The organism is Collinsella aerofaciens (genome assembly GCF_040926265.1).
GTDB lineage: Bacteria > Actinomycetota > Coriobacteriia > Coriobacteriales > Coriobacteriaceae > Collinsella > Collinsella aerofaciens_BB.
This window is the reverse complement of sequence record NZ_JBCOIL010000019.1, coordinates 1-52,426: the sequence shown is the minus strand read 5'-3', so window position 1 is coordinate 52,426 and position 52,426 is coordinate 1. Positions and strand designations below refer to the sequence as shown.

At 59.4% G+C, this 52,426-nt stretch carries 42 protein-coding genes, 1 tRNA gene and 1 other RNA gene; 29 read left to right on the top strand and 15 right to left on the bottom strand.

The window, feature by feature from the left end:
• Window positions 1-277 precede the first annotated feature (277 nt).
• On the top strand, window positions 278-1,642 hold the full coding sequence (locus AB5767_RS06865) for an ATP-binding protein (protein ID WP_368146612.1): 1,365 nt from the start codon (window positions 278-280) through the stop codon (window positions 1,640-1,642).
• A 64-nt stretch (window positions 1,643-1,706) separates the two neighbouring features.
• Here the strand turns inward: AB5767_RS06865 and AB5767_RS06860 are convergent, their stop codons facing one another.
• Window positions 1,707-2,711, bottom strand: coding sequence for a helix-turn-helix domain-containing protein (locus AB5767_RS06860; RefSeq protein ID WP_368131918.1), 1,005 nt, complete (start codon window positions 2,709-2,711; stop codon window positions 1,707-1,709).
• A 114-nt stretch (window positions 2,712-2,825) separates the two neighbouring features.
• Between AB5767_RS06860 and AB5767_RS06855 the strand changes: the two genes are divergently transcribed.
• The 6 genes from AB5767_RS06855 to AB5767_RS06830 all read left to right on the top strand — a co-directional run bounded on the left by AB5767_RS06855 (window position 2,826) and on the right by AB5767_RS06830 (window position 9,939).
• Window positions 2,826-4,652, top strand: coding sequence for an ABC transporter ATP-binding protein (locus AB5767_RS06855; protein WP_368131919.1), 1,827 nt, complete (start codon window positions 2,826-2,828; stop codon window positions 4,650-4,652).
• On the top strand, window positions 4,653-6,410 hold the full coding sequence (locus AB5767_RS06850) for an ABC transporter ATP-binding protein (RefSeq protein ID WP_368131920.1): 1,758 nt from the start codon (window positions 4,653-4,655) through the stop codon (window positions 6,408-6,410). It abuts the gene before it with no gap.
• A gap of 180 nt (window positions 6,411-6,590) precedes the next feature.
• Window positions 6,591-6,836 carry a DUF6110 family protein gene (locus AB5767_RS06845; protein WP_022094642.1) on the top strand — a complete coding sequence of 82 codons (246 nt, stop codon included), beginning with the start codon at window positions 6,591-6,593 and terminating at the stop codon, window positions 6,834-6,836.
• 78 nt (window positions 6,837-6,914) lie between these two features.
• On the top strand, window positions 6,915-8,930 hold the full coding sequence (locus AB5767_RS06840; RefSeq protein ID WP_368131921.1) for a heavy metal translocating P-type ATPase: 2,016 nt from the start codon (window positions 6,915-6,917) through the stop codon (window positions 8,928-8,930).
• 143 nt (window positions 8,931-9,073) lie between these two features.
• Complete coding sequence (locus tag AB5767_RS06835) at window positions 9,074-9,427, top strand: hypothetical protein (RefSeq protein ID WP_368131922.1); 354 nt, start codon at window positions 9,074-9,076, stop codon at window positions 9,425-9,427.
• Entirely contained in the window at window positions 9,424-9,939 is a 516-nt protein-coding gene (locus AB5767_RS06830; protein ID WP_368131923.1) for a type II toxin-antitoxin system VapC family toxin, read from the top strand. Before AB5767_RS06835 ends, AB5767_RS06830 begins: the two co-directional genes overlap by 4 nt.
• 58 nt (window positions 9,940-9,997) lie before the next feature.
• Here AB5767_RS06830 and AB5767_RS06825 read toward each other — a convergent pair whose 3' ends face one another.
• Window positions 9,998-10,432 carry a hypothetical protein gene (locus AB5767_RS06825; protein WP_368131924.1) on the bottom strand — a complete coding sequence of 145 codons (435 nt, stop codon included), beginning with the start codon at window positions 10,430-10,432 and terminating at the stop codon, window positions 9,998-10,000.
• Between the two features lie 237 nt (window positions 10,433-10,669).
• Between AB5767_RS06825 and ssrA the strand changes: the two genes are divergently transcribed.
• The 8 genes from ssrA to AB5767_RS06785 all read left to right on the top strand — a co-directional run bounded on the left by ssrA (window position 10,670) and on the right by AB5767_RS06785 (window position 20,061).
• Window positions 10,670-11,033, top strand: a transfer-messenger RNA (tmRNA) gene (ssrA, locus tag AB5767_RS06820).
• Between the two features lie 676 nt (window positions 11,034-11,709).
• On the top strand, window positions 11,710-12,588 hold the full coding sequence (locus tag AB5767_RS06815; protein ID WP_368131925.1) for a patatin-like phospholipase family protein: 879 nt from the start codon (window positions 11,710-11,712) through the stop codon (window positions 12,586-12,588).
• A 157-nt stretch (window positions 12,589-12,745) separates the two neighbouring features.
• The gene (rplM, locus tag AB5767_RS06810; RefSeq protein ID WP_022094635.1) at window positions 12,746-13,189 is read left to right on the top strand and encodes a 50S ribosomal protein L13; all 444 of its coding nucleotides are present in this window, start codon (window positions 12,746-12,748) and stop codon (window positions 13,187-13,189) included.
• A gap of 2 nt (window positions 13,190-13,191) precedes the next feature.
• Window positions 13,192-13,587, top strand: coding sequence for a 30S ribosomal protein S9 (rpsI, locus tag AB5767_RS06805; RefSeq protein WP_022094634.1), 396 nt, complete (start codon window positions 13,192-13,194; stop codon window positions 13,585-13,587).
• A gap of 123 nt (window positions 13,588-13,710) precedes the next feature.
• Window positions 13,711-15,048 (top strand): phosphoglucosamine mutase, encoded by a 1,338-nt coding sequence (gene glmM / locus AB5767_RS06800; RefSeq protein ID WP_117583337.1) that lies wholly within the window; start codon window positions 13,711-13,713, stop codon window positions 15,046-15,048.
• Between the two features lie 71 nt (window positions 15,049-15,119).
• On the top strand, window positions 15,120-15,617 hold the full coding sequence (locus AB5767_RS06795; RefSeq protein WP_368131926.1) for a PTS sugar transporter subunit IIA: 498 nt from the start codon (window positions 15,120-15,122) through the stop codon (window positions 15,615-15,617).
• 271 nt (window positions 15,618-15,888) lie between these two features.
• A complete protein-coding gene (gene nagB / locus AB5767_RS06790) occupies window positions 15,889-16,617 on the top strand; it encodes a glucosamine-6-phosphate deaminase (protein WP_161145374.1) in 729 nt (242 codons plus the stop codon).
• Window positions 16,618-17,061: 444 nt separating this feature from the next.
• On the top strand, window positions 17,062-20,061 hold the full coding sequence (locus AB5767_RS06785) for an AfsR/SARP family transcriptional regulator (RefSeq protein WP_368131927.1): 3,000 nt from the start codon (window positions 17,062-17,064) through the stop codon (window positions 20,059-20,061).
• 69 nt (window positions 20,062-20,130) lie between these two features.
• Here AB5767_RS06785 and AB5767_RS06780 read toward each other — a convergent pair whose 3' ends face one another.
• From AB5767_RS06780 to AB5767_RS06755, 6 genes are all read right to left on the bottom strand, one after another.
• A complete protein-coding gene (locus AB5767_RS06780) occupies window positions 20,131-20,430 on the bottom strand; it encodes a YhbY family RNA-binding protein (RefSeq protein WP_117583334.1) in 300 nt (99 codons plus the stop codon).
• A gap of 182 nt (window positions 20,431-20,612) precedes the next feature.
• Window positions 20,613-21,296, bottom strand: coding sequence for a class I SAM-dependent methyltransferase (locus AB5767_RS06775; protein ID WP_438265974.1), 684 nt, complete (start codon window positions 21,294-21,296; stop codon window positions 20,613-20,615).
• A gap of 530 nt (window positions 21,297-21,826) precedes the next feature.
• On the bottom strand, window positions 21,827-23,191 hold the full coding sequence (locus AB5767_RS06770) for a PFL family protein (protein ID WP_368131929.1): 1,365 nt from the start codon (window positions 23,189-23,191) through the stop codon (window positions 21,827-21,829).
• Between the two features lie 108 nt (window positions 23,192-23,299).
• Window positions 23,300-25,858 (bottom strand): homocysteine S-methyltransferase family protein, encoded by a 2,559-nt coding sequence (locus AB5767_RS06765; RefSeq protein WP_368131930.1) that lies wholly within the window; start codon window positions 25,856-25,858, stop codon window positions 23,300-23,302.
• 9 nt (window positions 25,859-25,867) lie between these two features.
• Window positions 25,868-26,656 carry a hypothetical protein gene (locus tag AB5767_RS06760; RefSeq protein WP_117745713.1) on the bottom strand — a complete coding sequence of 263 codons (789 nt, stop codon included), beginning with the start codon at window positions 26,654-26,656 and terminating at the stop codon, window positions 25,868-25,870.
• Window positions 26,656-27,528: a methylenetetrahydrofolate reductase gene (locus tag AB5767_RS06755; protein ID WP_138111646.1), complete on the bottom strand. Its 873-nt coding sequence runs from the start codon at window positions 27,526-27,528 to the stop codon at window positions 26,656-26,658. Before AB5767_RS06755 ends, AB5767_RS06760 begins: the two co-directional genes overlap by 1 nt.
• A gap of 426 nt (window positions 27,529-27,954) precedes the next feature.
• On the opposite strand from AB5767_RS06755, the gene AB5767_RS06750 reads away from it, so the two are divergent.
• Window positions 27,955-30,042, top strand: a complete 2,088-nt coding sequence (locus tag AB5767_RS06750; protein ID WP_368132912.1) for a glutamine synthetase III family protein — start codon at window positions 27,955-27,957, stop codon at window positions 30,040-30,042.
• A gap of 107 nt (window positions 30,043-30,149) precedes the next feature.
• On the opposite strand, the gene AB5767_RS06745 is transcribed toward AB5767_RS06750, so the two are convergent.
• Window positions 30,150-30,890, bottom strand: a complete 741-nt coding sequence (locus AB5767_RS06745; RefSeq protein ID WP_368131932.1) for a GntR family transcriptional regulator — start codon at window positions 30,888-30,890, stop codon at window positions 30,150-30,152.
• A 208-nt stretch (window positions 30,891-31,098) separates the two neighbouring features.
• On the opposite strand from AB5767_RS06745, the gene AB5767_RS06740 reads away from it, so the two are divergent.
• The 5 genes from AB5767_RS06740 to AB5767_RS06720 all read left to right on the top strand — a co-directional run bounded on the left by AB5767_RS06740 (window position 31,099) and on the right by AB5767_RS06720 (window position 36,890).
• Window positions 31,099-32,430: a 6-phospho-alpha-glucosidase gene (locus AB5767_RS06740; RefSeq protein WP_368131933.1), complete on the top strand. Its 1,332-nt coding sequence runs from the start codon at window positions 31,099-31,101 to the stop codon at window positions 32,428-32,430.
• Between the two features lie 67 nt (window positions 32,431-32,497).
• A complete protein-coding gene (locus tag AB5767_RS06735) occupies window positions 32,498-33,967 on the top strand; it encodes a PTS transporter subunit EIIC (protein ID WP_368131934.1) in 1,470 nt (489 codons plus the stop codon).
• Between the two features lie 193 nt (window positions 33,968-34,160).
• Window positions 34,161-35,531 (top strand): serine hydrolase domain-containing protein, encoded by a 1,371-nt coding sequence (locus AB5767_RS06730; RefSeq protein WP_368131935.1) that lies wholly within the window; start codon window positions 34,161-34,163, stop codon window positions 35,529-35,531.
• Between the two features lie 281 nt (window positions 35,532-35,812).
• Entirely contained in the window at window positions 35,813-35,944 is a 132-nt protein-coding gene (locus AB5767_RS06725) for a hypothetical protein (RefSeq protein ID WP_368131936.1), read from the top strand.
• A gap of 184 nt (window positions 35,945-36,128) precedes the next feature.
• Complete coding sequence (locus AB5767_RS06720) at window positions 36,129-36,890, top strand: 4Fe-4S binding protein (RefSeq protein WP_368132910.1); 762 nt, start codon at window positions 36,129-36,131, stop codon at window positions 36,888-36,890.
• 278 nt (window positions 36,891-37,168) lie between these two features.
• Here AB5767_RS06720 and AB5767_RS06715 read toward each other — a convergent pair.
• The 4 genes from AB5767_RS06715 to AB5767_RS06700 all read right to left on the bottom strand — a co-directional run bounded on the left by AB5767_RS06715 (window position 37,169) and on the right by AB5767_RS06700 (window position 41,887).
• Window positions 37,169-37,245: transfer RNA gene (locus tag AB5767_RS06715), tRNA-Glu, on the bottom strand.
• A gap of 299 nt (window positions 37,246-37,544) precedes the next feature.
• Complete coding sequence (locus AB5767_RS06710; protein ID WP_368131938.1) at window positions 37,545-39,722, bottom strand: MurT ligase domain-containing protein; 2,178 nt, start codon at window positions 39,720-39,722, stop codon at window positions 37,545-37,547.
• Window positions 39,723-39,767: 45 nt separating this feature from the next.
• Window positions 39,768-40,811: a hypothetical protein gene (locus AB5767_RS06705; protein WP_368131939.1), complete on the bottom strand. Its 1,044-nt coding sequence runs from the start codon at window positions 40,809-40,811 to the stop codon at window positions 39,768-39,770.
• Window positions 40,811-41,887: a tetratricopeptide repeat protein gene (locus tag AB5767_RS06700; RefSeq protein ID WP_368131940.1), complete on the bottom strand. Its 1,077-nt coding sequence runs from the start codon at window positions 41,885-41,887 to the stop codon at window positions 40,811-40,813. The genes AB5767_RS06705 and AB5767_RS06700 overlap by 1 nt, the downstream gene beginning before the upstream one ends.
• A 500-nt stretch (window positions 41,888-42,387) precedes the next feature.
• Here AB5767_RS06700 and AB5767_RS06695 point away from each other — a divergent pair, with 500 nt between their 5' ends.
• The 6 genes from AB5767_RS06695 (at window position 42,388) to AB5767_RS06670 (ending at window position 48,405) form a co-directional block, all read left to right on the top strand.
• The gene (locus AB5767_RS06695) at window positions 42,388-43,611 is read left to right on the top strand and encodes an iron-containing alcohol dehydrogenase (RefSeq protein WP_368131941.1); all 1,224 of its coding nucleotides are present in this window, start codon (window positions 42,388-42,390) and stop codon (window positions 43,609-43,611) included.
• Between the two features lie 83 nt (window positions 43,612-43,694).
• Window positions 43,695-44,795: a glycerol dehydrogenase gene (locus tag AB5767_RS06690; protein ID WP_227789919.1), complete on the top strand. Its 1,101-nt coding sequence runs from the start codon at window positions 43,695-43,697 to the stop codon at window positions 44,793-44,795.
• A gap of 113 nt (window positions 44,796-44,908) precedes the next feature.
• The gene (locus AB5767_RS06685) at window positions 44,909-45,415 is read left to right on the top strand and encodes an iron-containing alcohol dehydrogenase (RefSeq protein WP_368131942.1); all 507 of its coding nucleotides are present in this window, start codon (window positions 44,909-44,911) and stop codon (window positions 45,413-45,415) included.
• A gap of 151 nt (window positions 45,416-45,566) precedes the next feature.
• On the top strand, window positions 45,567-46,820 hold the full coding sequence (locus AB5767_RS06680; RefSeq protein WP_368132909.1) for a 4Fe-4S binding protein: 1,254 nt from the start codon (window positions 45,567-45,569) through the stop codon (window positions 46,818-46,820).
• Between the two features lie 113 nt (window positions 46,821-46,933).
• Window positions 46,934-48,010, top strand: a complete 1,077-nt coding sequence (gene ychF, locus AB5767_RS06675; RefSeq protein ID WP_368131944.1) for a redox-regulated ATPase YchF — start codon at window positions 46,934-46,936, stop codon at window positions 48,008-48,010.
• A gap of 11 nt (window positions 48,011-48,021) precedes the next feature.
• Complete coding sequence (locus AB5767_RS06670; protein WP_117716790.1) at window positions 48,022-48,405, top strand: DUF1648 domain-containing protein; 384 nt, start codon at window positions 48,022-48,024, stop codon at window positions 48,403-48,405.
• A 9-nt stretch (window positions 48,406-48,414) separates the two neighbouring features.
• Here AB5767_RS06670 and AB5767_RS06665 read toward each other — a convergent pair whose 3' ends face one another.
• A complete protein-coding gene (locus AB5767_RS06665) occupies window positions 48,415-48,804 on the bottom strand; it encodes a hypothetical protein (RefSeq protein ID WP_195363417.1) in 390 nt (129 codons plus the stop codon).
• Window positions 48,805-48,880: 76 nt separating this feature from the next.
• Between AB5767_RS06665 and AB5767_RS06660 the strand changes: the two genes are divergently transcribed.
• Entirely contained in the window at window positions 48,881-49,099 is a 219-nt protein-coding gene (locus AB5767_RS06660; RefSeq protein WP_035136926.1) for a helix-turn-helix domain-containing protein, read from the top strand.
• A gap of 321 nt (window positions 49,100-49,420) precedes the next feature.
• Here the strand turns inward: AB5767_RS06660 and AB5767_RS06655 are convergent, their stop codons facing one another.
• Complete coding sequence (locus AB5767_RS06655) at window positions 49,421-50,434, bottom strand: asparaginase (RefSeq protein ID WP_368131945.1); 1,014 nt, start codon at window positions 50,432-50,434, stop codon at window positions 49,421-49,423.
• Window positions 50,435-50,701: 267 nt separating this feature from the next.
• On the opposite strand from AB5767_RS06655, the gene guaA reads away from it, so the two are divergent.
• The gene (gene guaA, locus AB5767_RS06650) at window positions 50,702-52,300 is read left to right on the top strand and encodes a glutamine-hydrolyzing GMP synthase (RefSeq protein WP_035136929.1); all 1,599 of its coding nucleotides are present in this window, start codon (window positions 50,702-50,704) and stop codon (window positions 52,298-52,300) included.
• Window positions 52,301-52,426: the final 126 nt, after the last annotated feature.

The window sequence follows — 52,426 nt, the reverse complement described above, 5'->3', positions numbered from 1 at the left end:
CATTAAGTGGCCTTCTTTGCGTGCGGAACTCATTTTGAGCAAACACCCGCCCTGCCGGGGCTCCCGGGTTCCGTGACGACTCGGCCGTTCGGGTCAGGTGGGGCTGATAGGAAAGATGGTGGCGGAGGCGCAAAATGCGCCTCCGCCTTTTCAATGTGATGAAAGTGTGGCGAAACGAGCTTAAAACTTCCGTAAATGTGATATTTCCCACATTTTACCTAGGGTAAAATGTGGGAAATATCACATTTACGGAAGTTTCTTTGCGGGAGGTTCGGTCATGCAGCGAGATATCATTGCCAAGCTTAACGCTTGGAAAGCGTCAGAATATCGTAAGCCGCTTATCCTTAAGGGGGCGCGCCAGGTTGGAAAGACGTGGGCGCTTAAGGAGTTCGGCCGAACCTCGTACCTCAATTTTGTGTATCTGACGCTCGAGGAGCCGTCACCTGGGGTACAGAGCGAGTACGCTCAGTTTTTCGAAGGTACGCGCGATCCTCGACGGATCATCTCAAATCTTTCCCTGGCACTTGGACAGCCTATCGATCCTGGCGAGACGCTGCTTATTATTGATGAGATCCAGGATTGTCCTTCTGCAGTCGGTGCCCTTAAATACTTCTGTGACGAGGCCCCCGAGTATCACGTCGCATGCGCAGGGTCTTTGTTGGGCGTTCGCTTGTCCCGTGAGACCAGCGCTTTTCCGGTGGGAAAGGTCGAGTTCATGGAGATGCGCCCCATGAGCTTTTCCGAGTTTCTGAAAGCCGAGGGCGCTGCAAACTACGACGAATACCTTGGCGGCCTGGATCAGATCGAGACAGTGCCCGATTTCTTCCATGTCCGTCTCGTCGAGCATCTTCGTCGTTATTTTGCATGCGGCGGCATGCCAGAGGCTCTTGGCCGGTGGGTGGAGACGGGCGATATCGTTCAGGTCGATAAGGTGTTGTCTGATCTCTTGGATTCCTACGAGCGCGATTTTGCCAAGCATGGCGGCCGTGCGCAGTTCGCCAAGCTTTCGCAAATATGGAACTCGATTCCAGCTCAGTTGGCGCGCGAGAACAAAAAGTTCGTTTGGGGTGCGGTGCGCGAGGGGGCTCGTGCTCGAGAATACGAGGATGCTCTGGAATGGCTTGCCGATGCTGGGCTCATCACGGCGGTTCGCCTTAATGCTGCCGGTGGTGTGCCGCTCTCTGCGTACGATGACCTCAAGGCATTTAAAGTCTACTGTCTTGATGTCGGCTTGCTGCGCCGCATGGCAAGGCTGGATGCGTCCGCTTTTGCCATCTCGGATGCGCTATTTTCGGAGTTCAAAGGTTCGTTCGCCGAGAACTATGTGCTTCAGGCATTACTTTCACAGTTAGATGCTGCTCCGCGTTATTGGACAAACGAGAAACCGAAGCACGAAGTCGATTTTTTGATTCAAGTCGGAAACGAAATCGTTCCCGTCGAGGTCAAATCGGGAGAGGCCGTTCATTCCAAGAGCCTTAAGTACTATGCCGACAAGCATGCGGAGACGACTCCATTGAGGGTCCGCTACTCACTTAAGAACCTAAAGCTCGATGACGGGGTGCTCAACATTCCGTTGTATTTGGCTGATCGATCTGTCCCTCTTATCAAAAAGGCGCTTGATTGTGCGCATCTTGACGTTTAGATCCTGGGTGAGCTGACGGGCGGCGGCTAATTAATCGCTCCGTTACGGCCAGGGAGCTTGGGCCTTAGCGATGCTTGCTTCGCCAAGCCGTGGGTGTCATGCCGGTGTATTGTTTGAAGGCTTGGGCGAAGGCGGCTTGCTGAGGGTAGCCTAGACGCTCTGCCACCTGCGCTATCGTGAGCGCGCTATCGGCCAAAAGGTCCTGTGCTCGCTCCATACGGCGTCTGCGAATGTAGGCGCCGAGGGACTCGCCTGTTTGGGCCTTAAAGGTGGCGCATAGTTTGGAGCGGCTCGTGAAGAGTCCCTCGGCCACCTCGTTGATGCTTACATGCCTGCCCTTGTCGAGCGCGCGCTCAATCATTGCCGTTGCTTCTTCGGCAATGGTTATGCTGACGCGTGTGTCTGCCGCCTGCCGCGCCTGCTTGTGGGCCGCGCGCGAACAGGCGAGCTCCGCGACCATGGTCTCCACGATGCCCTGCATATAGACGTGTCCGCCTACGGTGCGGGCGCGGTCCTCGTTAATCCGGCGTAACGTGTGGCAGATGGCAGACGTCGCTTCCTCGTGCCATGGCTCGGCAAACGCCTCAAAGATTCCCGCGAACTCGGTGGGATAGCGGTGCTCCAGTTCGTCAAAATATCCAGGCAAAAAGAGCACCGAGCGCGAGTGATAGAGCTCCCCCGCAAACAGCGGGCTTAATTCCTCGCCACAGTTATCTTGGATAAAGCTGCAAACGGCATTGTTTGGCCACGGTCCATGCAATGGTTTGAGGTTCGCGGGCGTTATGCCAGCCTCGGGCATGCATGTAAGTGTGGGCGCGCTGACTTCGCTCACGCAGGCGTATGGCTCGGGTGTGTATTCGGCCAGGTACATATCGTGCGTCGGGGTGATGAAATGCTCCATGACGATGCAGGCAGGGGAGAGAGGCATGATCCATGCGCGGCCGTGCGCCCGGTCGTTTGCCACCTCGCCGGTAAAGACGGCGCCCTCGCCGGTAAGCTCCAGGCCAAACTGCTCAAACTGTGGTGCGTAGAGCTCGGTTATGCCGGTCGCTGCCCGCCGTATTTGCAAAAGCGTCCCTTTCCTTTGCAGAAACGTCCACGCCTGGCTTGATTGTGAGCCATGGCTAACACATCAATGATAAGTTGATTGAGGTTAACTCTCAAGCCGTTAGAAAGGAATCTCATGGCAAAGGGATCAAAAAGGGAAGGCGGCGGTATCGGCGAGCTGCTTGCATATGCCGGCGACCGTAAATTCCTAACGTATTTGGGCATGGCGCTCTCGGCGCTCTCGCAGCTGCTGAGCTTTGGCCCGTACGTGTGCATTTGGCTTGTCGCGCGCGATCTGATCGCCGTGGCACCTAACTGGAGCGAAGCCACCGATATCGCGATGTATGGCTGGTGGGCAGTGGGTTTTGCCCTGGCAAGCATCGTAGTTTATTTCGTGGGGCTCATGTGCACGCACCTGTCTGCGTTTCGCTGCGCGTCCAATATCCGCAAGACGACGAGCGAGCACCTGCTTAAGCTGCCGCTTGGCTACTTTGACACGCACGCTACCGGTGAGCTGCGCCGTATTGTAGACGGATGCGCCGCCTCCACCGAGACTCTGCTCGCGCACATGCTGCCCGATATCGCAGGCGCCGCCGCCATGGTCGCAGGTCTGCTCGTGCTGCTTTTCGCCCTCGATTGGCGTTTGGGGGTGGCATGCCTTATCTCGGTCGTCGTTTCGCTTGGCGCCATGACCACCATGATGGGCGGCAAAGGCGCCGAGTTCATGAAGGCCTACATGGGAGCGCTGGTCAAGATGAACAAGACCGGCACCGAGTACGTACGCGGCATCCCCGTGGTCAAGGTGTTTCAGCAGACGGTCTACTCCTTCAAGGCCTTCCACGATGCGATTGCCGAATACGCGGACATGGCACAAAGCTATGCGGGCACGTTCTGCCGAGGTCCGCAGGTACTCAACCTTACCGCGCTCAATGGCCTCGTGGCATTCTTTTTGCCGGTAGCGTTGCTGCTAGCTCCGGGCGAGACGGATTTTGCGCACTTTTTGGCCAACTTCACCTTCTACGCGATTTTTTCGGCCGTGGTGCCGACGGCCATGACCAAGCTCATGTTTGTGGGCGAGGCCTCTCAGATGAGTGCCGATTCACTGGCCCGTATTCGAAGCATCATGGATTCCAAGCAGCTCTCCGTGCCCGCCCAACCCAAGCACCCTGCCGGCGGCGACGTGCGATTTGAGGACGTGAGCTTTACCTACGAGGGTGCCGAAGCACCTGCTGTCAGCTATGTGAGTTTTAGCGTTTCCGCGGGTAGCACCCTCGCCCTGGTGGGTCCCTCGGGCGGCGGCAAGTCAACCTGCGCAAGCCTGATCCCGCGTTTTTGGGATGTTTCCTCGGGTCGAGTGCTCGTAGGAGGCGTGGACGTTCGCGATATGGATCCGCACGAGCTTATGGACCAGGTCGCCTTCGTGTTCCAGACCAACCAGCTGTTCCGGCAAACACTTGCCGATAACGTGCGCGCCTCCAAGCCTACGGCCACTGACGACGAAGTGCGTGCGGCCCTCTCCGCAGCTCAGTGCGACGACATTGTGGCCAAGCTCCCACAGGGCATCAATACCATGCTCGGTGCCGGCGGAGCATATCTTTCGGGCGGCGAGGTCCAGCGCGTGGCACTCGCCCGCGCGATCCTTAAAGACGCGCCTATCGTGGTGCTCGATGAGGCCACGGCGTTTGCCGATCCCGAGAACGAGGCGCTCATCCAGCGCGCTTTTAGCAAGCTGGCGGCGGGTCGCACGGTCATTATGATTGCGCACCGACTCTCGACTGTAGTGGGCGCAGACCAAATCGTGGTGCTCAATCAGGGCAGCGTGCAGGAATCGGGTACCCATGCCGAGTTGCTGTCCCAAAACGGTCTGTATGCCAAGATGTGGGCCGAATACGAACAGGCCGCGAGCTGGAAAATCACTGCAGCGACTGCGGATGCCGCCGTCACGAAGGGAGGCGAGGCCTAAATGTTCGCCTCATTCCAAAAGAAGTATTTCCTATCCGATAAAGGCGTCGCCGGCGTAAAACGCGGCATTTTCTGGACCACGCTCACCAATCTCATTACCATGGCCGGCATGGGCTTTTTATTCCTGGTTATGGCCGGCTTTGTCGAGCATCTCGCCAGCGGGGCTGACCTGCCGGATGCCCTGCCGATCGTGGGCGGCCTCCTGGTCTTTTTCGTGTTGCTCTTTGTCTCTAACTGGCAGCAGTATTACTACACCTACTGCATCTTTTACGAGGAGTGCGGCAAGCAGCGTATGGAGATCGCCGAGCGCTTGCGCAAACTGCCGCTGTCGTTTTTCGGTCGTCGTGATCTGGCCGATTTAACCGAGACCATCATGGGTGACGTCCAAGCCATGGAGCACGCCTACAGCCACGTGCTGGGAGAACTTTGGGGTGCCGTCATCGCAAGCGCCATTGTATTTGTGGCGTCGCTGTTCTTTTGCTGGCAGCTGGCGATCGCGGCGTTTTGGAGCGTTCCCGTGGCCTTTGCCGTGCTGTATCTAACACGCGGCCCCATGACTCCAGTGTTCGATCGCGTACGCGCTGAGAAGGTCAAGGTTACCGAGGCTATTCAAGAGACGCTCGACTGCGTTCGCGAGATCCGCGCCACCAACCAGGAGGCCCATTATCTTGAGGGACTCAACGTTGTGATCGATGCCGAGGAGCGTGAGACCACCAAGGGCGAGCTCGCTAACGGGCTTTTGGTCAACTCCGCCTTTGTCATCCTGCGTCTGGGCATTGCCACCACGCTGGTTACGGGCGCCGCGGTGGTCGCCTCCGGGCAGGTCGACTTTTTGGTGATGTTTGCCTTCCTGCTTATGGTGAGCCGTATCTATGCGCCTTTTGACCAGGCGTTAATGTTAATGTCCGAGCTGTTTGCCGCCGAGTCGTCTGCCAAGCGCATGCGTTCCATCATGGAAGAGCCTGTGGCGCGGGGCAGCGAGAAATTTGAGTCCGCGGGCCACGATGTGGTGTTCGATCACGTGGCATTTGGCTATGGTGTGGGCGAGGACGGCCGCGCCGGCGAGAAAGTTCTTACCGATGTGAGCTTTACCGCCAAGGAAGGCGAGGTCACGGCACTGGTCGGTCCTTCGGGTTCCGGTAAGTCTACGGTGAGCCGCCTGGCCGCGCGCTTTTGGGATGCCACTGCGGGCAAGGTTACCGTGGGTGGTGTGGATGTTGCGGGCGTCGACCCCGAGGTGCTCCTGCGCGACTACGCCATTGTGTTCCAAGACGTGCTGCTCTTTGACGACACGGTGATGGGAAACATCCGCCTCGGGCGTCGTGACGCCACCGATGAGGAAGTGCTTGCGGCCGCGCGTGCCGCCAACTGCGACGAGTTTGTGAGCCGTATGCCGCAGGGCTACGACACCATGATCGGCGAGAACGGTTCCAAGCTGTCCGGCGGCGAGCGCCAGCGCATCTCCATCGCCCGTGCGCTGCTCAAAGATGCGCCCATCGTGCTGTTGGACGAGGCGACGGCGAGCTTGGATGTGGAGAACGAGACCGTGGTGCAACAGGCACTTTCCCGTCTGCTCGCAGGTAAGACGGTTATCGTGATTGCGCATCGCATGCGTACGGTGGAAAATGCCGACAAGATCGTTGTGCTCAAGGATGGCGTGGTTGCCGAGCAGGGTGCTCCGGCGCAGCTCAAGGCGGCAGGCGGAGAATTCGCCCGCATGGTTGCGCTGCAAAAGGAAGCGGCTGCCTGGCAGCTGTAGGAATATGACAAAGGGACAGTCCCTTTGTCATATTGAGTCCATCCCCATAGTTTCCAAAAAGTTAGCCATTGTTGACCAAATAGTTATACTAAACTATTTTCAAAAGCGTGCTCGAGCAAACTAATGAACTCGGGTGCTAAGGCACCATGCCGCGCTTGTGCGGCAAAAGGGAGAAGCAACATGAAGAAGTCGACTTTTAACACCCTGCTTGTCGGTGGCGGTTTTCTGCTTGGTACGGCCGGCATCAAGCTGCTCACCAGCGCTCCGGTAAAGAATGCCTGCGTGCAGGGCATCGCGTGCGGTATGCGCGTCAAGAACTGCTACCAGGACATGGTCGAGCAGGCCAAGGCCAATGTCGATGACATGGTTGCCGAGGCTGCTTACATCACCCAGAGCGAGGCCGCTGCTGACGAGGCAGCCGAGTAACGCTCCCAGGCACAAACAATGAGATTCTCGATTATCAGCGAGATCCCCGGCAGGACCCGCCTTCAGTTGGCGGGTCCTGTGCCAGAGAGCGATCTCGATGCACTTCTTAAGCTCAGCGGCGATATCGACGGCGTGCGCAAGGTGCGCGTCTACGGCCGTATTGGCCAGATGGCGCTGGAGTACGACGAGCCGCGCCGCGCAAGCGTGCTCGACGCCCTAGGCGCACTCGATGCTCAAGCTATCACCGATGCCAAGTCGGGCTACGTGATGCAACTCGAGCCGCGCAAGCACAAACTCGTTATGGACCTGGCGACACTCGTCGGTGCCCATTACGTACGTCGCTGGTTCTTGCCGACGCCTCTGCGTGCGGTGTTTGTCGTGGCCGGTTACATGGCATTTTTGCGCGCTGCCCTTCATGAGCTGGCGCAGCCACGCCTGACCGTTCCTGTGCTCGACGCTTCGGCCATCGGCATTTCGTTCGTCAAGCGTGATGTCGACACCGCGGGGCAGACGATGTTCCTGCTCAACGTGGGCGAGCTGCTCGAGGACTACACGCGCGCCATGAGCGAAAACGAGCTCATCAACTCTCTGCTCGATGTGCCCGACAAGGCGCAAAAGGTCGTCGGCGACATCGAGGTAAGCGTTGCCGCGACCGAGCTTGAGCCCGGCGATCTGGTCGCCGTGCGCACCGGCATGTCCATCTGCATCGATGGCGTGGTCGAGCAGGGAAGCGCCATGGTCAACCAGGCGACCCTGACCGGCGAACCGCTGGCCGTCGAGCGCAGCGTGGGCGACGACGTATTCGCCGGCACCGTCGTGGAAGACGGCAGCATCTTGGTGCGCGTGCGCGCCAACACGGCGCAGACCAAGCTGCGCTCGATCGTCTCGCTCGTGCAGACGGCCGACTCGCTCAAGTCCGAGGGCCAGTCGCATATGGAGGACCTTGCCAACAAGATCGTCCCGTGGAACTTCCTGCTCGCGGGCCTGGTTGCGCTTACCACCCGCAGCCTCATCAAGACCTCAGCGGCACTGATGGTTGACTACTCGTGTGCACTTAAGCTCACGGGCTCCGTCGCCGTCATGACTGCCATGAGCGACGCCGCCAAGATGGGCGTCATGGTCAAGGGTGCGAAGTACTTTGAGTCGTTTGCCAAGGCCGACACCATCGTGTTTGATAAGACCGGTACGCTGACCGAGGCTCAGCCGCGCCTAGCTTGCGTGCTCACGACCGACGGCTGGAGCGAGGACGAGGTCCTGCGCCTTTCTGCCTGCCTGGAGGAACATTTCCCGCATCCGGTGGCGCGTGCCGTGGTCAACGCCGCCCACGAGCGCGGGCTCGAGCACCGCGAGCGCCATGCTGCCGTCGAGTACATCGTGGCGCACGGCATCGCTTCGTCCATCGAAGGGCGTCGCGCCATCATCGGTTCGGCGCACTTTGTATTCGAGGATGAGGGTGCGCAGCTCGAGTCCGACATTAAGGAGCAAATCGAGTCCCAGATGCAGGGCCTGTCGCCGCTGTATCTGGCGGTCGACGGCACCGTTGTGGGCGTGCTCGGTATCGAGGACCCGCTTAAGCCCGGGGTCCGCGAGGCCATCGCCGACCTGCACGCGTTGGGCGTTAAGCACGTGGTCATGCTCACGGGCGACTCGGAGCGCACGGCCGAGCGCATTGCTCGCGAGGCAGGTGTCGACGAGTTTAAGGCCGAGCTGCTGCCCGAGGACAAGTACGCGTATGTGGAGCGCATTAGGGGCGAGGGGCGCCACGTTGCCATGGTGGGCGACGGCGTCAACGATTCGCCGGCGCTGGGCCTGGCCGATGTGGGCCTGGCGATGGGTGGCGGAAGCGACATCGCCAAGGAGGTTGCCGACATCATCCTGACCGATACGGATCTGGCCGCGATCGTGCGCCTGCGCCGCATGAGCCAGGGGCTTATCGACCGTCTGACGAGTTCGTATTCCAAGGTGATGCTCACCAACTCGGCGCTGTTGGCATTGGGTATTACCGGCATGATCACTCCGCAGGCGTCGTCACTGCTGCACAACGGCTCAACGATCGCCTACAGCCTGGGCAACGCGAAGGCTTACCTGCGCTAGCAGACGTGTTCGCTCACGTTATCTGGCCTGCGCCCAGACGGCATCAGTGTCGTCCGGGCGCAGGCCTTTTGCATTTGACCATGTGCTAGCTTCTCTATATAGTGTTGCTAGCAGGGCTAGCAATTGAAGGGAGCGGGATCGACGTGGGTGCTGTTAGCAGCATGGCGCAGGTGAACGTTCGCGTGGATCGCCAGGTCAAGAACCGTGCCGAGGAAGCGCTGCGGCTTTCGGGCGGGTCACTGCCCGAGCTCATCAAAAAGGTCGTGGCCAAGGTCGCACAGGGTGGCGGGCAGTGTGAGGAAGTACTGTCTGCCGTTGATGGCCGGCAACAGACCGTCGCGCACGATACTCCGTTCACCGCGTCGTGGGCAGCGGCAGACCGGCTTTATGCAGATTTGGGCATCGCTATGTCGCCCGTATCCGACGATCGCGGTTGGGACACAATCTATTCCGAAGCCATGGATGAGCATTATCGCCAAAAGGGGATGATCCAGTGAGTGGGGCGCCTCTCAAGATCATGGTGGACGCCAACGTATGGGTCGACTCGTTTTGCGTCGACCATGCCGAGTCGCTTGCCGCGCGTGCGTTTATTGGGCAGGCGACGGAGGCGGGGGCATTACTGTTCTTTCCGGTGCATATTGCCAAGGACGTGCTGTACGTTGTCCAACACGAGCTGAAGCGTAGCGTTCTTGCCAGCGGGGGAGCGCTCGACGAGGCTTCTGCCCGCGCGATTGGCGATGCGGCGCTGGCGTTTGTTCGGAACATGACCGAAAACGCCACGGCCGTGGGCGCTGATGCGTCGGACCTTTGGCTGGCCGACAAATACTTAGCGCTCCATCGCGATTACGAGGACAACTTGGTGCTCGCCGCGTGCAAGCGCGCGCAGGTCGATTACTTGGTGACCAACAATCGTAAGCTGCTCGAACATGCCGATCTTGCAGCAAAGACCCCGCGCCAAATGATGCCGATTCTGGCTTTGACCGAACGTGGCGGCGCGGCTATCGGTTGACGCGAACTGTTTGCGGGCCTCTTGGACGACGATGCGCCAAGGGACCCGCGTCTGCTATTTACAAAAGCTCGGCCTTAATGGCGGGACTTTCTGCGAGCTTTTCGGCGGCCTTTTCGTCGGAACTGTCGAGTGCTGCCAGACTGCGGTAGACCCACTCGTTGACTTGGGTGTTCTTGACGCCTGCGGTCTGCATAAGGGCGCCTACCTCGCGGATTGCTGCGAGCAGATCGGCTTTGGGACCCGCGAGCTCGACCTCGACGCCGTGGTAGGCGGTCACGCCGCGGTTTTCGCTCACGTGGTCGATAAAGCCCTCGACGGTCTCAAGCTGCTGGGCGAGAGCTGCATTATCGTCGGCGTCCAGCGCGACGAGTGCGTTCGATACCGTGAGGGCGGGATGTCCGCAGGGGACAAAGCCTTCGATGACATCCATAGCTTCGGTAATGGTTGAGCCCAGGCCTGCGAGGGCATTGACGAGTTGCTGTTTGGTATCCATGACGGTCCTTTCGACGGGTCAATTTTGATTGGCGAAAATATACGTGACGCGATCGGTAGCAAAAGTGCGAAGTGCGGCGCACATTGGGGTCTTCACAGCTCGTGCATAGAACAGCTGTCCGCTTTCAGAACGTGGTAAGATAACACTCCACAAGCGGGGTTCGCCCCGCATGTTCCTTGAAAAGTCGACGGGTGTTGGGTGCTCGTGCCCAATGCCATCCAGACTTTCCCGGCATTCGGGGGCGACTGGTTTCGACACGATAGCTCTGAGAGAGGAAGCAAGCCGAGGTCTCCTCGCCTCGTTAAACAGGGGTACCGTCAAATTGAATTGACAACAACTCTTCTTTTGAGCCTATGGCTCTCGCTGCTTAGTTTATAGCGGCGCGTCAACCCGGTGATTTCCCCGACACCGGCGCGACGTCATGTTAGGGGAATGCTCCCGCGCACGTAATCGGTATGGCGCGGGCTAAGACCGAACCGGTTAGGACGCCGCGAGCGTGTCGCTGCGCGCAAAGCGTCCGAGACTAAACCAGCGACTGAGCTTGGAGATGCCAATCAGGGGGCTTTCGTGGACCGGAGTTCGATTCTCCGCGCCTCCACCAGAAGTAACAGGCAGGTAGATATTCGTATCTACCTGCCTTTTTATTTCTAGTCCGCACCGCGGAGAATCGAACTCTGTGCAGGGCGCGAGCGTTAAACAAACGCGGAGCGTTTGTAGCGAGCGGGCGAGGACGCCGGCAGGCGGCCGAAGCCGGTGCGGATTTGCGAAGCAAATACGCGGATTCTTCGCGCAAACTTCCGACTCAAAACGGATGCGATGTTATCGAATCTCAGCCTGCCATGCGCCGCATCAACGGAACCCCAAACCCGCGGAGAATCGAACTCTGTGCAGGGCGCGGGCGTTAAGCAAACGCTACGGCAACGCAGGGTGGGACGCGCTTTCCCAATGGCGGCCCAGGCGGAAAGTGCGTCCCGGAGTCCGCACTCAGACTGGGACGTGGTTTCCGGATGGCACATCAAGTGGAAACCACGTCCCGGAATCCTCATTCGGAATGGGATGCATTTTCCGGATGGGCTGTTGGCGGAAAGCTCATCCCGGAATCCGCGCTCAGAACGGGACGCGCTTTCCCAACGGCAGTCCAAGCGGAAAGCGCGTCCCGGAATCCCGCCTCAAACTGGGACGCGCTATCCGCTCCATCTTCTCAACTCCAAAACCTATGCGCCCTCCATTCCAAAACTGGGTAGAAGAAAGCCAAAACGCAATCGCAGGAGGTCAATATGACTGCAGAAGATAAGGCAAAGAACGCCGGCAAGGTCGCGCTCGTTCTGGAGGGCGGCAGCTTCCGCGGACAATTTACCGCCGGCGTGCTCGACGTTTTCATGGAGGCCGGCGTCGAGATTCCGGCGGTATATGGCGTATCGGCCGGCGCCCTCAACGGCGTGAACTACAAGTCGCACCAGATCGGCCGTGCCAACCGCATCAACCTGGCTTTCTGCAACGACAGCCGCTTCATGGGCGCCGCATCGTTTGCGTCCACGGGCTCTATTGTGGGTTACGACTTTATCTTCAACGATGTCCAGGACCGCCTGGATCCCTTTGACAACGAGACGTTCGACGCGAGCCCCATCGAGATGTACGCCGTCGCGACGGACATGCTCTTTGGAACCGCCGCGTACCTGCCGGTCAAAAGCGCCGTACTTGACCTCGACGCCGTGCGCGCATCGACGTCGCTGCCGCTGGTGACGCCGCCGGTCGAGATCGATGGGCACAAATACGTCGATGGCGGCGTGGCCGATTCGGTCCCTATCGAGCACGTGCTGGAGGAGGCGGGCTTCGATCGCGCGGTTGTCATTGTCACGCAGGACCGCTCGTACGAGAAAAAGCCCTACGAGTTTATGCCAGCCGCACGCGCTCGCTATGCCGACTACCCCTACCTGCTCGAGGCTATCGAGACGCGCCACGACCGCTACAACATCCAGCGCATGCATCTGTGGAAGTATGAGCGCGAGGGTCGCGCGCTGGTCGTTGCTCCGCAAAAGCCGGTCGAGGTCGGCCACGTTGAGCACGATCCGGCAAAGCTGCTCGACCTGTATATTCAGGGCCGCCAGGAGGCAAAGCGTCTATTGAGTGATATCGAGGCATTTGTCGAGCGCTAGTGTCGCAACGTCATGACCCATGGACGACATGTGCAGAAACTCTGGTCGGAGCCAAAATACCTGTTGACTCGGGCGGCGAGCGGGGTAATATGGACGGGTTACTTGCAGAGCCCCGTGAATCTCTGTAACAACACGTACTGTACATGGAGGAGTCTAAGTGATTTCGAAATCGACTCACTACGCCAAGCAGGGCGAGGTCCAGCGCAACTGGGTTCTCGTTGACGCCGATGGTGCTGTCCTGGGCCGTCTTGCCACCCAGATCGCAATGATCCTGCGCGGTAAGAACAAGCCCCAGTTCACGCCCAACAGCGACTGCGGCGACTTCGTTGTCGTCATCAACGCCGATAAGGTCCAGCTTACCGGTAACAAGGCCGACACGAAGACCTATTATCGCCACAGCGGCTACAACGGCGGCCTCAAGGCTGAGAGCTTCCGCCAGGCTATGGAGAAGCACCCGGAGAAGGTCATCGAGCGCGCCGTTCGCGGCATGCTGCCCAAGACCACCCTCGGCCGTGCCCAGATGACCAAGCTTAAGGTCTACGCTGGTGCCGAGCATCCGCACGCTGCCCAGAACCCCACGAAGATTGAGCTGGAGGCTTAAAGATGGCTGAGAACACCGTTGTCTACCAGGGTACCGGCCGTCGTAAGAACGCCGTCGCCCGCGTCCGTCTCGTCCCCGGCACCGGCAAGGTGACCATCAACAAGCGTGACGCCGAGCAGTATTTCGGCCGTCATCAGCTCGTTGAGAACGCCCTTGCTCCCTTCAAGGTGACCGACACCGCCGGTCAGTTCGACGTTATCGCTCTGTGCGATGGCGGCGGCATCTCCGGTCAGTCCGGCGCTCTGCGCCTGGGCATCGCTCGCGCTCTTCTGAACGCTGGCGATTACCGTGCTGACCTCAAGAAGGCCGGTTTCCTTACGCGCGATGCTCGCGTGGTCGAGCGCAAGAAGTACGGCCTCAAGAAGGCCCGCCGCGCTCCCCAGTTCTCCAAGCGCTAAGGTTTTATCTCCTTACGAGATACAATGTACAAGCGGGGCCTGCCGATTGCTCGGCGGGCCCCGCTTTTCTTTTTCGACTAGGGTGGGCGACTGCGTTTTGCCCACTTGGGAAGGAGCGATCCTATGCCCCAGAACATCTTCGGTACCGACGGCGTCCGTGGCGTCGCCAACGCCGACCTTTCGTGCGACCTCGCATTTCGCCTTGGCCGTGCGGCGACCAAGTTCCTTGGTCCGGACATTTGCATCGGCCGCGACACGCGTCTTTCGGGCACCATGCTCGAGAGTGCTCTGACCGCCGGCATTATGGCCGAGGGCGGCCGCCCGCACTGCTGCGGCGTTATCCCTACGCCGGCCGTGGCGCTGCTCACCGTCCAAAACGAGCTCGATGGCGGCATCGTCATTTCTGCTTCGCATAATCCGCCGGAGTTCAACGGCATCAAGTTCTTTAGCCGCAAGGGCATGAAGCTTCCCGACGCGGTTGAGGAAGAGATCAGCGCCTGGGTCATGTCCGAGGAGGCCATGGCTGCCGACACGCTGCCGACCGGCGCCGGTGTGGGTCACATCATCAAGATGAAGGACGCCCGCAAGGCATATGTCGATCATGCCATCAGCACGCTCGACGGCCTTAAGCTCGACGGCCTGGTTGTTGCCGTCGACTGCGGTCACGGTGCTTCCTGCCAGACCACGCCCGCCGCGCTGCAGCGCCTGGGCGCCACGGTCCATGCCATCAACACCGATTACTGCGGCACTGACATTAACGTTGAGTGTGGCTCCACGCACCTTGAGCCCCTGCGCGAGCTCGTGCTGCGCACCCACGCCGATATCGGCCTTGCCCACGACGGCGACGCCGATCGCGTGCTGTTCGTGGACAGCGAGGGCAACGAGATTGATGGCGACTACATCCTGGCTATCTGCGGCTCCGACCTTGCTGCTCGCGGCAAGCTCGCCAACTCCGAGATCGTCTCGACCGTCATGTGCAACCTGGGCTTCTCCATCGCAATGAAGGAGCAGGGCTTTGAGATGGTCCAGACCGCCGTGGGCGACCGCTATGTTCTTGAGCGCATGCTCGAGGACGGTGCTGTTATCGGTGGCGAGCAGTCCGGCCACATCATCTTCCTGGAGCACAACACCACCGGCGACGGTCTGGTGACGGCTCTGCAGCTGCTGGCCGTGCTCAAGCGCACCGGCCGCACCCTTACCGACCTTGCCGGCATCATGAAGAAGTATCCGCAGGTGCTTGTCAACGTGCATTCGGACAACAAGGCCGGCCTGGACGATTGCCAGCCCATTTGGGACGCCGTCGCTGCCGCCGAGAAGGAGCTCAACGGCCGCGGCCGCATTCTGGTACGTCCGAGTGGCACCGAGCCGCTGGTCCGCGTGATGGCCGAGGCCGAGACGCACGAGCTGACCCAGCGTGTGGTTGACGACATCGTCGAGGTTGTCAAGCGCGAACTTCCCTAATGGTCAAAAACCAGTGCCAAGTGGTAAACTAGCAAGACTGTATTTGATTATTGGTATGTCCAAGGGGGAGCATGTTCACTAAAGTCCTAAGGTCTTTTGGTATGCGTGGTCGAGTCCTTACGCTGGATGCTCCCATCTCGGGCGACGTCATTCCGCTTTCCGAGGTAAACGATCAGACGTTTGCCACCGGCCTTTTGGGTCAGGGCGTGGCGATTCGGCCCACGGGCACGCGTGTAATCGCGCCTGCTGACGCTAAGGTCGAGGCGATTTTTCCCACGGGTCATGCCGTTGCGCTTAACACGGTTGATGGCCTGGACGTTCTGATTCACGTTGGCCTGGACACTGTTCAGCTCGAGGGCAAGCACTTTACCGTGCATGCGCAAGTGGGCGATATTGTCCATAAGGGCGATGTACTCATCGAGTTCGATCGCGAGGCAATTGCTGCCGAGGGCTACGATGTGACGGTTCCCATCTTGGTGTGCAACTCCGTTGAGTTCTCGAGCATCAAGGGTTCCGTTGGCGAGCATGTCGAGGAGATGGACCAACTCATCGTCGCTCGCGAGCGCTAGCAAGGCGCTTTGCCTTTAGCCTACAATTCAAACACGTTTACGGAGGGCGCCCTTGAAAGAGGACGCCCTCCGTGGCAAGATGGGATTTGTCCGAAGCTAAACAGCTTTGGGTCACCGTGGACGGGCAGGGGCCTCGACGCGGGTAGACACGAGACATATACATTACGCGACCTCGCCCTGGTGGCCGCACACGTTGGTTGCGGCCGACGCGGGCCGCGGGCAAGTGCTTGTAAGGGGAGCCTTGCCTCTCTTGTACGAGAAAGGACGCGTAATGAAGATCATTAAAGCTAAAGACTACGAGGATATGAGCCGCAAGGCCGCCAATATCATCTCGGCCCAGGTTATCCTCAAGCCCGATTGCGTGCTGGGTCTTGCCACCGGCTCCACCCCGATTGGTGCCTACAAGCAGCTCGCCGCTTGGTACGAGAAGGGTGACGTCGACTTTGCCGAGGTCAGCACCTACAACCTGGACGAGTATCGTGGCCTTTCGCACGACGATCCCCAGAGCTACCACTACTTTATGCGTGAGAACTTCTTCGATCACATTAACATCGACCTGAACAACACGCATGTGCCCGATGGCTCCAATCCCGACGCTGCCGCTGCCTGCTCTGAGTACGACAAGATCGTCGCTGCTGCCGGTTACCCTGATCTGCAGCTGCTCGGCATCGGTAACAACGGTCACATTGGCTTCAACGAGCCCGATGACCACTTCTCCAAGGGTACGCACTGTGTCGACCTCACCGAGAGCACCATTCAGGCCAACAGCCGCCTGTTCGACAGCATCGACGACGTACCCCGTCAGGCCTACACCATGGGTACCCAGACCATCATGTATGCCCGCATGATCCTGGTCGTCGCCAACGGCGAGGCCAAGGCACAGGCCGTGCATGACATGTGCTATGGTCCGGTTACCCCCGAGTGCCCCGCCTCGATCCTGCAACTGCACACCAACTGCGTTGTCGTTGCCGACGAGGCCGCCCTTTCGCTCTGCAAGTAGCGAAAGCCTATCACCTCGACATAGCTTTGCCGAAGGCCTCCGCTTTGCGGGGGCCTTTTTGCTGAGCGTGCGCCGTGTGCTTGACGAAAATCTGGCCGCGAACTGGACGGGTGCGTCTGGTGCAGCATGATTCATTCCATAACAGATACTATGCATAAATGCTATGAAAAGGTCGCAGACGGTAGCTGGCGTTAGGTGAGTTGCGCAACACAATTGAACAGCGCTCATTTGAGGTACACTGCCAAAGGATGGGACAAGCTGGCAAGCGCATTGACCTGCACAAAGACTGATTGGTTGGGGGATAAGTTTCAATCGGACCACGCTGAACAAAAACTTGCCATTTGCGTACCAACAAACATCCTAAACCGTAGTATCGCTCTATTCATCTAGCGATACATAAGGTCTAGCGTTACGGTGTCCATGTGGTCGAGTTGAGGAGCGGGCATGGTTAACGATTTGGGCAATACGGACGACCTCGAGCTTATGCCGCTGGGCAGTAGTTATACGGTGCGGCGCGATCGCTTGATGAACGAACTTATCGCCAAGGGCCGAAAGGCCGGCATCGTAGTCCTCTACGCGCCTGATGGCTTTGGGAAAACCTCGGTGCTGCTGCAGTATGCCCAAGAGGTTAAAAACGATCCGACGCGAGGTCCCGTGCGGATCATTGAGGCAGACCGCGCCATTGGGCGCGAGGTGTTTATGCAGCTCGAGGTCGTTACCGAAGAGCTTAAGGACAAGCCGCACTCCCTGATCGCAATCGATAACGTGCCTAACCTCAGCCAGAGCGAGACCGAGGAGCTGATCGACCGAATCCGAAGCCTGCGTGCTATGGGGGTTGGGGTCTTTATGAGCTGCCGTCCTTCGAATCGCCAGCTGATTCATGGACTGGGCGATTCGATTAAAGTCAACGCGCAGATGCTCAAGGTGCATGCCTATGAGTATTCGGCGTGGGCATCGGCGTTTTCGATCAGCACATCGCTCGACTTCTATCAGCTTACGCAGGGCGTGCCCGAGCTCGTCTCGGCTATGCAGTCGGGACTATACGGGCAGGGAGACGTTGCCCAGATGCTCGAAAACGAGATTGTCAATATCTACGGTGCGGCACTTGTTGATCTGGCGTCGCTCGAGAACAACGCCCTGTTTAGTGTGGCATGCTTGATGGTCTTAATGGGTGAGGGCAATATTTCGGAGCTCGAGGCTTGCGGTGTTAGGCTTTCGGCGATTGACCAGTCCTATCTTGTCCGCGATTATCCCATTTTTGGCGTCGATCCGGCAGACCGGAGCTTTACCTGCTTGGGTACCGAGGATAATGCACGTCTGCGATTGCGCAAGCTGGTTGCCGAAATTCGCCCCGAACTCGTTGTGCGGGCGGCACGTATTTTGATTAAAGCAGGGCGCTGCGATACCGCGATGGACCTCGCCGACGCGTTTTTGGACCGCAGTGCGGTGTTGGAACTTGCCGGGCAGTATGGGGTCGATCTGGCTCTGACGGGGCATGGAGGGGATGTTTGCCGCGCGGCGCTGGGAAAGACCGAGTCAGATGGCCAGGCATCGGAGCCAACGCCTGACGAGGCGCTCGGCATCTATCTGGCGGCGGTGCGCGTCTCCAATACAAAGCTCGCGCGGTATATGGCCTCAATTATCGAGCATGCGGGCGAGCAGGCGATTTGCGAGCTCGATCCCGTGTCGTGGAAGGTAGCGCACGCGTTTACGGCTGCCTGTTATGGAGATGGTGGTCTGGGGCTTCCGGCAAGCCATGCAACGTTGGAGAGTGAGGCGTCTTGTGCCGCACTCGACATGTTGTCCGCACATGTCGAGATAAAGCAGTGGCTGACCGAGCGGGCGAAGGGCGGCGAGATCCTCGCGGGGCTCAAAACGGATAAGGCCTACGATTGCGAGCTCGATATCGCGGGGACGTTTGTGCGGGCGGACCGCATGTTGACGGAGCTGTTTGATGGGTCGTATGCAGGGACTGACGAGCGTGATGACGAGATGGCCCTGACGCTCGAGGCACTCGAAGCGCGTGGAATCCGAGCACTCGCCATCTGGGTGCGCATGGTATTATCGGCGCGGCGCCTGCTTGCCGGCATGCCGGTGACCGACGAGCAGGCATTCAACGAGCTCGACCGTTTTGCCGTGCGCGTGCGTGACAATCAAGTCCAGTTGTTTGGCTTGATACTGGAAGGCTGGCAGTCGCTGGCTGAGGGGCGTCCGGTCAATGCCAAATTCCGTGCGGTGCAGGTGCTCAGACTTGCCGAGGAATCGATTGGATACATACGCGACAACGCACTGCTGCTAGAGCGCGCGGCGTACTTACGCAATACATCGATGGTATCGGTGCGCGAAGAGGCAGAGCTGCTCGATTTGAGCCGAACGCAGGTCGGTGGTGCCGAGGCATGGATGGTGGCGCTGCATTTGGCCTCCGCGGGCCGCGATAGCGACCTTGCAGCCTGGATGTCCATGAACCGCCCAGGGATTTTGGATCCGTCGTATCGGCTGTTTGCGCGTCTTGCGATGCATTGTCTGGGTGAGCCGGCTGCTAGAATTCGAAAGAAGCTCCCGGTGCGCGAGCTGTCGCGGTATTCGCTGCGTGTCGACTTTGAGGGCGAAGGCGAGCGTCTGTTCCAGGCCGGCGATGCCGAGGGTGTCGATGTGATTGGCCATATCGAGATTCGCATGTTTGGGGCGTTTCGTGCCGAGCGCGACGGGTTTCCCATCACGGATAAGATGTGGCGCCGCAAGAAAGCGGCGACGCTTGCCGAGCGGCTTGCGCTGGGCATGGATGCACTGGTCGACCGCGAGACGCTGGCTATGGAGCTGTGGCCCCACGCCGAGTTCAATAGCGCTCGTAACAATCTGTACTCGACGATATCGCGCCTGCGTTCGGCCTTGGGGCCGACACCGGACGGCAAGTCGTGTGTGCTGATCCAAAACGAGTGCATTGGGCTTAACGGCGATTACGTCAAGACCGACGTGCGGTTGTTTGATCAGATAAGCCGCGAAGTTTTGGGAAATCGCACGGGTGCGCGCGGGCCCCATCTGATCGAGCTGTGCCTTAAGATCGAGCAGCTCTACGCCGGCCCGTTGTATGTTCCCAATGGCTGTAATCCCACCTACTTTTTGCGTATGAGGCGCATTATGGAATCGAAGTATATCGACTGCATGATTCGGGGCGCGAATGCCGCCCTAGAAGAAAACGACCTGCAGTCGGCGGTATGGCTAGTGGAGTCGGGGCTGCGGCAAGAGACGGCGCGCGAGGACATGGTGCGTTGCGCTATGCGCGTCTACGGTGCGGCGGGGCGACGACGCGATATCGTCGAGCTGTACAGTGGGCATATGCATCACCTGAGGGAGCAGGTCAATGGTGTGCCCGAGCCCGAGACGCGGCGTCTGTACGAGCGCTTGGTGGAGGGCAGGCTTAACCGCGTGCTCGTCGAGCGATAAAAAATGAGCGTCCGAATTACTCGGACGCTCGCAAGCTTGATGTATGTTGGCTCGCCGGATTGTTGGCTCTTAGACGAGCTTAATCTTCTCGATGTCCTTGCGCGAGGACTCGCGATACAGCGAGAACTTGCGGCCGATAACCTGGACGACCTCGGCATGGCAGCGGTCGGCGAGCTCTTCGGCGGCCTCGCGGGCGGAAAGGCTGGAACCGTCGAGTACGGAGCACTTAACGAGCTCGTGCTTCTCCAGGTAGGCGACCGTCTGCTCGACGGTGCCCTCGTTGATGTCGGACTTGCCGATGATGATGGCGGGGTTGAGGTGATGGGCCATGCTGCGAAGCTGCTTGACCTGGGCTCCTGTCAGTGCCATGGGTTCTCGCTTTCTATGTTATGGGGCGCCCCGCGATGGGGCCTTAATCTACGTGAGCTGTCCCACGATAGCGCAGGAACGGCGTGGTGTGGGGCGTGTTTGCCCAGTTCAAAAAGAATGCGGATGCCGAGCGGGAGAACAGCGCGGGTTACAGGCGGACGTGTACGGCAGCCGAAAGCGGTCTATGGACAGCTCGAAGAGACCGGCTCCCATGCAATAAACGCCCAACGGACCTTGCGGACGTGGTCGAGCATGTAGCGCCCCTGCGGCACGCCCTTGGACCCTGGCTCGCCGGCATGGGGATTCTCAATCATATGCTGAGCGACGTAGTCGCGTAGTCGGTCAATCTTATCCTCGTTACCGTGCTCGAGCATGCGGGAGAAGTCCGCCACGCCTGCCTCAAGGCTATCGAAGGTATCGCGACGAGGCGATTCAAAGTACGTAACCTGCGGCAGGGCACCCATCTGAATGAGGATGTTAAAGGCATACACAAAGCCATTACTGCAGGTAACCGAGGCACCGATGGCGTTCATCAGGTGCAGGTCATAGCGCGGGCTGGAGTTGGCGACCATCGTGACAGCACAACGCCGACGAGCCGTTCGATCAAGCTTGGCAAGCGCGCCTTTTAGGTTGGTCGTGGTGACAGAGCGACTGGCAAAGGCAACATCTACCGCTTTCGCGACCGGTCCAACCAAATCCCAGTCATCATCCCAAGCAAGCTCAAGCGGTGTAATGCGATCTTCGAGCCCATAGTACTCAATGCCAGCATCAAGCGTGCCCAACATAGCAGGGGAAAAGTCAGCAGCAATCACAGGATGCCCGTCTTGCGCAAGCGGAATAGCAATCGACCCAGCCCCACATCCCATATCAAGCACCGATTCACCAGGCTTTAACGCCAACAGCTTTATAAAATCCCGGGCATACGGAGCAGTCTCAAGCGGCCGAAAATGCCGAGCACGCTTATCCCACTCAAAAGAATCATCAGCCCGATGCCGAGCGGCCTGCAGACGCATCCATTCGCCATTCCAATCAGCGGAAAGCAACTCAGAACGAGCATCCCCATCAGCCACGGGCCAACCTCCTAGCAACAAAAAAGCGACCCCCCCAAAAAGAAGAGCCGCAACCAGCATATATCAGAAAAAGAACCGTTCCAATGCCAAACCGCCATACCAGCAAAGTAGGGCAGAAGCGAAGCGACTGCCAAAGGGATAGAACTCAACCGAGGTCCCGTTGTGCGGGAGCCCCGCCGCCGGGCGGCAGACATATAAGGTCGATCGCGAGTTCCGCACGAGCCGGAGAGCACTAAATGTGCTCTCCGTGCGAGTCAGGACTGTCCGAGCAGGCGACCTTATATGTCTGCCGCCCGGCGGCGGGGCTCCTCGCCCGAACCCCTCAGCTAGTTCTTCAGCGAGTTCAGCGGCGCCGGGAAGCGTCCACCGCGGTGGGCAAGCACGGTGCCGGCGTTGGGGTTCACCGGCATGATGGGCGCACGGCCGAACAGACCGCCGTACTCGACGCAGTCGCCCACGCCCTTGCCGATAGCAGGAATCACGCGGACGGCCGTGGTCTTGTTGTTGATGACGCCGATGGCCATCTCGTCGGCGATGATGCCGGCGATGGTCTCGACCGGGGTGTCACCGGGGATGGCGATCATGTCCAGGCCAACGGAGCACACGCAGGTCATGGCCTCGAGCTTCTCGAGCGAAAGCGCACCGGCCTCGACGGCGGCGATCATGCCGGCATCCTCGGACACGGGGATAAAGGCGCCGGAGAGACCGCCCACGCTGGAGCTGGCCATGACGCCGCCCTTCTTGACGGCATCGTTGAGCATGGCGAGCGCGCAGGTCGTGCCGGGGCCACCGCAGGTGCCCACGCCGATGATCTCGAGGATGCGGGCAACGGAGTCGCCGATGGCAGGCGTGGGAGCCAGCGACAGGTCGACAATGCCTTTCTCGACACCCAGACGGCGGGCTGCCTCACGGCTCATGAGCTCGCCGGCGCGGGTGATCTTAAAGGCGGTCTGCTTGATTTTCTCGGCAACCTCCATCATCGTGGCGGAGTCGGGGAGCGTCTCCAAGGCAGCAGCCATAACGCCGGGGCCCGAGACGCCAACGTTGATGACGGCGTCGGCCTCGCCACCGCCGTGGACGGCGCCCGCCATAAACGGGGAGTCCTCGACCATGTTGGCAAAGCAGACAAACTTGGAGGCGCCAACGGAATCCTGGTCGGCCGTGAGCTTGGCGGCATCGATGATGGTCTGGGCGGCCATGAGCACGGCATCCATGTTGATACCGGCGCGCAGGCTGGCGACGTTGACGCTGGAGCAGACGCGGCTCGTGGTGGCGAGCGCCTGGGGGATGGACTGGATGACGCGGCGGTCGGCGTCGCCGATGCCCTTCTGGACGAGTGCGGAGAAGCCGCCCAGGTAATCGATGCCGAGCGTCTCGGCCGCGCGGTCGAGGGCATGCGCGATGGGGGTGAGGTCCTCATCCTTGCAGCACGCGGCGATCTGCGCCACCGGGGTGACGGAAACGCGCTTGTTGACGATGGGGATACCGTACTCGCGCTCGAGGTTCTCGGCGGTCTCGACCAGATGCTCAGCCGTGTGCGTCACGTGGTCGTAGATCTTCGTGCACATGCGGTCGAGGTTCTCGTCACCGCAACCCATGAGCGAAACACCCATGGTGATGGTCCTGATGTCGAGGTTCTGTTCCTCAACCATGCCGCGGGTTTCCGCGATTTCTGCGGGCGTGATCGCCATCCTTGCGCTCCTATCTGCCAAAACGAGCATAATCTTATCTATTCTAACGTGCCGCACGTGCCAAGTGGCGCATGCGGCACGTTTTGGTGCTCGGTTGTTTCCGTTGTGTTACTGCCCAAAGACCTCTTCGGCGATGCGCGCGCTCTCGGCGGCGTCCTTGGCGTAGTAGTCCGCGCCGATCTGCTTGGCGTATTCGGGGGTGAGTACGGCGCCGCCCACGATGATCTTGACGCCCGGCACCTCGGAATGAAGCAGCTTGATGGTCTCCTCCATGGCGACGACCGTGGTAGTCATAAGCGCCGAGAGGCCGACGAGTTTGATATCGCGCTCCTTGACGGTCTTGAGTACCTCCTGCGGATCGACGTCGCGGCCCAGGTCAAAGACGGTGTAGCCGTAGTTGTCGAGCAGCATTTTGACGATGTTCTTGCCAATATCGTGGATGTCGCCCTTGACGGTGGCCACGCAGATCTTGCCCTTGTCGGCAATCTCGCCGGCGGGCATCAGGCGCTTGATGGTGTCAAAACCAACACGTGCTGCCTCGGCCGAGGCCATAAGCTGCGGCAAGAAGAACTTGCCCTGGTCAAAGAGGACGCCAACCTCATCGAGGGCGGGGATAAAGTGATTGTTGATGAGGTCCATGGCGTCGTGATCTGCCAGCAGACGCTCGGTCTCGGCAGCGATCTCGCCTTTGCGGCCCGAGACGACCATGCGACGAATCGGGTCGTCGTTGCCGTCGGTGCCGGCGGTGCCAGCAGCGGGCACAGCGTCGGTCGATACTGCCTGAGCAGCTGCCGGGTTGGCGGCGATCTTGTACGGATCGGTCCAGCCGGCATAGCGCTCGATGTATCCGGTCGAGCCCTCGTCCTCAACGCTCAACACGCGATAGCTGTAGACGGTATCCATAAAGCGCTTGGAACCCGGGTTCATGATGGGGGCGTCCAGGCCCGCGCCGAAGGCGGCAGCCAAAAAGACCGAGCCCAGCAGCGGGCGGGCAGGCAGGCCAAAGCTGATGTTCGACACGCCGAGCGCGCATTTGACGCCCAGGCGCTCCTTGCACAGGGACATGGCGCGCAGGATCTGCTCGGCCTGGCGTTGATTGGTCGAGGCGGTCATGACCAGGCAGTCGATGAGGATGCGGTCCGGTCCGATGCCGTAGCGGGCAGCCTCGGCCACGATGCACTCGGCGATGGCGAAGCGAGCCTCGGCGGTATCGGGGATGCCGCCTTCGTCGAGCGTAAGGCCGACAACGTTGGTGCCGTAGTGGGCGACCAGCGGAAAGATCTCATCCATGATCTGCTGCTTGCCATTGACCGAGTTGATGATGGGCTTGCCGGCGTAGCGGCGCACGGCGGCCTCGACAGCGGCGGGGTCGGTGGAGTCGATCTGCAGCGGCAGCAGCGTGGAGCCCTGGAGCTGTTCGGTCGCCTGTTGGATAATCTTGACCTCGTCGATCTCGGGCAGGCCCACGTTGACGTCCAGGATGTCGGCGCCCTGCTCCTGCTGGCTGATGCCCTGGCTCACCACGTAGTCCAGATCGCCGTCGCGCAGGGCCTGCTGCAGGCGCTTTTTGCCGGTGGGGTTGATGCGCTCGCCGATGACGGCGATCTTGTGGCCGTCGCGGGGAAGGTCCACGACCGTTTGGGCGCTCGTGACCGACATGCTGGGCTTGCAGTGGCGTGGACTGGGCGTGTGGTTGTCGATAAGCGTGCGCAAGGCCGCCATGTGCGCCGGCGTGGTGCCGCAGCAACCGCCCACGACGCTCACACCGTCGGCGATCATGCCGGCGACGGCCTCGGCGTATTCGGGGGCTTGGATATCAAAGACGGTGTTGCCGTCGTCGTCTACATGGGGGAGTCCTGCATTAGCCTGCACCATAACGGGCTTGTCGGTAACGGTGAGCATACGTGCGGCGAGTCCTCGAAGCTCGGCCGGTCCTTGGCTGCAGTTGATGCCCAAAACGTCGGCACCGATGGCGTCGAGCGTGATGGCGGCGACCTCGGGGCTCGTTCCTAGGAAGGTACGGCCGTCTTCCTCAAAGGTCATGGTGGCAAAGACGGGCAGGTCGGAGTTCTCGCGGCAGGCGAAGACAGCCGCCTTGATCTCGGCCAGGTCGGTCATGGTCTCGATAATAAAGAGGTCCACACCCGCGGCGACGCCGGCGCGCACTTCCTCGGCAAAGAGGTCGTAGGCCTCGTCGAAGCTCAGAGTACCCAGGGGGCGAAGCAGCGCGCCGATGGGGCCGATATCGCCGGCGACGTAGCGGGCGCCGGCCTCGCGGGCGCAGGTGACGGCCGCGGCAAAGACGTCTGCCACGGTGGCAGCACCGTCGAGCTTGTGGGCGTTGGCGCCAAAGGTGTTGGCGGTGATCACGTCACAGCCAGCCTCGACATATTGACGTTGGATATCGGTGATAACCTGGGGCTCCTCAAAGTTGAGCAGCTCGGGCAGGGCGCCGGCCTTCATGCCGGCCGCTTGCAACATGGTGCCCATGCCGCCGTCGAACAGCAGGTGTCCCGTGCCCTCGATGGCCGCACGCAAGCGATCGTCCTTAATGCGCAGATCGCCGATCGTGCGCGTCTTGTACGTGGCACCGTTGCGACGTGCGGCATCAACGGGTGCCGCCAATGCAGTGCCGTCAGAATCATGAGTGATAAGCGGAGTAAACATTGAGGGCTCCTAATGGCTGGAATAGCAGGTGGTGTGGGCGGCGCGGAAGCGGCAGTGCTCGCGCATGCGGCAGATATTGCAGGTGGGGCGGCTCTGGGCGTCGTGGACTTCGCCGTCGAATAGGCCGATCACCGCGGTCACGCTTTTGGTGGGCATGAGCAGGCTGGTGGGTGTGACGGTAAGCCCGATGAGCCGCGTGGCGTTGAGCGCATTGACGATCGAGCGCTGGGCCGAGAGCGGGCAGTCGCCGTAGCCGGGACTAAAACGCCAGTTGCCGGCGAGCCCATGAACGGCGGCGTCCGTCTTGACCTGCTGGTCCATTTGCTCAACGGCGGCTTCCACGTAAGCGGAGCACGCGGCGTCGAGCACGGCGCCCTCCAGGGGATGTTGGGCTCCCGTGGTGCGCAGGCGACGCTCGGCGTCCATGCCGAGGGTGCATGCCATGAGCGCGGCAAAGCGGGCATCTTTGAGATGTCGATAGATATCGCGACCTCGCAGCTCAACGTTGGTGCCGACCAAGCGAATGCAAGGCTCACTTTGTTCGTCCACGCCCGTGGCATCGACGGCAAACACGCGGCGCACGCCACGGGGCTCAATGTCCAGTTCCAGACGTTCAACGACAAGCTCAATACGTCGTGACAGTTCGGGCTCAATCTGCTGGCCGCCGTAACCCAGATACCGCAGCATCTCGGCACGGTCGACACGGGGATGGTGCGCGGCATCGACACGGTAAAGCGCCGGCGACGCAAGGTCGGCCGGCACTTCGACAGCGGTTGTATCGATGTGCGGTTTTTCCATTACCCCAGGCGCTCCATAATGGTCGCGGCGATCGCAGGACGGTTCATAGTGTACAGGTGCAGGCCGTCGGCGCCGTGCTCCTTGAGGTCGCAAAGTTGGCGGGCGGCATAATCTACACCGGCTGCCTGCAGGCTCTCGGGGTCGTTCTCGTACTTGGCGAGAATCTTGATGACGGGGGAGGGCAGCGACGCGCCGCACATAAAGACCATGCGGCTGATCTGGGACTTGCCCATAAACGGCATGATGCCCGCGGTAATGGGCACGGTGATGCCTACCTTGTCGGCAAGCTCGCGGAAGCGGTAGAAGCACTCGTTATCAAAGAAGAGCTGCGTCACAAAGAAGCTTGCGCCGGCGTCCTGTTTTTGCTTGAGGTGTTCGACCGAGAGGTTGAGATCCTCACAGGCAATGTGGCCCTCGGGGTAGGCTGCGGCGCCCACGCAAAAGCCGGCGTCGACGAGCTCGGGGATGAGGTCGCGGGCGTAGGCGTAGTCGGAGGCGGGCTTGTCGTCCTCGGTCGCGCCGGCAGGGAGATCGCCACGCAGGGCCAGAATGTTTTCAACGCCGGCGGTGCGATACTCGTCGATCTTGGCGGCGATGTCGGCGTGGGTGCGGCCCACGCAGGTGAGGTGTGCCACCGAGGGCGTGTCGAATTCGCTCGAAATCATATGCGCGATGGGGGCGGTGGTGGCACCGTTGCCCGAGCCGCCGGCCGAGCAGGTGACCGAGACAAAGCTCGGCGAAAGCTTGCACAGATTGCCTGCCACTTCGCGAGCCGTGTCGAGGGTGAGCTCGCCCTTGGGCGGGAACATCTCAAACGAAACGGGCGCGGTGCCCTGGGATGCTGCCTGCTTAAAAACCTCGTCGACGCGCATATCGTGCTCCTCTAGATACGTAATAGTGTGATGTGTTGTAAGGATTCTACAGCACCACTGTGTCACGGTGGAGTTTCACTCGTTATTCGGGGATACCAATCAAAGATGCCTTGCTATCGGCTTTCTCTATAACAGAGCGGCTAATCTAGGCACGGACTATAAAGACTGGTATCTGATGCAAAATACCAGTTAATAGAGCTCCATCCCAAATTGACTACCCTTAAACCATGGGGAGAGGTCTGCAATTTATGCAGTTGATTGGCTGTTGAGGGTGGCAACGCCGCCTCGATAGGGTAACCTCATTGATTGGTTTCGCGACAGCAACATAACGGTAATGTCGCGGAAACACGGCGAGTCTAAGCTATGACTCGTTCGTTAGTAATCAACACCGCTTCTCACGCGGTGCCGATACGAAGGGAGTTCCGTATGGCCGAACTTACTGACCGCTTCGGGACCATGGTGTTCTCTGAGGAAGTCATGAAGGACTACCTCCCCAAGGACATTTGGAAGCGCCTTGCTGCAACCCTCGAGGGCGGTGAGCCGCTCGACCTGGATGTGGCCAACGCCGTTGCCCATGCCATGAAGGTTTGGGCCATCTCCAAGGGCGCGACGCACTACGCGCACTGGTTCCAGCCGCTTTCGGGCATTACTTCCGAGAAGCACGACAGCTTCCTCGAACCCAACCACGACGGCACCGCTATTACCAAGTTTACGGGAAAGAACCTCATCCAGGGCGAGCCGGACGCCTCCAGCTTCCCCAACGGCGGCCTGCGTGCCACCTTCGAGGCCCGCGGCTATACCGCTTGGGATCCCACCAGCCCCGCCTTTATCAAGGACGATGTCCTGTGCATCCCCACGGCTTTCTGCTCCTACACGGGCGAGGCCCTGGACAAGAAGACCCCGCTGCTGCGCTCCATGACCGCGCTCTCGCGTGAGGCCAAGCGCGTTTTGGCGCTGTTTGGTAAGACCCCCAAGAAGGTCGTTCCTTCCGTGGGCGATGAGCAGGAGTACTTCCTGATCAAGAAGGACGCTTACCGCAAGCGCAGGGACCTGGTCATCACCGGCCGCACCCTCTTTGGTGCTGCTCCCTGTAAGGGCCAGGAGCTCGAGGAGCACTACTTTGGCGCTATCCGCCCCACCGTCTCGGCCTATATGAAGGACCTGGACGATGAGCTGTGGGCGCTTGGCATTCCCGCCAAGACCAAACACAACGAGGTCGCTCCCTGCCAGCATGAGCTCGCCCCCGTCTATGGCGAGGTCAACGAGGCCATCGACCAGAATCTGGTCATGATGGAGAAGATGAAGCTCATCGCCTCCCGCTACGATTTGGTCTGCCTGCTGCACGAGAAGCCCTTCGAGGGCATCAACGGTTCGGGCAAGCACAATAACTGGTCGCTTGGCACCGAGTCCGAGAATCTGCTCGATCCGGGCGACACCCCGCTCGACAACCTGCAGTTCATCGTCTTCCTCACCGCGGTGATCGAGGCCGTCGATAACTACCAGGAGCTCCTGCGTGCCTCCGTTGCCTCGGCCGGCAACGACCATCGTCTGGGCGCCAACGAGGCTCCTCCGGCGATTATGTCCATCTTCCTGGGCGACCAGCTTACCGAGGTCGTCGAGAAGATCATCGATGGCAAGGCTTCCGTCCATGCCACGCACGGCGTGCTCGACCTGGGCGCCGATACCCTGCCCAAGCTGATGCAGGACAACACCGACCGCAACCGCACCTCTCCGTTCGCCTTCACCGGCAACAAGTTCGAGTTCCGTGCCTGCGGCTCCGAGCAGAACGTCTCCGACCCCAACCTGGTCCTCGATGCCGCCGTGGCCAAGTCGCTCAAGTCCTTCGCCGACGCACTCGAGGGTACGCCCGAGGATAAGTTCCAGGACGCCGCGCTCGAGTACTGTAAGAAGGTGCTGACCGATCACCAGCGCATCCTGTTCTCCGGCGACGGTTACTCCGACGAGTGGCCCATCGAGGCCGAGAAGCGCGGCCTTGCCAACAACAAGACCACGGCCGACGCTCTTCCCGCCTTTGTTTCCGATAAGGCTATCGCGCTCTTTGAGGAGACGGGCGTTCTGACCAAGGCCGAGGCTCAGTGCCGCTACGACTGCAAGCTCGAGAAGTACAACAAGCTCATGAACATCGAGGCTACCACGATGATTCGCGAGGCACGTCGTACCTATCGTCCGGTCATTACCGCCTATGCCACCAAGGTCGCTAAGGGCCTTGAGACAATTCGTGCCGCCGGTGCTGAGGCCGCCATGCAGTGCGAGCAGAACACGCTCAACAAGCTCTGCAACGGTATCACCGCCATCAACGACTCCATCAAGGCGCTCGATGCCGTGCATCAGAAGGCCGAGGCTCTCGATGGCCAGGAGCAGGCCAATGTGTATGCACACGAGGTCGTTCCCGCTATGGATACGCTGCGTGCCGCCGTGGATGCCATGGAGGAGATCGTGGCCGCCGACTACTGGCCGGTCCCGACCTACGACGACATTCTGTTCTACGTGTAGAGCGTAACTGACATATCGTTACGGTAATGAGCCGGGGTCCGCATCATGCGGGCCCCGGCTTTTTCGTGGGACAGATTCACTTGGACAGCGTCCGCTCGTGTCGTTTATTAGGGCAGAGGCATGCGCGTTGCCGTGTCGTGGAAATGGAAGATGCTCGGAATATAACGCGCCTCGACGTACTCAAATTGAGTTCCGGTTGAGTCGAATGTCTGGCTGGTTACGACTGCCAGATACGAAGAAGAATCGACGCCAAGCAACCGGCAGTCCTCGGTGTCGGGCTGGGCGAGGGTTATCGTTCGTTTGCTCACGGCAATGGTGAGCCCGAGCTCATCCTCGATGTAATGGAAGAGCGATAGGGTGGCATTCTGCTCGTTTAAGCCGGGGACGGAAGAAGTTAGGAAGTAATGGCGGTCGACTGCGACTGGTTTATCGTCGAGCATACGGACGAGCTTCAAATGCGTAAGATCTTCTCCCTCGGGAAATCCCGTCAACTGAGCTAGGCGCTTATTGGCGCTTACGTGTTCGAAATAGACGATTTTTGACGTTGGAATCGCTCCGATCGCGTGTGCTGATTCGCTGAACGAAGAAAGGTCACTTACGGTGAATGCGCCCTCTTTGCTGGCGTCTGTAAGTGATGTCTCGATTACGAGGACTCCCTTGCCTTTAATGGACTGAACTAGACCTTCATTTGCGAGAAGTGAGATGGCTTTGCGCACCGTCATTCGAGAGCAGGAGAACTCTTTGGAAAGATTTTGTTCGGAAGGAAGGAGCGATCCCACGGGATGCTTGCCTTCGATAATCCGCTCTCGAAGGCTGCGGTAAATTTCGCTGTACAGGACCCTTGCCAAAATGCTCTCCTTATTGAGGTGTTCGAAATGCGTCAAATCGGCGCGATAGTTTGTTTCTACCAATTATAAGAAGTGAAGACACTTAAAACTGCCGCTTACCGCCAAAAATCAACCGTTCGCCCGTGTGCATAACCTGTCTAGACAGATAGCAAATCACTGAGGCTATAATTCAAATCGTCAAGTACATGTCTAGACAGGAGGACTAATAATGGCAAAACAGAGTTATGCGGTTACGATCGCGGGAGGCGGAAGCACTTATACACCGGGTGTTGTTCTGACACTTCTCGCGAAGCGCGATATGTTCCCCATCAATAGGATTACGCTCTATGACAACGATGCCGAGCGTCAGGGGACGATTGCCAAGGCATGCGCCATCTACATTAGGGAGAATGCTCCAGAGGTAGCCTTTAACTATACGACCGACCCCGAGGAGGCCTTCACAGGTATCGACTTTGTACTTGCCCAGATTCGCGTTGGCAAGTACGCTATGCGCGATAAGGACGAGAAGATTCCCCTGCGCTATGGTGTTCTCGGCCAAGAGACCTGCGGCCCTGGCGGCATTGCTTATGGCTTGCGTTCTATTGGCGGTGTGCTCGAGATCCTCGACTACATGGAGAAATACAGCCCTGACGCGTGGATGCTCAACTACTCCAACCCCGCGGCAATCGTTGCCGAGGCAACACGCCGTCTTCGCCCAGATTCAAAGATCATAAACATTTGCGACATGCCTATTGCCCTTATGGATATCATGGCTCAGATGTGTGGTCTCAAGGACCACAACGACCTCGTCGTTGGCTACTACGGCCTCAACCACTTTGGTTGGTGGACAAAGATTCACGACCGTGCTGGCAATGACCTTATGCCCACTATCAAGGCCCAAATGGCTAAAAACGGTTATGCCGGCGAGGATTCCGGCCTTGAATTCGTCGATGCATCTTGGGATCAGACGTTCCGTAAGGCTAAGGATGTTTACGCGCTCGATCCGAATACCATCCCGAACACCTACCTCAAGTACTATCTCTTCCCGGACTATGTGGTTGAGCACACCGACCCCAACCACACCCGCACCGATGAGGTCCGCGAGGGTCGTGAGAAGCGCGTTTTCGGCACGGCCCGTCAGATTATCGAGAAAGGTACGTCTGAGGGCTTTGGCCTCAAGCCGGATACCCACGCTGAGTACATCGTCGATCTCGCGCGCGCTTTGGCTGAAAATACTCGTGAGCGCTTCTCGTTGATTGTCCCCAACGGTGGAGCCGTGTCAAATTTTGACCCGACAGCTATGGTTGAGATTCCCTGCATCGTTGGCAACGATGGCTACGAGAAGATTTGCCAAGGCGAGATTCCGCAGTTCCAGAAAGGACTCATGGAGGAGCAGGTCTCGGTCGAAAAGCTCGCGGTGTCTGCTTGGGTCGACCATTCCTATCAGGACCTTTGGCAGGCGCTGACCCTTTCGAAGACGGTCCCCTCCGCTTCCGTTGCGAAGAAGATTCTCGATGACCTCATTGAGGCGAATAAGGAATTCTGGCCGGAACTCCACTAGTACGGAAGCTAAATAAGTGAATGATGGCGGGCGGCCGACCTTGGACAGGTCGCATGGGAGGAAAACCATGAGCGAAAGCAAAGAACTTGCAAATCGCAAGCTTGGCGAGGACGTAGTTGGCCTCGTTGGCGGTAAGGAAAACATCCTGAGCATCTCGCACTGCATGACGCGCCTGCGCTTCAAACTGCGTGACGATGCGAAGGCCGATACTAAGGCAATTGAGTCCCATAAAGGCGTCATTCAGGTAATCAACGCGAATGGCCAGTATCAGGTTGTCGTTGGCATCAACGTGATTGAGGATGTTTACGATGCTGCGGTTGCTGCCTCTGGTGTCGAGGGCCTGGGCGAGGTCGATCTTGATGGTGAGCCTGTCAAGAAAGGAAACGCTGTTAGTGCTCTTATCGACACCATCTCGGGTGTCATCCAGCCGATTCTTGCGGTGCTGTGCGCTGCGGGCATGATTAAGGGTGTTCTAAGCATTCTCGTCGCCCTTGGATGGATTACGGCGACAGATGGCTTGTATCAGATTCTATATGCGGCTGGTGACGGCTTCTTCTACTTCCTGCCGATCATCCTTGGCTATACTGCGGCAAAGAAGTTTGGCTGTAGTGAGTTTATTGGCATGACGCTCGGCATCGCACTTACGTATCCGGCGATGGTCAACATTACATCGGGCGATGTCTTAGGAACGGTGCTTGCTGGCACTCCCTTTGCTATGAACTATTACACGACTTTCCTCGGTATACCCGTTATCATGCCGTCTTCGGGTTATACGAGCTCTGTCATTCCGATTATCATCTCTGTTTGGTTTGCGGCAAAGCTGGAGAAGTGGTGCCGCAAGCACTTCTCTGAGTACGTTAAGTTTTTCTTTGTGCCAACGTGCGTGCTCGTCGTGATGGTTCCCGCTACCTATCTGATTATCGGTCCTATTGCCACCCTGATCACGAACCTCATGAGCCTGCTGTTCAACTCGCTCTACAGCCTGCCCGTCATTGGCGGCGCGCTCGGCGGCATCGTTCTTACCGCCATTTGGCAGCCCATGGTCATCTTCGGCTTCCACTGGAGCGTCATCGCCCTTATGCTGGTGAACATTGCCTCCCAGGGCTGGGATATCGTCATGGCGCCGTACATGGTTTGCTCGTATGCCCAGTCCCTTGCCGTCCTCGCCATTCTTCTTAAGACTAAGGACGAAAAGCTCAAGCAGCTTGCTTGGCCGGCGTTCATCTCGGGCTTCTTCTTCGGTATTACTGAGCCCTGCATCTACGGCGTGACCCTTCCGCGCAAGAAGCCTTTTGTCATGAGCTGTATCGCTTCTGTGCCTGGCGGCCTGATCATCGGCGCTCTTGGCACCAAGATGTTCGCCTTCACCGGCGGCGGCTTCTGCGCCTTCCCGGGCTTCATTGATCCGTCTGGCGCAATGGGCGCAAGCTGCCTGATCTACGTAATCATAGCCATTGTGGTTTCCAGTGTGATTTCGTTCTTGCTTACGTATGCGACGTACAAGGAAGACGTGCCGGCGGTAGAGGCTGCAAAGTAGCCAAAGAGGCGGGGCCGCGGGATAAGTATTTCCCCCGCGCGCCAGTAATCAGACAAGGTCGTCCTCGGATAAGCACTGAGGGCGACCTTGTCTTGCGCTGGTTTCGTTTGAGAGGCAGTGGTTGAGAGTGTCTAATATTATCTTTGACAATAAGATGGGCGAGGCGTGTCTTGCGGCATGGAGGTCCGCGGGCGTGGAAGTCCGTTCGGTCGTGGTCAGACAAGATGGTGAAGTCGTCTTTGAGCACGCGGCTGCGCCGTTCGCCCTCGAACACGTTCACCCGCTCTATTCTGTGACTAAGTCCTTCACCTCGGTTGCTGTCGGGATGCTGGTGAATGAAGGACGGTTGTCTCTGACTGATCGTTGGATTTCATACTTCCCGGAATATGAAGGCGAAGTTGCTGACGAGCGTTTTCGAGATGTAACGATCCGTAATTTGCTGACCATGACGATGGGGCAGGAGAGCGACCTTTCGTATATCGGCGCGCGAGACGACTGGGCACTTGAAGTGCTTCATCGTGAGTTTGACTGGAAACCTGGCGAGGTCTTTCACTACGACTCGCTGTGTTCACATTTGTTGAGCATGCTTGTGCAACGCATAAGCGGAACGAAAGAATCCGATTATCTTGCCGAGCGCTTGTTTATGCCGTTGGGTATCAGGAGTTGGTGGTGGGAAGAGGACCAGGCCGGTCATACGACCGGAGGTTTTGGTCTTCATCTTTCGACACCGGATTTGGCTAAGTTTGGTCAATGTTTGCTGGATGGCGGCAAGTGGCGTGGGGAACAGATCATTCCCGCGGAATGGGTTGCCGAGGCGACGAAGATTCAGATGGAAACGAGCCCCTTTTATCCGTCTGAGGCGACTGAAGACAGCAATGGCTATGGATACCAGTTCTGGATGTGCCGGCGTGGCGGGTTCAGATGCTCTGGCCTTTTTGGGCAGCTGTGCTACATACGGCCCACAGATGGCCTTGTCATCGCCTGCTCGAGTTCCACGACAGGAAGTAAGGCGCTGCTTGATCCGCTGTATGAGGTATTGTTCAAAGAGTCTAATGTTCGGGAAACGGTGGCTTCCGAACGTGACTTCGATAGCATTCCCTTGCCAGTTGGGTTGGCTTCTGGCGGACGTTTGAGTTCATTACGCCTCGAGGGCATTCATCGTTGCATTTTCGGGGATTTTGAAGAGATCAATATTCGATTTCATGAGAATGAGCTGAAATTGTCTCTGTTGCGCGATGGTCGCGAGTACGGCGTGAGGGCTGGCTACGAGTCTTGGGTTTGCAAATCGGGCGATGGGGCCGGAGTCGGAGACCTCTTTTCCTTCGTGACTCATGAAGCTGAGAGGGACGATGCCCCCGCATGGGATGTTCGCAAGTTGTTTGCAGCGTATGCCTGGACTTCGCCAACAAATTTACAAATCGAGACCAGGGAACTGGACTACACGCGGCGCTGTTTTATCGATGTGCGGATCGGAGGTATTTATGCTGTGTGCAGGGTGCGAGTTGAGGGAATGTACTGTTTCCCGGCACCCTCGGAACTCACAGCGATTTTGAAGTTGGGATAATTTTCAAGACGTGCGATTGATAAGAAAGATTGCCAACATCACGGCTAATGGAGACGGAGCTGTCTCCGGGCAATGTTTTTCGATACGGACGTTTCAGATATCGTATTGCTAGGGACTAAGTTAATCACTTGTTAGGGCCGAAGCGTAGGTGCGTTTTCTCGGCTCTGTACCCTGTTGGGCTCGAAGCCCGGCGCATGGCACCATTTAAACTGAGAAGCCCGCTATCGTGAGGATAGCGGGCTTCTCAGTTTAAATGGTGCCCCACCCAACGGGATATTCGCGTGCGGCTGGCATTGCCCGCTTCCGCTGCGTCGCTTCGCTTCTTGCGTGCCGCCGTGGACGCCATGGAGGAGATCGTGGCCGCCGACTACTGGCCGGTCCCGACCTACGACGACATTCTGTTCTATGTGTAACAGACGCGTTTGATTTTGCGTGCGCAGGGGTCTCGCCAGTGCGAGGCCCCTTCTTTTTATGTCGCTCGGACCTGCTTTGAACTTGCAGCCGAGCGGGCGTTTCGCGCGGGGCATCTTGAAAGTTGTAACCTGTTTTGGCATGCGGACGTTTCGGGCGTTTGTTCGTAAAGGGGAGGATTATCCGATGAAGGTATTTGATATCGTGTTTAGCCCGACCGGCGGAACGGAAAAGGCGTCTGGCTACATTGCCAATACGTTGGAAGGGGAAACCGTTGCTGTAGATCTGACCGATAGCGGGCTTGGTTTTCGCACGGTTGCGATGACAAAAGAGGATGTAGCCGTGATCTCGGTGCCCTCGTATGGCGGGCGAGTCCCGACTGTGGCCGCGGAGCGTTTGGGTATGATGCGGGGAAACGGTGCGCAGGCGGTTCTGGTTTGTGCTTACGGAAACCGCGCGTATGAGGACACGCTGGTCGAGCTTGAAGACGCGGCAAAGGGCGCGGGCTTTCGGGTGATCGCGGCGGTTTCAGCCATCGCCGAGCATTCTATTGTTCGCCAGTTTGCCGCCGGCCGACCAGACCGACAGGACGCTGCGCAGCTCGCTGGGTTTGCGAATCAGATTCAGCAAAAGATATCTGCAGGTGATGCTTCTGAGCCGGCAATTCCGGGCAATCGTCCCTATAAGAAGACAGGGGGCACCGGTATGGTGCCCAAGGCCACAAAAGAGTGCACCGCTTGCGGGGCTTGTGCCGCAGCGTGCCCTGTTGGCGCTATCGATAAAGACGATCCCAAGCGGGTGGACAAAAAGGCCTGCATTTCCTGCATGCGCTGCGTTGCCGTATGTCCGCGGGGCGCTCGCGCGGTAAATCCCGTCATGCTCTCTGCGGCTACCAAGATGTTGAGCAAAGCCTGCTCTGAGCGAAAAGAATGCGAGCTGTTCATCTAGCGCAAGGGCATTGAGTGCTTTTCGTTTTATAACGGCAAAAAGAACGAACCCGTCGGACCTTACATCCGGCGGGTTCGTACATTTTAAAGTTGGTGCCCCCAGCGGGATGTCCGCGTGCGGCTGACGCCGCCCGCATTCGCTGCGTCGCACCGCTCCTTGCGTGCTGCGCTGGAAAACGCTTCGCGTTTCCTCAGCTCCGCACCCTGTCGGGTTCGAATCCCGGCATAACGGTAGCAAAAAGCCCGTCACCGCGTGGGCAACGGGCTTCTCAGTTTAAATGGTGCCCCCAGCGGGATTCGAACCCGCGATATCCACCTTGAAAGGGTGGCGTCCTTGGCCGCTAGACGATGGGGACAGCGGGAAAGAGTATAGCAGACTTTTTTGCCGGCGCGTATATCGTTGGTAAACTGGAAAACCACCACACAGGAGCCGACTCTCTATCCCGATCTTCAAACATCTCAACCTGTAACATCTGGGCGGGCAAATCGGCTCTATCTGTTACAGATCGAGACAGACGGCGGGCGTCGGGACGAACATCTCAATCTGTAACAGTAAGACGACTTTTAACGGTCTAAATGTTACAGATTGAGACAAACTGCCGTGGCAGATCAAAACCGCCACAAAGGTGCCTGTCCCCTTTGTGACGGTGGGGCGTTAGGGAAGGAGCTTCATCGCGGCGTCGTGGGCGGCGTGCTCGTAGGTGTCGTCGAGGGGTTTGAGCGGCAGCAGGGCGGCGGCCTGTGCGTCGCCACGGCGCTCGAGGGCGTGGGCGATGAGCCAGTCGGCGAACTCGGGGTTCTTGGGCAGTGCCGGTCCGTGTAGGTACGTGCCGATGACGCCCTTGTAGATGAGGCCCTCAAAGCCATCGTCGCCGTTGTTGCCGGTGCCCGTGACAACGGACGTTCCGAGCGGCGTGGCCTCTGCATCGAGCAGGGTGCGGCCGCCGTGGTTCTCAAATCCCACAAAGGGCTCGGGTGCCAGGTCGGTCTTGACGGCGACGTTGCCGATCAGGCGGTCGGAGCCGCGCACAGTCTCGGCGGCAATGACGCCCAGGCCCTCGATGCGATTCTCGCCCATATAGTACGAACGGCCGAGCAGCTGATAGCTGCCGCAGATAGCAAGCAGCGATCCGCCATCCTCAACATAGGCCGCGACCTTGTCTTTTTGAGCGAACAGCTCGTGTGCCACGGCCAGCTGGTCGCGGTCGGAGCCACCGCCCATCATGACGATGTCGGCGTCGGTGAGATCGAGCGTCTCGCCCATGCGGACCTCGTCCACGCGCGCGGGAATGCCGCGCCAGGCGCAGCGGCGCTCGAGGGCAATGACGTTGCCGCCGTCGCCATAGAGGTTGAGGGCATCGGGATACAGGTAGACGATGCGCAGCGGGCGCGAAAGCTCAACCGGCGCAATATCGGTGGGGACAGCGCTGCCATTGGCGCGTGTTACGGCGTGGGAGGTGACCGAGCTCGCATCGGCGCCCTTAAGCTCGTCGAGCTCCTTGACCAGTGGTGGGAAGGCCGTGTAGTTGGCGACGGCGTAGAAAGTATCGCCAGCCTCCTCGTCTGCCACGGCGCCGATCGCCTGCTCGATATTCGAGATGATGGCGGCGTCGATGCCGGCGTACTTCAGGCGTACCTGCATATCGTGCGCGCGCGTACCTCCGACAAAGGCGACAAGCCCTGGGGTATCGGCGATGCGCTCGAAGTCGACGTCGTAGATCCACGAGACATCGTGACCGTCGGCGTCGTTGTCGTTCAGGAAGAAGGCACAGAGCCTGCCGCCTGCCGTTTTAATGGACTGGATCTGGCGATCGAAGCCCACGGGATTTTTGGCCAGGTTTGCCTCGACGGTACGGCCGGCGATCTCCCAGCGGCCCATGCGTCCGCCGGCGGGGACATAGGCATCGAGCGTGGGCTGCAGATGCGCCGCGTCTACGCCCAGCTCGCGCGCCGCAAAGAAGGCGGCGGCAACGTTGTAGACCATGTACAGGCCGTTGTAGCGCGTGGCGATGTGCGTTGTGGGTGCGTCGGTATCGGGTCCAAAGTTCAGGTCAAAGCCGTAGCCGTTGCAGGTGAGCTCAACGTCCGTCACGCGACGGACAAGCGCAGGGCGGGCCCAGCCGCACGAGGGGCAATGGTAGGCACCGAGCTGGCCGTATTGCACGTAGTCATACTCCAGCGGCGCGTTGCACTTTGAGCAAAAACGTGAGTCGCTAATACGGTCGGACTCGGTGTTGGTGGCGCCGTCGATGCCAAAGGCGATGCTTGCATTGGGAACGCGTGCGGCGATCGCGGCACACAGCGGGTCGTCTGCGTTGTAGATGAGCGTCGTTGCCGGCGAAAGTTCCAACGCGTGGGCGATGACCTCTTGGGTGTGATCGATCTCGCCATAGCGATCCAGCTGGTCGCGGAACAGGTTGAGCAGCACGAAGTACGTCGGCTTGAGCTTGGGCAGGACGCGCACGGTGTAGAGCTCATCGCATTCAAAAACGCCCACGCGCTTGCCGCCGCCGGCTCGCTTGAGGCCGCTGCGCGCCTCGAGCAGTGCACCCACCACGCCCGGCTCCATGTTGTTGCCGGCGCGGTTGCATACCACGGTGGCGCTGCTGGCGGCAACGGCGTCGGCGATGAGGTTGGAGGTGGTGGTCTTACCGTTGGTGCCGGTGATCACCACGCTGCGGTCGACAAGGCCGGCGAGGTCGCTTAGCAGCTCGGGGTCGATCTTCATGGCGATGCGGCCGGGGAGTACGCCGCCCTGGCGTTTGAGGACAGAGCGCAGTCCCCAGCGAGCGATATCACTCGAGGTACAGGCGAGAGATGAGCGGAGGTTCATGAAACCGTTCCTAACGTAAACGACATGGTCGGGTCGAGTGCGTCACTAAAAACCGTAGCGGCGCGCAAATTCCTGGGCAAGCTGTGACACGTCTTCACAGGCATTGGCCCAGGGGGCAAAGTCGGGAGTGTCCGAGATAATACCGTCCGCTTCCCAAACGGCCTGGTGCGAAAGATCCCAGGGATCGCGCGGCTCGGGCCGGCAGGGAAGGTACGGCGTCTGGTACATGGGGTTCAGCAAGAAGAACGCGCCGCCCTCGCAACGGTTGGCAAACTCACGCAGCGCGCGTGTCGCCGGGCGCATCTTGTTTGTTTTGAACAAGAGGATGGTGCGGGCGAGCAGGTACCAGGGGGAGTTCTCGAGTGCATCAGCCCCGATCTCTTCCTCGAGCTGGTGGGCCAGGGCAAAAAAGCCGTCCTGGTCTTCCAGGCGAGCGAGGGCGAGCAACACGGTGCCTGCGGCTCGGGTGGGGTAGCCTTCCGCCTTAAGGACGCGGCGGGCGTAGTTGGCAGCAGCGCGGTAGCGGGCGCTCGCCATGCACAGCTGCGAGATGGCCTCGAGCGTGTGGAGCCACCCGATAAGAGCCGGCTCGCTCACGGTAAGGTCTGCTGCGGTGACACCGTCGGTCAAAACATTATTGGCCCAGTAGTGCGGGGCTTCCATGTCGAACCCGGGCACGCTTTGCTGCAGGTAATCGGCCGTGGTCGCTTCGAGCTTCATCAGGTCGCCCAGGCAGGCGTCAACGGGCGTGTCCGCCAAAATGATGGCGAGCAACTGGGCGTCGAGGACATGCGCATCGACGCGGACGATCTTGAGCAGCTCATCGCGCATATCGTCGAACAGACGATTGCGCGTCTGCTCAAACTCCTCGTCGCTGCCCATGTCTTCGATGCGACGAAGCTCGTCAAGCAAGTGACGATGAACGCCGGCATAGGACAGCAGCGCTTGGGCATGCTCGGTCTGCGCATACTTGTGAGGGTTTGCGCTGATGTCGTTATGGACAAGCTCGCGTGCTGCATCGGTGAGTTCGGGGTGCGACGCCAGATAGGTGCGTTCCAGATAGGCGGGGATGTAGACGCTCGGATCCATTAGAGGTCTCCTCCCTTAAACGGCAATCCCTGTTCGGCCGCGCGCAGGATTCGTTCGTCGATCTGGGAGCGCACGATGTCGTTGGTGGCGACCCAGGCGGCAAAGCTGGCGTTGTCGGGCGCGCCTAGGCCCTCCTGCAGCACCGGCGTCGCCTCGGACAGGGCAAGGACAAGCTCATCGGTGGAGCCCGGACCTACGTTGACGCGAGCATAGACGCCATCGGGAAACTCGGTTTGGAAGTAGAGTGCTTCGGCCGCGTGCGGGCATGAGCGCACCAGGATGCGCAGGTAGTGTTCGGCGCCCTCGTAATCCAGCTCGCGCCAGGCTGCGCTCATCAGCGCGATGAGCGTCCACGGGTCCAGGTCGCGCTCCGCGTCCTTGGGACGGCGGCGCAGCGGCGTGTTTGCAAGATAGGGCACGGAGTGGGCGGAGCGAAAACGCTTGAGCTCCTCGGCAGGGTATTCGAGCTTTGCCATGGCAAGCATCGCGGTATGGCGGACACCGGCGGGGTCGTTGGGCGCAAAGTCCAGGCTGCGATTCGCGGCATCCAGCGACATGCGGTAGCGGCCGCTAATGAGCGCGCGCGATGCCAAGGCGGCAAGCCAGCGCAGGTAGGGACGGCGGGTCAGGTCGCCTGCGGCCTCACGCTCGTAGGGGTCCTGCGCCGAGGCGATCTTGAGCGCCAGATCGTGCTCCACCTCGTCGCACTTGGACACCAGATACTGTACGTATTCCTCGTTGGATTCGGCGGTGAGCGCCGTCAGCATGCGCTGGGCATCCCAGTTGGCCGGATCGAGCGCGGCTGCCTCGCGGAGCATGTTCTCGGCAGCGGCCTCTTCTTGCTCTGCCTGGGCGTCGTCGGGGATAAAGGGGATGCGGTAGTCGACAGCCTCGACCACCTTGGCAATGAGATGCCCGGCGCGGTCGCGGTCGTGCACGATGAGCGGCGCGGGGTTACGGGTGAATTGTTCCATCAGACGCTCTACGGCGGCACCGTCGGTGAGCGGGATATTGTCGCGGCGCAAGGCCTCAAGAACGAGGCGATGGCAATCCTCTTGAATGGGATCGAATGCCATGGAGCCTCCTTTGCTGCGGTTAGGGTTCAAATGTTTCTATATAAGGTTCTAGTTTACCCGCATGTGGCACACCGGGGGTGCCGCACTTGGACATGCACCTTTGCACCACGAAGACGGATGTCGCACAAATGTCGGCACCTTGGACGACTGAGTGGTATCACGGTGCCGCAAACGGTCGATTTTTGGCGGCGAACGGGGCGCATTTGGGAGTGGCACCGTCCTGCCCGGGATATGTGGTCAACCTTGATAAAACGTTTGCCCAGCTTGGGAGTATGAATGCCCCACAAGGGTCTTCAGGGATAGAAAAAACGTTTCATCATTGTCGGCTTTAGGTGAATAACTGACCAACCAGAACGGTAGAATAGTGTTTGTCTGAGCGTTGAGACGTTTAGACATCGCGCATTGTCATCGCCGGCAACGCGCAAAACGGTCCTAACGGAGCCAATCGGGTGCTCCGTTATATACGCAAGTCTAAGAGGGGCTTGTTTAGGAGGCACAGTATGGGACGTTTTACCAATCCTCGCGATCTGTACTTTGGTGAGGGCGCTCGCCACGAGGTGAAGAACCTCAAGGGCAAGAAGGCCATCATCGTTTCTGGCGGCAGCTCTATGCGCCGCGGCGGGTTCCTGCAGGACGTTGAGGCCGACCTCAAAGAGGGCGGCTTCGAGGTCAAGCTGTTCGAGGGCGTCGAGTCCGATCCCTCCATCGAGACCGTCATGAAGGGCGCAGCCGCTATGCGCGACTTCGAGCCCGACTGGATCGTTGCTATCGGCGGCGGTTCGCCCATCGATGCTGCTAAGGCCATGTGGGTCTTCTACGAGTATCCCGAGGAGTCCTTCGACAACATTATCCAGCCGTTCAGCTTCCCCGAGCTGCGTCAGAAGGCTCACTTCTGCGCCATTTCCTCTACCTCCGGCACTGCTACCGAGGTCACCGCATTCTCCGTCATCACGGATTACGAAAAGGGCATCAAGTACCCGCTGGCCGACTTCAACATCACCCCTGATGTTGCCATCGTCGACCCCGAGCTCACCTACACCATGCCCGCCAAGCTGTGCGCTCACACCGGCATGGATGCTCTGACCCACTGCATGGAGGCCTACGTTTCCACCTGCGCCTCTATGTTCACCGACGCCAACGCTCTGCACGGCATCCGCGAGATCGTCGAGTGGCTGCCCAAGTCCTATGCTGGCGACCATGAGGCCCGTCAGCACATGCACGAGGCTCAGTGCATCGCCGGTATCGCCTTCTCCTCGGGCCTGCTCGGCATCGTTCACTCCATGGCTCACAAGACCGGTGCTGCCTTTGAGAACGGCCACATCATCCATGGTGCCGCTAACGCCATGTACCTGGGCAAGGTCATCCAGTGGAACTCCAAGGACCCGCGTGCTGCCGAGCGTTACGCTTACGTGGCCAAGGAGATCCTGCACCTTCCCGGCAAGACCAACGAGGAGCTCATCGCTGCGCTCGTCCAGAAGATCCGCGACCTCAACGACCAGCTCAACATTCCGCAGTCCATCAAGGATTACGCGAATGGTGGCGTGAAGGTCGACGCCGAGAACCCGCAGATGGTTTCCGAGGAGGAGTTCCTCGCCAAGCTGCCCGAGATCGCCGCGAACGCCGAGACCGACGCCTGCACGCCGGAGAACCCGCGTGAGACCAAGGCTGCCGACTTCGAGAAGATCCTCAAGGCCTGCTACTACGACACCGACATCGATTTCTAATCGACTCTTGTTATCGTAACGAGGGGCTCCGCACGTATCTGTACGGAGCCCCTTTCTTTTTTCTTTTAGAGAATGGGATAGTTATGGCTGCAATTTTCAATAGCCCCAGCAAGTACATCCAGGGTCCGGACGAGCTCGCCAAGCTCGGCTCCTATGTCGAGCCGCTCGGCGCTAAGGCCCTCGTCATCGTGACGCCTTCGGGCAAGAAGCGCGTCGGTGCCAAGATCGAGGGCGGCTTTGTCGAGGCTAAGGCCGAGCTGCTGTTTGAGGACTTTAACGGCGAGTGCTCCAAGGGCGAGGTCGATCGCCTGGTTGCGCTCGCCCGAGACAACGGTTGCGACATCATCGTCGGCGTCGGTGGCGGCAAGATCCTCGACACCGCGAAGGCTGTTGCCTATTACCTGGAGTCCCCGGTTATCATTTGCCCCACCATCGCTTCGACCGATGCACCGTGCTCGGCACTTTCGGTGCTCTACACCGATGACGGCCAGTTCGATAAATATCTCTTCCTTAAGGCAAACCCCAACATTGTCCTGATGGATACGATGGTTATCGCGGCGAGCCCGGTGCGCCTGACGGTTTCCGGTATGGGCGATGCGCTCGCAACCTATTTCGAGGCCCAGGCGACGCACGATGCCGACGGCGGCACCTGCGCTGGCGGCAAGGGCGGCATGGCCGGCCTGGCGCTCGCCAAGCTCTGCTACGAGACGCTTATGGCCGATGGCGTCAAGGCCAAGGTCGCGCTGGAGAAGGGCGCGCTCACGCCTGCCGTCGAGCATATCATCGAGGCCAATACGCTGCTTTCGGGTATTGGCTTTGAGAGCTCGGGCCTTGCTGCTGCTCATGCCATCCACAATGGCCTGACGATGCTGCCCGAGTGCCACGGCATGTATCACGGCGAGAAGGTCGCCTTCGGCACCATCGTCCAGCTGGTACTCGAGGATGCTCCGACCGAGAAGCTCGAGGAAGTCTTGGGCTTCTGCATTGAGCTGGGTCTGCCGGTCACGATGAAGGAACTTGGCGTTGCCGAGCTTACGCGCGAGCAGGCCATGATTGTTGCCGAGGCCGCCTGCGCGCCCGATGACACCATGTGCAACATGCCGTTTGAGGTGACGCCCGAGATGGTCGCAAACGCCATCCTGGGTGCCGACGCACTGGGCCACTACTATCTCATGGATGAGTAAATCAAGCTAAGGAAGGGGCAAAGCCAACAGATGGCTTTGCCCCTTTTTGCTATGGTGCAAAGGGGTCAGGGTACTTTGCACCCATCGTTGTTTGATGAAGGGTGGATTCTCGTATGGCGCTTCCTATGGTTTATGGCGGCCCCGGTCGGTATGTTCAGGGACCGGGGGAGCTTTCGCGCCAGGGCAGGTATTTGTCATGGTTGGGCTGCGCTGCCTATGTCTTGTTTGACCAGGGCACCGAGGATCGGCTGTGCAGGCAGATCGTCGATGGATTTCTGGATGAAGATCTAAGCGAGCCGTTCTTTAAGATTTACAACGGTCCGTGTACGGAAGATGCCGTTGTCGAAATGGCCAAGGAAGCCCGGGCCGAGTATTGCGACATGGTGGTGGGCATTGGCGGCGGCAAGATGCTCGATATCGCCAAGGCCGTTGCGTTTTATGCTGAGCTGCCGTTGTGCGTATGCCCCACGGCGGCCTCAATGGATGGTCCGTGCAGTGCGATTTCCGATGCCGATCTGCAGAGTGTTGCAGATGCGGTCTTTAGAAACGAGCGTAACATAGCCAACGAGCAGGCCAAGGTGACCAAACAAAAGCTCGTGCAGCTCATGTGCGAGGCATAGTTTGGCGCTTGATTGACCTTGTGCAATCGAGGCGGCGATAGGCCATAGGCTATTTGTCCCAAAGGTGCTCCGCGTGTAATTTGCTCGAGGCACGGGCCGATGGCGTATCATTATTTCTTGCTTGTTTGCACTGCTCAGGGAGGGGCCGCGCATGGCGCAGGAACACGATCTGTTTGATGACATTATCGAGATCAGCAAGGGTTTCGACTTTCTTAAAAACCCGCTTGGCGGCGTGACCGATGCACTCGATCCGTCGGCGCCTCAGTGGAATCCTGCCGACTACAAGGAGCGTCCGCGCGGCAACACGATTCCGTGCCTGACCTGCAAAAACGAAAAGAGCGGCTGCACCGCGTGCATGGACGTGTGCCCGGTCAACGCTATCGAGGTCGAGGAAGACGCCATCGAGATCCTCGACTCCTGTCGCAAGTGCGGCCTGTGCGCCGCTGCCTGTCCGACCGAGGCGATCATCTCGCCGCGCCTGGCGCCCAAAAACCTGTATGACGATATCGTCTCTGCTGCTACGAGCCACGAGACCGCCTACGTCACCTGCACACGCGCCCTCAAGCGCATGCCACGCGAAAACGAGGTCGTCGTCGCCTGCGTGGGCGATATTACGGCCGAGACCTGGTTCTCGGTACTGGCGGACTATCCCAACGTGAGTGTGTACCTGCCGTTGGGCGTGTGCGATAAATGCCGCAACACCGGCGGTGAGGACATTCTGGGCGAGGCCATCGCCACTGCCGAGGAGTGGGCCGGTACGGGCATGGGCCTGGAGGTCGACCCCAAGAGCCTCAAGTGCCATAAGCTTCGCGAGTACGAGCGCAAGGAGTACATGGAAAAAATCGCCCGCACCACGGGCCTAACCGTGACTAAGCTCAACCCGGCGACTGCGGCGTTGGCCTCGGTGACGCAGAAGTTGAAGGCCCACCGTCACCAGATCACGCAGCTCGAGCGCACACTCAACACCATGTGCGGCACCACGACGACTAAGCGTCGCCGTTCGCTCACCCATGGGCGGCAGCTGGTGCTCTCGACACTGCAGAACCATCCCGAGCTTGCCCAGAACATGCAGGTGAGCACGCCGGAGTGCGATTTTGACAAGTGTACGTCGTGCGGCGAGTGCGTCAATGTATGCCCCACGTTCGCCTGCGATTTGGTGGGAAGCGGTCGCTTTGCACTGGAGTCCACGTATTGCCTAGGTTGCGGAGCCTGCGTCAAGGTGTGCCCCGAGCATGCGCTCAAGCTGGTTGAACATGATGCATCCAACCTAGTCGTCGTCGATCCCGAGGCCGAGGAAAAGGCCGCCCAGAAGGCTAAGGCCCACGAAGAGGCCCAGAAGGCCAAGGCCGAGGCAAAGGCTAAGCTCGACAAGATGCTCGACCAAGTGGAGAAGCTCGCGGACTAGCTAGCGACCCAATCTCTGCTTCATTTGCGCTGCCGCGGTGTCCGGATTCGCCCGGATGCTGCGGCGGCGCTATACTTATACGGTTTGAAGTACCTGTACCAAAAGGAGCTGTCGTGTCCCTTTCCATCGGTATCGTGGGCCTGCCCAACGTGGGCAAGTCGACGCTGTTCACCGCGCTTACCAAAAAGACCGGCCTTGCCGCCAACTACCCGTTTGCCACGATCGACCCCAACGTGGGTATCGTCGACGTGCCCGATAGCCGCTTGCAAAAGCTCGCCGACATCGTCAACCCGGGTCGCATTGTGCCGGCTACGGTCGAGTTCGTCGACATCGCAGGTCTGGTGAAGGGCGCTAACGAGGGCGAGGGTCTGGGCAACCAGTTCCTGGCAAACATCCGCGAGACCGATGCCATCTGCGAGGTCGTGCGCTACTTTAAGGACCCCAACGTCATGCGTGAGGTGGGCCGCACGGGCGAGTTCGTCGATCCCGCCGGCGATGCCGACACCATCATGACCGAGCTCATCCTGGCCGACATGGGCACGCTCGAGAAGCAGCTGCCCAAGCTCGAGAAGGAGGCCAAGCGCGACAAGGAGCTCATGCCCAAGTTTGAGGTCGCCAAGCGCCTGCTTGCCTGGCTCAACGAGGGCAAGCGCGCCGCATCCATGGAGATGACCGACGAGGAGCGTGCCGCTGCCAAGGGCCTGTTCCTGCTCACCATGAAGCCCATCCTGTATGTGGCCAACGTGGACGAGGATATGCTCAACGAGGACCTGGCGCCCATCGATGGCGTCAAGCCGTTGCCCATCTGCGCCAAGATTGAGGCCGAGCTTTCTGAGCTCGATCCCGAGGACGCCGCCGACTACCTGGAGAGCTTGGGCCTGGAGCAGCCCGGTCTGGACGTGCTCGCGCAGGCGGCCTATAAGCTGCTCGGTCTGCAGTCGTTCTTTACGGCCGGCGAGATGGAGGTCAAGGCCTGGACGGTTCGTCAGGGCGCGACCGCCCCGCAGGCCGCCGGTGTCATCCACACCGACTTTGAGCGCGGCTTTATTAAGGCCGAGGTCATTGGCTATGACGACTACGTCGAGCTCGGCGGTGAGCAGGGCGCCAAGGCCGCCGGCAAACTGCGTATTGAGGGCAAGGACTATGTTATGGCCGATGGCGACGTCGTGCACTTCCGCTTTAACGTGTAAGGACGACGCGCATGTTTAAATATGGCAAAAAAGCTGGCTACATGGGTATTGCGCTGCTCGTACTTGCGGTGATTCCGCTGGTGGTCGCAGCGTGCGTTATCCCCAACATTGGTCCCGAGGTGGCAACGAAGTTTAATGCCGCCGGCGAGGCGACGCGCTGGGGTAAGAGCTACGAGCTGTTGGCGCTGCCGGTACTCAATCTGCTGCTGAGCGTGGCGACGTACTTTACGGCGGGACGCCAGGCAAAAAATAATGATGACTCCGCCGCCATGGCGCGCATCGTGTGCGAACGCTACCTGCGCAACGGTTGCATCACGGGTGTGTTCCTCAACGTGATCAACGTTTACTTTATGTACTCGGCGATTACCGGAACGGGCTTTGGCTTTGGTTTCTAGCTTGTCCTTTTAGGCAACGAGCCTGCACGCATATTCAATGGCTGATGCGAGGCCGCCGCTCGATCGTGGTTGAAAGACTACATCGGCGGCGGCCTCGTTTTCGTATCCGGCGCCGCGAAGGGCGAGTGCTATGCCGGCTTCTAAAAGGAGCGGCAGGCCGCGTTGGCTGGTTGCGATTACGGCAGCCTGATTGAGCGAGCAGCCGTGCGTTTGGCATTGGATGGCAAGTTCACCTTTCGCCGGGCAAGGGACCAGAACGGCGACGACGCGACTTGATAGCAATGCAAATGCTGTGCGCTCATCGGGCGAAAGGCATGCAGCTTCAACGACGACGAGCTTGGGCGGCGCGCTGTTTGTGCGAAGCGTGGCTCGGTACATGCGGACCGAAGAACCCGACATAGAAAACTCCTGTGTATTCGGCAAAACGTAAACTATAGTTTACGTTTATGTTCGACTCCATTTCAAACTCGGCTGCATGGACGAACGTGCGAAACAGATTCTTGGCAGGCGGGTCGAAGAGACACGCAGGGACCTTGGTATCTCCAAGGTTGATTTTTGTGTGGCGACAGGAATCAGCCGACCCTACCTCGACCGAATCGAAGATGGGACGGCAAATTTCACGCTCAAGGTTCTATTTAAGATCGCGCCCGCACTCGGCATGACGGTGTCAGAGCTTCTCGAGGGTATCGAATAGGGCGTTCCCCCGCTGTATTTGACGCTCTTTGGGCGGGTCCCCCTGGTTGCGATGTGCAAAATCGCGAGTATTCAGCACCAGTTCGGCCGTAGATGGTAGCTCGAGCGGCTGGCTTTGCCTTTTTGACAGTAGATAATCCACACGCTAAATAAAAATGAGGAATAAATATTTACTAGACGGACCCTTCGTCCTAAAAGTTCGTCTAATAATCGGCCGATTCTATGTCTCCGGAGGAGAAATTGCAGAATACTCCGATTTTTGCACGGCCCGAGGGGGACCACCTGTCGTTTAAGGCTGCGATAATCGGAACTGCCTTAGGGATTAAGCCATCGGGATGCGGTCGTGGTTGACTTGGCTGTAGAACAGGCGCTGAATCTCTGCCGCATCGCGTGACTGGCTGAGTGCCCACATGGTCTTGGCCACGAGCGTCTCGGTGGTCATGTCATCGCCGCGCAGAATGCCCGGATGATCGGCGTAAGCGCGGCCGACCTCATAAACGCCCAGATCGAGACCCTCTTCGGGGACCTGCGTGGTCATAACGACGGTGCGGCCCGAATCGACCCAGCGGAAAATCGCCTCCTGGAATGACTCGCCGGACTCGCCAAACTCGGGAATACCGCCAATGCCAAAGGTCTCAAGAATTACAGCATCGTAGCTATCGGCTAGGGCGTCCAGGATACCCGGGTTCAAGCCGGGCGTAAGCTTGAGTACAAACACGCGCGGGTCGATGCTGTCGTAGAAACGCACCGGGTTTTCGCCCTGATGAGTGCCGTGGAGCCCGTTGCGCACGATGCGGTCGTTGCGGATGTAGGCAATGGGCGGATAGTTGACGCTAATGAACGCGTTAAAGCTCATGGTGCGCTGCTTGCGGGCGCGCGTGCCGGCAATGGCGACGCCACCAAACACAATCGACACATCGTGCGAGTGCTCGTCGAGCGCATAGAGCAGGCTCTGGTACAGATTGAGCTTGGCATCGGTAAAGGGATTGCCCATGGGCTTTTGCGAGCCGGTGAGTACGATGGGCTTGGGGCTGTCCTGAATCAGGTAGGAAAGCGCTGCCGCGGTGTAGCTCATGGTGTCGGTGCCATGCAGAATCACGAAACCGTCGTGGTCGGCATAACCCTCGACGATGACGTCGCGGATACGCATCCAGTCGCTCGGGCGCATATTGGTGCTGTCGATGTTCATGGGCTGCACGACGTCGAGCTCGCAGAGGCCCGAGATCTCGGGGACGCTCTGGGCGAGTTCCTCACCGGTCAGGGCGGGGGAGAGGCCGTTGCCGTCCTCGGTCGATGCGATGGTGCCACCCGTGGCGATGAGAAGGATGCGCTTCATGCTGGTATTCCTATCGTGTTTGCCGCCCCAGAGGCGGAGTCGTTCGGCAGTATTGTGGCACAGGGCGTCCAATGTTCAAACGTATTACATCATCTGTAACGTTTGGTAACACTTCAATTGCCGTCAAATAGGGGCCCAGGTCGTGCGTTTGCCGTGCGCTGATGGCTGCGAGGGACGAGAAACCCCATATAACGTGTACACTATGGAGGTTATTTTCGTTCATTCACGCGGGTGGGCACCGGCTCCCCGCCAACAAGAGGGGGAACCATGGATCAAAAGGCTTCCGCAAAGGTCCTCGTACTCGACTTTGGTGCGCAGTACGGTCAGCTCATTGCCCGTCGCGTCCGCGACCTCAACGTGTATTCCGAGATCGTCCCCTGCGACATCTCGGCCGATGAAATTCGCGAGATGAACGCCTCTGCGCTCATCCTTTCCGGCGGTCCGGCCTCCGTGTACGCCGAGGACGCTCCGTCCATCGATCCTGCCATCTTTGACCTGGGCCTTCCCGTCCTGGGCTTTTGCTACGGCCATCAGATCACGGCCGTGACGCTCGGCGGCAAGGTCGGCCACTCCGAGGTGGGCGAGTACGGCCGCGCCACTATCACGCGCACGGCCGGCGCCAAGCTCTTTAACTCCACGCCCATGGAGCAAACCGTGTGGATGAGCCACCGCGACGCCGTTTCCGAGGTGCCCGAGGGCTTTACCGTTACCGCCAGCACCGACGTGTGCCCGGTTGCCGCCATGGAGTGCGTCGAGCGCAAGATCTTCACCACGCAGTTCCACCCCGAGGTCAAGCACTCCGAGTATGGTCAGCAGCTGCTGAGCAACTTCCTGTTTGAGATCTGCGGTCTGGAGCCCAACTGGAGCATGGACAACCTGGTCGAGACCATGACGGCCGAGTTCCGCGAGAAGGTCGGTGACGACCGCGTGATTCTGGCCCTGTCCGGTGGCGTCGACTCCTCCGTCGTGGCCGCCCTGGGCGCCCGCGCCGTGGGCAAGCAGATGACCTGCGTGTTCATCAACCACGGCCTGCTGCGCAAGGGCGAGCCCGAGCAGGTGGAGGAGGTCTTCACCAAGCAGTTTGACGTCGACTTTATCCACGTTCACGCCGAGGACCGTTATGCCGAGCTTTTGGCCGGCGTGACCGAGCCCGAGGAGAAGCGCCGCATCATCGGCACGCAGTTCTGGAAAGAGTTCTTCGCGGTGGCGCAGCAGCTCGAGACCGATGGCAAGCCGGTCAAGTACCTGGCTCAGGGCACCATCTACCCCGACATCATCGAGTCCGGTGCTCGCAAGACGGGCGGCAAGACGGCCACCATCAAGAGCCATCACAACCTGATCCCGTTCCCCGAGGGCGTGCACTTCGACCTTATCGAGCCGCTCGATCACTTCTTTAAAGACGAGGTCCGCGCGCTTGGTCTGGCGCTCGGCCTGCCGGGTCACATTGTCTTCCGCCAGCCTTTCCCGGGCCCGGGTCTGGCTATCCGTATCATCGGCGCGGTCGACAAGGAGAAGCTCGAGATTCTCAAGAACGCCGATGCCATCGTGCGCGAGGAGCTCGACGCCTACAACCAGCGCCTGTTTGAGCAGACCGGCGAGCGCAACTCCGAGCACAGCTGCTGGCAGTATTTCGCGGTCCTGCCCGACATTAAGTCTGTCGGCGTTATGGGCGACGAGCGCACCTATCAGCGCCCGATCATCCTGCGTGCCGTCGAGTCCAGCGATGCTATGACCGCCGACTGGGCCAAGCTGCCCTACGACGTGCTGGCCCGCATTTCCGGCCGCATCGTGGCCGAGGTTCCCGGCGCCAACCGCGTGTGCTACGACATCACGTCCAAGCCGCCCGCGACCATCGAGTGGGAATAGTAAATAGCTCTTTGCGAGGGAGGTCGGATACGGCCTCCCTCGTTTTTTATTTAAGACTTTAGTCTGCTGGCCGCGCAGCGGCCAGCTTTAAACCACCCGCTACGCGGGTGGAGACAAACGGCTTTA

Bases quoted from the DNA above. Each gene is read 5' to 3' on its own strand.
- AB5767_RS06760 (WP_117745713.1), bottom strand. From the start codon at position 26,656: ATGGAAAAACCGCACATCGATACAACCGCTGTCGAAGTGCCGGCCGAC.
- AB5767_RS06680 (WP_368132909.1), top strand. From the start codon at position 45,567: ATGGCGCAGGAACACGATCTGTTTGATGACATTATCGAGATCAGCAAG.
- AB5767_RS06850 (WP_368131920.1), top strand. From the start codon at position 4,653: ATGTTCGCCTCATTCCAAAAGAAGTATTTCCTATCCGATAAAGGCGTC.
- AB5767_RS06865 (WP_368146612.1), top strand. From the start codon at position 278: ATGCAGCGAGATATCATTGCCAAGCTTAACGCTTGGAAAGCGTCAGAA.
- AB5767_RS06655 (WP_368131945.1), bottom strand. From the start codon at position 50,434: ATGAAGCGCATCCTTCTCATCGCCACGGGTGGCACCATCGCATCGACC.
- AB5767_RS06755 (WP_138111646.1), bottom strand. From the start codon at position 27,528: ATGCGCGTCGACGAGGTTTTTAAGCAGGCAGCATCCCAGGGCACCGCG.
- AB5767_RS06795 (WP_368131926.1), top strand. From the start codon at position 15,120: ATGTTCACTAAAGTCCTAAGGTCTTTTGGTATGCGTGGTCGAGTCCTT.
- AB5767_RS06845 (WP_022094642.1), top strand. From the start codon at position 6,591: ATGAAGAAGTCGACTTTTAACACCCTGCTTGTCGGTGGCGGTTTTCTG.
- AB5767_RS06780 (WP_117583334.1), bottom strand. From the start codon at position 20,430: ATGGCACTGACAGGAGCCCAGGTCAAGCAGCTTCGCAGCATGGCCCAT.
- AB5767_RS06710 (WP_368131938.1), bottom strand. From the start codon at position 39,722: ATGAACCTCCGCTCATCTCTCGCCTGTACCTCGAGTGATATCGCTCGC.
- AB5767_RS06705 (WP_368131939.1), bottom strand. From the start codon at position 40,811: ATGGATCCGAGCGTCTACATCCCCGCCTATCTGGAACGCACCTATCTG.
- AB5767_RS06775 (WP_438265974.1), bottom strand. From the start codon at position 21,296: ATGGGATGTGGGGCTGGGTCGATTGCTATTCCGCTTGCGCAAGACGGG.
- AB5767_RS06855 (WP_368131919.1), top strand. From the start codon at position 2,826: ATGGCAAAGGGATCAAAAAGGGAAGGCGGCGGTATCGGCGAGCTGCTT.
- nagB (WP_161145374.1), top strand. From the start codon at position 15,889: ATGAAGATCATTAAAGCTAAAGACTACGAGGATATGAGCCGCAAGGCC.
- AB5767_RS06735 (WP_368131934.1), top strand. From the start codon at position 32,498: ATGAGCGAAAGCAAAGAACTTGCAAATCGCAAGCTTGGCGAGGACGTA.
- AB5767_RS06770 (WP_368131929.1), bottom strand. From the start codon at position 23,191: ATGGCGATCACGCCCGCAGAAATCGCGGAAACCCGCGGCATGGTTGAG.
- AB5767_RS06695 (WP_368131941.1), top strand. From the start codon at position 42,388: ATGGGACGTTTTACCAATCCTCGCGATCTGTACTTTGGTGAGGGCGCT.
- AB5767_RS06740 (WP_368131933.1), top strand. From the start codon at position 31,099: ATGGCAAAACAGAGTTATGCGGTTACGATCGCGGGAGGCGGAAGCACT.
- AB5767_RS06750 (WP_368132912.1), top strand. From the start codon at position 27,955: ATGGCCGAACTTACTGACCGCTTCGGGACCATGGTGTTCTCTGAGGAA.
- AB5767_RS06660 (WP_035136926.1), top strand. From the start codon at position 48,881: ATGGACGAACGTGCGAAACAGATTCTTGGCAGGCGGGTCGAAGAGACA.
- AB5767_RS06700 (WP_368131940.1), bottom strand. From the start codon at position 41,887: ATGGCATTCGATCCCATTCAAGAGGATTGCCATCGCCTCGTTCTTGAG.
- AB5767_RS06670 (WP_117716790.1), top strand. From the start codon at position 48,022: ATGTTTAAATATGGCAAAAAAGCTGGCTACATGGGTATTGCGCTGCTC.
- AB5767_RS06665 (WP_195363417.1), bottom strand. From the start codon at position 48,804: ATGTCGGGTTCTTCGGTCCGCATGTACCGAGCCACGCTTCGCACAAAC.
- AB5767_RS06815 (WP_368131925.1), top strand. From the start codon at position 11,710: ATGACTGCAGAAGATAAGGCAAAGAACGCCGGCAAGGTCGCGCTCGTT.
- AB5767_RS06765 (WP_368131930.1), bottom strand. From the start codon at position 25,858: ATGTTTACTCCGCTTATCACTCATGATTCTGACGGCACTGCATTGGCG.
- guaA (WP_035136929.1), top strand. From the start codon at position 50,702: ATGGATCAAAAGGCTTCCGCAAAGGTCCTCGTACTCGACTTTGGTGCG.
- AB5767_RS06825 (WP_368131924.1), bottom strand. From the start codon at position 10,432: ATGGATACCAAACAGCAACTCGTCAATGCCCTCGCAGGCCTGGGCTCA.
- AB5767_RS06690 (WP_227789919.1), top strand. From the start codon at position 43,695: ATGGCTGCAATTTTCAATAGCCCCAGCAAGTACATCCAGGGTCCGGAC.
- glmM (WP_117583337.1), top strand. From the start codon at position 13,711: ATGCCCCAGAACATCTTCGGTACCGACGGCGTCCGTGGCGTCGCCAAC.
- AB5767_RS06720 (WP_368132910.1), top strand. From the start codon at position 36,129: ATGAAGGTATTTGATATCGTGTTTAGCCCGACCGGCGGAACGGAAAAG.
- AB5767_RS06685 (WP_368131942.1), top strand. From the start codon at position 44,909: ATGGCGCTTCCTATGGTTTATGGCGGCCCCGGTCGGTATGTTCAGGGA.
- rpsI (WP_022094634.1), top strand. From the start codon at position 13,192: ATGGCTGAGAACACCGTTGTCTACCAGGGTACCGGCCGTCGTAAGAAC.
- AB5767_RS06785 (WP_368131927.1), top strand. From the start codon at position 17,062: ATGGTTAACGATTTGGGCAATACGGACGACCTCGAGCTTATGCCGCTG.